Annotated in this window: 52 protein-coding genes (1 of these 52 running past the window's edge); 22 read left to right on the top strand and 30 right to left on the bottom strand. The window is 41.9% G+C overall.

Annotated features, from left to right (window positions below):
• From murD to ACKI4H_RS00565, 4 genes are all read right to left on the bottom strand, one after another.
• Positions 1-301, bottom strand: the 5' portion of a protein-coding gene (gene murD / locus ACKI4H_RS00580; protein WP_407303175.1) for a UDP-N-acetylmuramoyl-L-alanine--D-glutamate ligase. Its footprint begins 1,046 nt before the window's first position; 301 of the gene's 1,347 nt are visible here — the first part of the coding sequence; its start codon is at positions 299-301; its stop codon lies off the left edge, out of view.
• A gap of 163 nt (positions 302-464) precedes the next feature.
• Entirely contained in the window at positions 465-716 is a 252-nt protein-coding gene (locus tag ACKI4H_RS00575; RefSeq protein WP_407303172.1) for a DUF6587 family protein, read from the bottom strand.
• A 48-nt stretch (positions 717-764) separates the two neighbouring features.
• Positions 765-2,621, bottom strand: a complete 1,857-nt coding sequence (locus ACKI4H_RS00570; protein ID WP_407303169.1) for a ferrous iron transporter B — start codon at positions 2,619-2,621, stop codon at positions 765-767.
• Entirely contained in the window at positions 2,618-2,881 is a 264-nt protein-coding gene (locus tag ACKI4H_RS00565) for a ferrous iron transport protein A (protein WP_171535788.1), read from the bottom strand. The genes ACKI4H_RS00570 and ACKI4H_RS00565 overlap by 4 nt, the downstream gene beginning before the upstream one ends.
• Before the next feature lie 173 nt (positions 2,882-3,054).
• Here ACKI4H_RS00565 and xerD point away from each other — a divergent pair, with 173 nt between their 5' ends.
• The 4 genes from xerD (at position 3,055) to thrC (ending at position 7,521) form a co-directional block, all read left to right on the top strand.
• Positions 3,055-3,972, top strand: coding sequence for a site-specific tyrosine recombinase XerD (xerD, locus tag ACKI4H_RS00560; protein WP_407303168.1), 918 nt, complete (start codon positions 3,055-3,057; stop codon positions 3,970-3,972).
• Between the two features lie 108 nt (positions 3,973-4,080).
• Positions 4,081-4,896 carry a DsbC family protein gene (locus ACKI4H_RS00555; protein ID WP_407303166.1) on the top strand — a complete coding sequence of 272 codons (816 nt, stop codon included), beginning with the start codon at positions 4,081-4,083 and terminating at the stop codon, positions 4,894-4,896.
• Between the two features lie 123 nt (positions 4,897-5,019).
• The gene (locus ACKI4H_RS00550) at positions 5,020-6,324 is read left to right on the top strand and encodes a homoserine dehydrogenase (protein WP_407303165.1); all 1,305 of its coding nucleotides are present in this window, start codon (positions 5,020-5,022) and stop codon (positions 6,322-6,324) included.
• A 57-nt stretch (positions 6,325-6,381) separates the two neighbouring features.
• On the top strand, positions 6,382-7,521 hold the full coding sequence (gene thrC, locus ACKI4H_RS00545; protein WP_407303163.1) for a threonine synthase: 1,140 nt from the start codon (positions 6,382-6,384) through the stop codon (positions 7,519-7,521).
• 87 nt (positions 7,522-7,608) lie between these two features.
• On the opposite strand, the gene ACKI4H_RS00540 is transcribed toward thrC, so the two are convergent.
• Positions 7,609-8,661: a serine hydrolase gene (locus ACKI4H_RS00540; RefSeq protein ID WP_407303162.1), complete on the bottom strand. Its 1,053-nt coding sequence runs from the start codon at positions 8,659-8,661 to the stop codon at positions 7,609-7,611.
• A gap of 220 nt (positions 8,662-8,881) precedes the next feature.
• On the opposite strand from ACKI4H_RS00540, the gene ACKI4H_RS00535 reads away from it, so the two are divergent.
• Genes ACKI4H_RS00535 through ACKI4H_RS00525 form a run of 3 tightly spaced genes read left to right on the top strand, consistent with a single transcriptional unit; the run spans position 8,882 to position 12,549 of the window.
• Positions 8,882-9,517 (top strand): response regulator, encoded by a 636-nt coding sequence (locus ACKI4H_RS00535; protein WP_131267965.1) that lies wholly within the window; start codon positions 8,882-8,884, stop codon positions 9,515-9,517.
• A 31-nt stretch (positions 9,518-9,548) separates the two neighbouring features.
• The gene (locus ACKI4H_RS00530; protein WP_407303161.1) at positions 9,549-11,111 is read left to right on the top strand and encodes a sensor histidine kinase; all 1,563 of its coding nucleotides are present in this window, start codon (positions 9,549-9,551) and stop codon (positions 11,109-11,111) included.
• A gap of 22 nt (positions 11,112-11,133) precedes the next feature.
• Positions 11,134-12,549: a sigma-54-dependent transcriptional regulator gene (locus ACKI4H_RS00525; RefSeq protein ID WP_407303221.1), complete on the top strand. Its 1,416-nt coding sequence runs from the start codon at positions 11,134-11,136 to the stop codon at positions 12,547-12,549.
• A 4-nt stretch (positions 12,550-12,553) separates the two neighbouring features.
• Here ACKI4H_RS00525 and ACKI4H_RS00520 read toward each other — a convergent pair whose 3' ends face one another.
• The 4 genes from ACKI4H_RS00520 to lptF form a co-directional block, all read right to left on the bottom strand.
• Entirely contained in the window at positions 12,554-13,729 is a 1,176-nt protein-coding gene (locus ACKI4H_RS00520) for a S41 family peptidase (protein WP_407303160.1), read from the bottom strand.
• Positions 13,730-13,755: 26 nt separating this feature from the next.
• Positions 13,756-15,303: a 2,3-bisphosphoglycerate-independent phosphoglycerate mutase gene (gene gpmI, locus ACKI4H_RS00515; RefSeq protein ID WP_407303159.1), complete on the bottom strand. Its 1,548-nt coding sequence runs from the start codon at positions 15,301-15,303 to the stop codon at positions 13,756-13,758.
• 125 nt (positions 15,304-15,428) lie between these two features.
• Entirely contained in the window at positions 15,429-16,499 is a 1,071-nt protein-coding gene (gene lptG / locus ACKI4H_RS00510) for an LPS export ABC transporter permease LptG (protein WP_407303157.1), read from the bottom strand.
• Positions 16,500-16,501: 2 nt separating this feature from the next.
• Positions 16,502-17,602 carry an LPS export ABC transporter permease LptF gene (gene lptF, locus ACKI4H_RS00505; RefSeq protein WP_407303155.1) on the bottom strand — a complete coding sequence of 367 codons (1,101 nt, stop codon included), beginning with the start codon at positions 17,600-17,602 and terminating at the stop codon, positions 16,502-16,504.
• Positions 17,603-17,761: 159 nt separating this feature from the next.
• On the opposite strand from lptF, the gene ACKI4H_RS00500 reads away from it, so the two are divergent.
• The 3 genes from ACKI4H_RS00500 to ACKI4H_RS00490 are packed head-to-tail and all read left to right on the top strand — an operon-like array spanning position 17,762 to position 20,271.
• Positions 17,762-19,210 carry a leucyl aminopeptidase gene (locus ACKI4H_RS00500; RefSeq protein ID WP_407303153.1) on the top strand — a complete coding sequence of 483 codons (1,449 nt, stop codon included), beginning with the start codon at positions 17,762-17,764 and terminating at the stop codon, positions 19,208-19,210.
• Positions 19,203-19,610, top strand: coding sequence for a DNA polymerase III subunit chi (locus ACKI4H_RS00495; protein ID WP_407303152.1), 408 nt, complete (start codon positions 19,203-19,205; stop codon positions 19,608-19,610). Before ACKI4H_RS00500 ends, ACKI4H_RS00495 begins: the two co-directional genes overlap by 8 nt.
• Before the next feature lie 28 nt (positions 19,611-19,638).
• Positions 19,639-20,271, top strand: coding sequence for a hypothetical protein (locus tag ACKI4H_RS00490; protein ID WP_407303151.1), 633 nt, complete (start codon positions 19,639-19,641; stop codon positions 20,269-20,271).
• A gap of 448 nt (positions 20,272-20,719) precedes the next feature.
• Here ACKI4H_RS00490 and ACKI4H_RS00485 read toward each other — a convergent pair whose 3' ends face one another.
• The 7 genes from ACKI4H_RS00485 to glnK form a co-directional block, all read right to left on the bottom strand.
• Positions 20,720-21,265: a VTT domain-containing protein gene (locus ACKI4H_RS00485; RefSeq protein ID WP_407303150.1), complete on the bottom strand. Its 546-nt coding sequence runs from the start codon at positions 21,263-21,265 to the stop codon at positions 20,720-20,722.
• A 112-nt stretch (positions 21,266-21,377) separates the two neighbouring features.
• Complete coding sequence (locus ACKI4H_RS00480; RefSeq protein WP_407303149.1) at positions 21,378-22,037, bottom strand: riboflavin synthase; 660 nt, start codon at positions 22,035-22,037, stop codon at positions 21,378-21,380.
• 27 nt (positions 22,038-22,064) lie between these two features.
• Positions 22,065-23,360, bottom strand: a complete 1,296-nt coding sequence (locus tag ACKI4H_RS00475) for a DNA adenine methylase (protein ID WP_407303148.1) — start codon at positions 23,358-23,360, stop codon at positions 22,065-22,067.
• Positions 23,357-24,460 carry a bifunctional diaminohydroxyphosphoribosylaminopyrimidine deaminase/5-amino-6-(5-phosphoribosylamino)uracil reductase RibD gene (gene ribD / locus ACKI4H_RS00470; RefSeq protein WP_407303147.1) on the bottom strand — a complete coding sequence of 368 codons (1,104 nt, stop codon included), beginning with the start codon at positions 24,458-24,460 and terminating at the stop codon, positions 23,357-23,359. Before ribD ends, ACKI4H_RS00475 begins: the two co-directional genes overlap by 4 nt.
• A 12-nt stretch (positions 24,461-24,472) precedes the next feature.
• A complete protein-coding gene (gene nrdR / locus ACKI4H_RS00465) occupies positions 24,473-24,931 on the bottom strand; it encodes a transcriptional regulator NrdR (protein ID WP_067722460.1) in 459 nt (152 codons plus the stop codon).
• A gap of 138 nt (positions 24,932-25,069) precedes the next feature.
• Positions 25,070-26,473 carry an ammonium transporter gene (locus tag ACKI4H_RS00460; RefSeq protein WP_407303146.1) on the bottom strand — a complete coding sequence of 468 codons (1,404 nt, stop codon included), beginning with the start codon at positions 26,471-26,473 and terminating at the stop codon, positions 25,070-25,072.
• A 60-nt stretch (positions 26,474-26,533) separates the two neighbouring features.
• Positions 26,534-26,872: a P-II family nitrogen regulator gene (gene glnK / locus ACKI4H_RS00455; protein ID WP_005094485.1), complete on the bottom strand. Its 339-nt coding sequence runs from the start codon at positions 26,870-26,872 to the stop codon at positions 26,534-26,536.
• A 279-nt stretch (positions 26,873-27,151) separates the two neighbouring features.
• Here glnK and ACKI4H_RS00450 point away from each other — a divergent pair, with 279 nt between their 5' ends.
• From ACKI4H_RS00450 to ACKI4H_RS00440, 3 genes are all read left to right on the top strand, one after another.
• Positions 27,152-27,379: an accessory factor UbiK family protein gene (locus ACKI4H_RS00450; protein ID WP_407303144.1), complete on the top strand. Its 228-nt coding sequence runs from the start codon at positions 27,152-27,154 to the stop codon at positions 27,377-27,379.
• Between the two features lie 66 nt (positions 27,380-27,445).
• Positions 27,446-28,933 (top strand): YifB family Mg chelatase-like AAA ATPase, encoded by a 1,488-nt coding sequence (locus ACKI4H_RS00445; RefSeq protein ID WP_407303143.1) that lies wholly within the window; start codon positions 27,446-27,448, stop codon positions 28,931-28,933.
• A 7-nt stretch (positions 28,934-28,940) separates the two neighbouring features.
• Entirely contained in the window at positions 28,941-29,072 is a 132-nt protein-coding gene (locus tag ACKI4H_RS00440; RefSeq protein WP_407303140.1) for a hypothetical protein, read from the top strand.
• 427 nt (positions 29,073-29,499) lie between these two features.
• On the opposite strand, the gene ACKI4H_RS00435 is transcribed toward ACKI4H_RS00440, so the two are convergent.
• Together ACKI4H_RS00435 and ACKI4H_RS00430 are read right to left on the bottom strand one after the other, a co-directional pair.
• The gene (locus tag ACKI4H_RS00435) at positions 29,500-30,249 is read right to left on the bottom strand and encodes a TorF family putative porin (RefSeq protein WP_407303138.1); all 750 of its coding nucleotides are present in this window, start codon (positions 30,247-30,249) and stop codon (positions 29,500-29,502) included.
• Positions 30,250-30,630: 381 nt separating this feature from the next.
• Positions 30,631-31,401, bottom strand: coding sequence for a TorF family putative porin (locus tag ACKI4H_RS00430; protein ID WP_407303136.1), 771 nt, complete (start codon positions 31,399-31,401; stop codon positions 30,631-30,633).
• Positions 31,402-31,997: 596 nt separating this feature from the next.
• Between ACKI4H_RS00430 and ACKI4H_RS00425 the strand changes: the two genes are divergently transcribed.
• A complete protein-coding gene (locus ACKI4H_RS00425; protein WP_407303135.1) occupies positions 31,998-33,305 on the top strand; it encodes an OprD family outer membrane porin in 1,308 nt (435 codons plus the stop codon).
• A gap of 94 nt (positions 33,306-33,399) precedes the next feature.
• On the opposite strand, the gene ppa is transcribed toward ACKI4H_RS00425, so the two are convergent.
• Both ppa and ACKI4H_RS00415 read right to left on the bottom strand, forming a co-directional pair.
• Positions 33,400-33,930 (bottom strand): inorganic diphosphatase, encoded by a 531-nt coding sequence (gene ppa / locus ACKI4H_RS00420; RefSeq protein WP_131267988.1) that lies wholly within the window; start codon positions 33,928-33,930, stop codon positions 33,400-33,402.
• A gap of 129 nt (positions 33,931-34,059) precedes the next feature.
• On the bottom strand, positions 34,060-34,458 hold the full coding sequence (locus ACKI4H_RS00415) for an MAPEG family protein (protein WP_407303133.1): 399 nt from the start codon (positions 34,456-34,458) through the stop codon (positions 34,060-34,062).
• A gap of 106 nt (positions 34,459-34,564) precedes the next feature.
• On the opposite strand from ACKI4H_RS00415, the gene ACKI4H_RS00410 reads away from it, so the two are divergent.
• A complete protein-coding gene (locus tag ACKI4H_RS00410; protein WP_407303132.1) occupies positions 34,565-34,945 on the top strand; it encodes a hypothetical protein in 381 nt (126 codons plus the stop codon).
• Positions 34,946-34,999: 54 nt separating this feature from the next.
• On the opposite strand, the gene ACKI4H_RS00405 is transcribed toward ACKI4H_RS00410, so the two are convergent.
• Both ACKI4H_RS00405 and parC read right to left on the bottom strand, forming a co-directional pair.
• Complete coding sequence (locus ACKI4H_RS00405; protein WP_407303131.1) at positions 35,000-36,676, bottom strand: AMP-binding protein; 1,677 nt, start codon at positions 36,674-36,676, stop codon at positions 35,000-35,002.
• A 146-nt stretch (positions 36,677-36,822) separates the two neighbouring features.
• Entirely contained in the window at positions 36,823-39,042 is a 2,220-nt protein-coding gene (gene parC, locus ACKI4H_RS00400) for a DNA topoisomerase IV subunit A (RefSeq protein WP_407303130.1), read from the bottom strand.
• A 290-nt stretch (positions 39,043-39,332) separates the two neighbouring features.
• Between parC and ACKI4H_RS00395 the strand changes: the two genes are divergently transcribed.
• The gene (locus tag ACKI4H_RS00395) at positions 39,333-41,072 is read left to right on the top strand and encodes a hypothetical protein (RefSeq protein ID WP_407303129.1); all 1,740 of its coding nucleotides are present in this window, start codon (positions 39,333-39,335) and stop codon (positions 41,070-41,072) included.
• A gap of 56 nt (positions 41,073-41,128) precedes the next feature.
• Here the strand turns inward: ACKI4H_RS00395 and ACKI4H_RS00390 are convergent, their stop codons facing one another.
• The 4 genes from ACKI4H_RS00390 to ACKI4H_RS00375 all read right to left on the bottom strand — a co-directional run bounded on the left by ACKI4H_RS00390 (position 41,129) and on the right by ACKI4H_RS00375 (position 45,420).
• A complete protein-coding gene (locus ACKI4H_RS00390) occupies positions 41,129-42,448 on the bottom strand; it encodes an MFS transporter (RefSeq protein ID WP_407303128.1) in 1,320 nt (439 codons plus the stop codon).
• Between the two features lie 136 nt (positions 42,449-42,584).
• On the bottom strand, positions 42,585-43,229 hold the full coding sequence (locus ACKI4H_RS00385; RefSeq protein ID WP_407303126.1) for a trimeric intracellular cation channel family protein: 645 nt from the start codon (positions 43,227-43,229) through the stop codon (positions 42,585-42,587).
• A 60-nt stretch (positions 43,230-43,289) separates the two neighbouring features.
• Positions 43,290-43,757, bottom strand: coding sequence for a YchJ family protein (locus tag ACKI4H_RS00380; protein ID WP_407303125.1), 468 nt, complete (start codon positions 43,755-43,757; stop codon positions 43,290-43,292).
• An 85-nt stretch (positions 43,758-43,842) separates the two neighbouring features.
• Positions 43,843-45,420, bottom strand: coding sequence for a TerC family protein (locus ACKI4H_RS00375; protein ID WP_407303123.1), 1,578 nt, complete (start codon positions 45,418-45,420; stop codon positions 43,843-43,845).
• A gap of 337 nt (positions 45,421-45,757) precedes the next feature.
• On the opposite strand from ACKI4H_RS00375, the gene ACKI4H_RS00370 reads away from it, so the two are divergent.
• The gene (locus ACKI4H_RS00370; RefSeq protein WP_407303220.1) at positions 45,758-46,378 is read left to right on the top strand and encodes a TIGR00730 family Rossman fold protein; all 621 of its coding nucleotides are present in this window, start codon (positions 45,758-45,760) and stop codon (positions 46,376-46,378) included.
• Between the two features lie 71 nt (positions 46,379-46,449).
• Here the strand turns inward: ACKI4H_RS00370 and ACKI4H_RS00365 are convergent, their stop codons facing one another.
• Positions 46,450-47,418, bottom strand: a complete 969-nt coding sequence (locus tag ACKI4H_RS00365; RefSeq protein WP_407303122.1) for a hypothetical protein — start codon at positions 47,416-47,418, stop codon at positions 46,450-46,452.
• Positions 47,419-47,836: 418 nt separating this feature from the next.
• On the opposite strand from ACKI4H_RS00365, the gene mdtD reads away from it, so the two are divergent.
• The 5 genes from mdtD to ACKI4H_RS00340 all read left to right on the top strand — a co-directional run bounded on the left by mdtD (position 47,837) and on the right by ACKI4H_RS00340 (position 53,328).
• Positions 47,837-49,228, top strand: a complete 1,392-nt coding sequence (mdtD, locus tag ACKI4H_RS00360; RefSeq protein WP_407303121.1) for a multidrug transporter subunit MdtD — start codon at positions 47,837-47,839, stop codon at positions 49,226-49,228.
• Positions 49,229-49,290: 62 nt separating this feature from the next.
• Positions 49,291-50,091, top strand: coding sequence for a GH25 family lysozyme (locus ACKI4H_RS00355; protein ID WP_407303120.1), 801 nt, complete (start codon positions 49,291-49,293; stop codon positions 50,089-50,091).
• A 61-nt stretch (positions 50,092-50,152) separates the two neighbouring features.
• The gene (locus ACKI4H_RS00350; protein ID WP_407303118.1) at positions 50,153-51,172 is read left to right on the top strand and encodes an MBL fold metallo-hydrolase; all 1,020 of its coding nucleotides are present in this window, start codon (positions 50,153-50,155) and stop codon (positions 51,170-51,172) included.
• Between the two features lie 49 nt (positions 51,173-51,221).
• Positions 51,222-52,277, top strand: coding sequence for a DNA polymerase IV (gene dinB, locus ACKI4H_RS00345; RefSeq protein ID WP_407303117.1), 1,056 nt, complete (start codon positions 51,222-51,224; stop codon positions 52,275-52,277).
• A gap of 691 nt (positions 52,278-52,968) precedes the next feature.
• Positions 52,969-53,328 (top strand): RidA family protein, encoded by a 360-nt coding sequence (locus ACKI4H_RS00340; RefSeq protein ID WP_407303116.1) that lies wholly within the window; start codon positions 52,969-52,971, stop codon positions 53,326-53,328.
• Between the two features lie 47 nt (positions 53,329-53,375).
• Here the strand turns inward: ACKI4H_RS00340 and ACKI4H_RS00335 are convergent, their stop codons facing one another.
• The 3 genes from ACKI4H_RS00335 to ACKI4H_RS00325 form a co-directional block, all read right to left on the bottom strand.
• The gene (locus ACKI4H_RS00335; protein WP_407303115.1) at positions 53,376-53,921 is read right to left on the bottom strand and encodes a DUF2726 domain-containing protein; all 546 of its coding nucleotides are present in this window, start codon (positions 53,919-53,921) and stop codon (positions 53,376-53,378) included.
• Positions 53,922-54,268: 347 nt separating this feature from the next.
• Positions 54,269-56,689, bottom strand: coding sequence for a YgiQ family radical SAM protein (locus ACKI4H_RS00330; protein WP_407303114.1), 2,421 nt, complete (start codon positions 56,687-56,689; stop codon positions 54,269-54,271).
• Positions 56,690-57,084: 395 nt separating this feature from the next.
• Positions 57,085-57,252 carry a hypothetical protein gene (locus ACKI4H_RS00325; RefSeq protein ID WP_407303112.1) on the bottom strand — a complete coding sequence of 56 codons (168 nt, stop codon included), beginning with the start codon at positions 57,250-57,252 and terminating at the stop codon, positions 57,085-57,087.
• Positions 57,253-57,671: the final 419 nt, after the last annotated feature.

The following is a 57,671-nucleotide window of genomic DNA, read 5'->3' as shown; positions in this document are numbered from 1 at the left end:
GGCGTAAAATCTGGATTTCACTAACTACAGCAATGCCTTTGGCAACTGCTGCCTGAATTTCAGGAATTTTAGGATCAAGTCCCGGGCTAATCACAATTTCTTCAGCCTGTAATAACAGCTCTTGATCGAGCTGACCAAAACTGGTTTGAACTTCGCTTGGAATTTGATCGTGTCCCGGTGGTGTCTTTCGAGAATCTGTTACTGCAACGCGGTAGCCATTTTCATGTAAGAAATTTACTGCTGCAACACCTGAAATTCCGAGCCCTGCAACGACTTTTAATCCACCACGTTGAATTAACATTTTTACCCCATATCTTGGTATGTTTTAAAACTGACAAAATGTTAGCACTTTGCTCTTTTGAATGCTTTTTCTGTTTTGACTTTATGCGTCTTTTTTTGTGTCCGCGCGTAAAAAAACCGTCATAAAAAAGACGGTTTTTTTAAATTGGGCGAAAATTAGAAAATTACTTCCATTTTACCGCTTGGACTTCCGGTTTTTTCTGTGTGTTGTCTTCCGTCGCAGAACATCCACAGTTTCCACCGCAGCCAGAGACCATTGCAGGTTTTAACCATTTGGCTAAACTAAGCCAGCCCTGCTTGGCACAAGCAGTGGATAATTGCATGAAGACTGAGTTTGCCGTCTGAGGAAATACTTTCTTGAAGACTACAACTGTACTCCAAATTACCAATGCCGCAACAATTATAAGTTCAATCATCTCAATCTCCCATGCAGATTATTTTTCAGTCAACTTAATCCAATTCAATTAACCCAAATAGTGGGTCGCAATTTGATAGGTCAGGAAAGACATCAAATAAGCCAAACCAAATAAATAAGCGGTCATAAAGCTCACAGTTTTCCATGAACCTGTTTCACGTTTCACCGTTGCCAATGTAGCCAGACAATGCGGTGCATAAATAAACCAGACCAAAAGTGATAAACCGGTCGCCAGCGACCAGCCAAGGCTGCCATCACTGCTAATGATGGAGGCCAAACCTTGCGATATTGCATCATCATCGGCTGCAGACAAGGCATAAACCGTACCCAATGCAGCCACAACCACTTCACGTGCCGCCATGGCAGGAATCAAGGCAATACAGATCTGCCAGTTAAAGCCCAACGGGGCAAAAATCGGTTGCATCACGTGTCCGAGCATACCTGCAAGAGAATAATCAATTGCAGGTAAAGTCGCGCCTTCTGGGGGCTGCGGGAAGGTACACAAGAACCAAAGCAAAATAGACAACGCGAAGATAATACCACCGACACGTTTCAAGAAGATTTTGGCGCGGTCCAGCAAACCAATCCAAATACTTTTCACGTCTGGAAAGCGGTAACTTGGCAATTCCATCAGCAACATATGTTGTGACTTATCTTTTTGAAAAAATTTCAGAATGAAAGACACAATCAGTGCACTGAAAATTCCGGCCATATATAAAGCAAACAGCACCAGACCTTGCAGGTTAAACACACCCCAAACCATATATTCTGGAATAAAGGCGGCAATGAGTAGCGCATATACGGGTAAACGGGCCGAACAGGTCATCAGCGGTGCAACAAAGATCGTAGTTAAACGATCTCGTGGGTCACTAATACTGCGGGTTGCCATAATTCCGGGTACCGCACAGGCAAAACTCGACAGCAATGGAATAAATGCACGGCCACTTAAGCCGGCTTTAAACATCAGTTTATCCAGCAAGAAGGCAGCACGCGGTAAATAACCCGATTCTTCCAGCACTAAAATAAAGAAAAACAGAATCAGAATTTGTGGCAAGAACACCACCACCCCGCCGGCTCCGGCGATAATGCCATCGACCACCAAACTGTTCAGTAGTGGATGCGATATGTGCTGTCCAACAAATTCACCGAGCCAGCCAAAGAAGGCTTCAATCCCGTCCATAAACGGTGCAGCCCAAGCAAATACCGCTTGAAACACTACAAACATCATCAGCGCAAGACTGACCAAACCTAAGACTGGATGTAAAAATACTTTATCGAGAAAATCAGAGCGTTTATCTTCCTGATCGACTGAGTGCACCACATCATGCAAAATTGTGCTAATTTTATGATGATTATCGCCGGTTAAGCCGCTGAGTTCGGTATGTGGCGTCGAGTATTTACCTTGATCCAGCGCATTCATCAGGTTTTCAATGCCTGAATTACGCACTGCAACCGTTTCCACCACCGGAATGCCTAAACGTTCTGCCAGCTTCTGCGTATTGATTTGCATGCCACGGCGACGTGCTTCATCCATCATGTTCAGCACAAGCAGAATCGGACGACCCAGCTCGATCATTTCCAGAACCAGACCTAAATGCAGTTTTAGATTGGTGGCATCCACCACACACAAAAACGCATCTTGCTGCTCTTCATCGGCAATTTTGCCTTGCACCACATCGCGGGTAATCGCTTCATCCGGACTGGTCGCATCCAGGCTATAAGTTCCAGGTAAATCCAGAACACGAACCGGTTTGCCAAATGGCAAGGTAAACTGCCCTACCTTACGTTCAACTGTGACACCGGCATAGTTGGCAACCTTTTGCCGGGTACCGGTCAAATGGTTAAATAATGATGTTTTACCGCAGTTTGGGTTACCTACCAGGGCAATACGCAGCGCATCACTCATGCAGGTGCTCCCTCAAGATTAATTTCAATTTTTTCAGCTTCAACTTTACGCAGTGCGAATCGGGTAAATCCAACTTGAATCAGAATCGGATCGCCACCAAAAATACCTTTGGTAATCACCTGTACTTTTGTGCCCGGAACAAAACCTAGAGTTTCTAAACGGCTTGCGACCAAATCGTTTTGAGAAATATTACCATCTAAAGTTCTGTTGACTTTGCTGATGATGGCCGTTTGTTTCACTTTTAAATCAGATAAACGCACCGCATCTAATCCTAAAATATTTTGAACAGTATACAAACAAATGAGAATAATTACCAAGTAAGGTTTGATTCCAATTCTCATCCGCTTTCTCTCACATCGACATTCCTAAGGAATTGTTCTAAATTGACCGAAGCCAAGAAAAACTTGGATTTTTCATTCAATGTAGAAGTGACATGCTTAATAAAAAACCTCGTATTCCTGCTCCGGTGAGCATTCCTGAACATTTAAGTTTTTTACAGGGTTTCCGAGATTATTTAATTGCACAAACCGTAAGTCCGCATACACGTAATGCCTATCTCTCTGATTTGGTTCAATGTAGTGAATGCAATTCCAATTCAATGCCGGATTGGTCCAGCGATGATGTGGCTGATGTTTTACTCGCATTAACCAAACAGGGCAAAAGCCCGCGCTCGATTGCCCGGTCACTTTCTGCACTGCGTTCTTTTTATAAATTTTTACGTGAACAAAAACTTCGCTCTGACAATCCGGTTGCGACCCATAAAACGCCTAAAATTGGTCGTTCACTGCCTAAAGATATTTCCGAACAAGAAGTTGAAGCCTTAATTCATGCCCCCGATATTGAAACGACTTTGGGTTTGCGTGATCGCGCCATGCTCGAAGTGCTTTATGCTTGTGGATTACGGGTGACTGAATTACTCAATTTGCGCCTTGAACTGATTAATTTGAAACAGGGCTATTTACGTATTGTAGGTAAAGGCAATAAAGAACGCCTGGTGCCTTTGGGACAAGTGGCCTGTGAATGGATTGAAAAATACCTGGATGAGGCACGTTCCAGCTTGTATAAATCTGCCACCGACTATGTGTTTTTGACCCAGCATGGCGGCATTATGAGCCGGCAAAATTTTTGGTATGCGATTAAGCGCTATGCGTTACAAGCAGGCGTACAGGCTGAATTGTCACCGCATACTTTACGCCATGCCTTCGCTACCCATTTACTCAATCATGGCGCGGACTTGCGTGTCGTCCAGATGTTATTGGGTCACAGTGATTTATCCACCACCCAAATTTACACCCACGTCGCCCAAGTTCGTATGCAGCAGCTGCATGCCACACATCACCCTCGCGCTTAGTCCGATTTTCATTCATCATCTAAGACCAAGAAGTGTTAACGAGCCTGGCTTTTTTTTTGTTATGCTAGGCCATCAATTTTTATCTATAGCTAAAAGAAAGGGTTATTTATGTCATTTACCCGCTCAAAAATTTTTATTGCATGCACTTTGGCAAGCAGCTTGGTAATCACTGCCTGTTCCAACTCCAATAATGATGAAAAAAAGCAAGGTACTTTAACTGCAAGTGCACCCGCAACTGGACAGGCATCCAATCTCTCCGAGCGCAATGCACAGCAGCGTCTGATTAATACTCTTCAACAGCACTTTAAAAAAGCCAATATCAACGCCAAAGTGCTGGATATTAAAGCCACTGAAGTGCCGAACCTGTATTGGGTCAATCTAGAAGGCATGTCATCAGTTTACGCAACTGCAGATGGTAAATACATTATTCAAGGCGATGTCCTGCGTTTAGGCGACAGTAAAATTCACAATGTCAGTGAAAGCCTGCAATCTGAAACCAACAAAAAGCTGCTGGCGGGATTAAAAACCGAAGATCTTCTGGTTTATAAAGCGCAAGGCAAAACCAAGCATATTGTGTATGTGTTTACCGATACCAGTTGTCCGTATTGCCATAAACTGCATGAACACATGAGCGAAATTAATGCCAAGGGCATTGAAGTGCGTTATATCGCATGGCCACGTGGCGAACAGTTCATGCCAACCATGGAAAGCGTGTGGTGTAGTGAAGACCGTCAGGCTGCTTTCGACCACGCCATTGCCGGTGCACCTCTTGCTCCAGCTACATGCAAAAATCCCGTTAGAGACCAGTATCAACTCGGCCTAAATATGGGCGTAAATGGTACTCCGGCAATTTACAATGAAGATGGAATTTATTTAGGCGGATATCTTTCTCCTAGCGAATTGTCAGAGCGTTTAAATAACTAATTTTTATTCGTTAAATTACTGTTTTTTATAGTTGAAGATAAAATTATTTCTTTCCTAGAGTCTCATGCTTTTTTTAGCTATGATCTAGGTTCGCTTAAAATTGATTAGATATTGGAGTGTGACGTGAAACCAGTTCGTCTGGCAATCCTCGGTCTTGGTACTGTAGGTGGTGGTGCCCTTAAACTTTTAAAAGAAAACGCTGCTGAGATTAGACGTCGCACCGGTCGAGAAATTGAAATTACCCATGTGGGTACACGTCGCCCACGTCCTGATTTGGATCTTCCAGAATCAATCAAACAAAGTGCTGATCTTTTAGAAATTGTACGTCAACCAGATGTTGACGTTGTGGTTGAAGTGATGGGCGGTATCCATCCTGCCTATGAAGTCATCATGGAAGCCATGAAACATGGCAAGCATATTGTGACTGCTAACAAGGCCCTATTGGCTGAACATGGTAATGAGCTATTTAAAGCGGCCGAAGACAATGCCGTGCAAATTGCTTATGAAGCAGCAGTTGCCGGTGGTATTCCAATTATCAAAGTAATTCGTGAAGGTTTGGCAGCCAATAAAATTGACTGGTTGGCAGGCATTATTAATGGCACTGGCAATTTTATCTTAAGTGAAATGCGTGAAAAAGGCCGTGCCTTTCCTGACGTACTCAAAGAAGCCCAAGAACTGGGTTATGCCGAAGCTGATCCAACTTTTGACGTAGAAGGGATTGATGCTGCACATAAACTGACGATTCTGGCTTCATGTGCCTTTGGTATTCCACTACAGTTTGACAAGGTCTTTACTGAAGGGATTGGCAAAATAACGGCACAAGATGTGAAATATGCAGAAGATTTGGGTTTCCGTATCAAACATTTGGGTATTGCACGCCGTACCGATGCAGGTATTGAGTTACGTGTGCATCCGACCCTGATTCCAGATGACCAGCTGATTGCCAATGTCAACGGCGTAAAAAATGCGGTCTTGGTCCAAGCCAATGCAGTCGGTCCAACGCTGTATTACGGTGCAGGCGCAGGCGCAGGTCCGACCGCTTCTGCTGTGGTGGCCGATGTAGTGGATATTGTCCGTGATATCATTTATACCGAAGATGGGGCCGGAACCATTCCGCAGTTGGCTTTTGAAGCCTTGACGGATTTGCCAATTCTAACGCGTGAACAAATGACCACGGGTTACTACATCCGTATTAATGCCGAAGATCAAATGGGCGTCCTTGCAGATGTAACGACGATTTTAAGTCGTGCCGGAATCAGTATTGATGCCATCATGCAGCAACCACGCTTAAAAGACCTGATTCCGATCGTGATTTTAACTGATCCTATCGTTGAATCAAAAATGGATGAAGCGTTGCAACGAATTCAAGCATTGCCTTTCACGCATGGCGAAATTGTACGAATTCGTTTAGAATCGCTTGATAATTAATCGGGTTAAGGGGAGTATTACCCCTTGCCAAGCTCTACACACAATTGGAACATCATCATGTCGAATGCCAATCGTTATACTGGTTTAGTTGACCGTTATCGCGACCGTTTACCCGTATCTGCAACCACTCGTGCAATATCTTTAGGTGAAGGTAATACACCACTGATCAAGCTTGAGAACATTCCACGTATTATTGGTAAAGATGTTGAAATCTATGTGAAGTACGAAGGCTTAAACCCGACTGGTTCATTTAAAGACCGTGGCATGACCATGGCCGTAACCAAAGCGGTTGAAGACGGCTCTAAAGCCATTATTTGTGCCTCTACCGGTAATACCTCAGCTGCAGCTGCAGCTTATGCTGCACGCGCAGGAATCAAAGCATTCGTGTTGATTCCGGAAGGTAAAATTGCCATGGGCAAAATGGCACAAGCCATGATGTATGGTGCAATCACCATGCAAATTCGCGGAAATTTCGATGACGGCATGCGTCTGGTTAAAGAAGTCGCAGATCAAGCACCTGTCACCATCGTAAACTCAATCAACCCTTACCGTCTGCAAGGTCAAAAAACCATTGCTTACGAAATTGTTGAAGCTCTAGGTCGTGCACCGGATTACCACTGCTTGCCAGTCGGTAACGCGGGTAACATCACTGCACACTGGATGGGTTATACCGAAGCAGTGGCTAATCAGCCGAAAGAACAGTTTGAGCAAGTGATTTACGATGCTGAAACAGATGCTTTCACTGGTCCTAAACCTGCTGGCCTTCCAGTTATGGCGGGTTATCAAGCATCTGGTGCCGCACCGTTCCTACGTGGTGGCCCGGTTACAAACCCTGAAACTGTTGCGACTGCGATTCGTATTGGTAATCCACAAAGCTGGAATCACGCCAAAGCCGTTGTTCGTGACTCGAATGGCTGGTTTGATGAACTGACTGATGCCGAAATTCTTGAAGCACAGCGTCTACTTTCTATGTACGAAGGCGTGTTCGTGGAACCTGCTTCTGCAGCGTCTGTGGGCGGTGCAATTCGTGACATTAAAGCTGGCAAAATTAAAGAGGGTGCAGTGATCGTTTGTACCGTAACAGGTAACGGTTTGAAAGACCCAGATACTGCCATCAAGCAATGTTCTGATGCAGTGATGTTGTCGATTGATGCGACAATGAATCAAGTAAAAGAATCTATTCTTTCTAATATGTAATTCTTTTAGCATCATCAGAAATAGAAAAAGCCCTGCAATTGCGGGGCTTTTTTACGCTACAAATATAGCGATATTAGATCAACGCAATTAGATACGTTTTGGAAGTTGGCTCGCCCAATTCATTAAACGGGTTGCATCATTGGTTCGCGCAGCAGAAGTATCTGCACCTAAGAGTACCACTACTGCTGGACGATTATTTAAGGTGGTATGCATGACTACACAACGTCCTGCTTCATTGATATAACCGGTTTTTGAAATATTGATATTCCAACCCCCGTTACGCACCAAAGCATTGGTGTTGTTTGATTTCAACACTCGATAACCCAGATTAAAGTCATAGCTTGGTGTAGTTGAAAATTGACGAATTAAGCTGTATTGAGATGCTGTATTTACCAAAATCCCCAAGTCACGCGCAGAAGCAACATTTCCTGGATGCAAACCCGTTGATTCTAAATAATGAGTTGAATTCATACCCAAGGATTTTGCTTTTGCATTCATTGCAGAAATAAACGCTGCGCGACCACCAGGAAAAGTCCGGGCCAAAGCAGCAGCAGCTGGATTTTCCGATTTCATCAAAGCAAAAAGTAAGGCTTCCGCACGATTCATACTATCGCCAGCGCGTAAAGTTGAACTTGAGCTTTTGCAGCCTGAACAGGAAAAATCGGCTTGAGTTAAGGTAATTTTTTCCGACATATTTAAACGGGCATCGGCAATCACCACAGCAGTCATCAGCTTGGTAATCGATGCAATCGGAAAAGCAGTATTACTATTTTTACTATACAACACCTCACCAGTCTGACCGTCCATGACTAAAGCAGCACGGGCATTAACTGAAGGTTGATTGCCAAAACTTGAATTATTTAGAATTTGTACAGTTTTAGGCGCAGAATGAGTTACCACACCGTTAGAACTACGCACTGTAGTGGTAATTTTAGTTGAACCTGGTGGCGTTGGTTCTTCGCTCAATGTTGAAACATCGCCATTGAGTAATTGTTTGGCCTCTTCAGAAGACCAGTTTAAAGCCGATTGACCTGTGCCTCCAGAAGCATCCATGATGAGTTCTGCAAAACTGGTAGAACTCATGCTCAGCAAGATAGACATACCTAGCACATGCATTAAAGACTTGTTCGAATTTTTCACGATAGTTTACTCAACTCATGGAGGCAAGATACATTTGTGTATTACCTCAAATATGCCTTACATTTAAACACAAAGGTGAACATTTTTTATGCATAAACCTTTATGCTTAACATATCAATTAAAGATTAATAATAGGATTGCTAATTTTGTCATTTCATTGCAAGCTTATTTTGCTTTATGTAACAAAAAAATTGCTTTTTTTATATGAGGGGAGAAATAGGTGATCACAGTTTTAGTAGTAGATGATCATGAATTAGTACGTACCGGAATTTGCCGAATGCTCGAAGACCATGCGGATGTGCAAGTGATTGGTCAGGCTGAATCTGGGGAAGAAGCGATTACCTTAGTCCGTCACCATCATCCAAATGTGGTGTTACTTGATGTGAATATGCCGGGCATCGGTGGAGTAGAAACCACGCGCCGCCTGTTGCAAAGTGCACCTGAAACTAAAGTTGTCGCGGTGAGTGGCTTAGCTGAAGAACCTTATCCGTCATTATTACTCAAAGCAGGTGCCAAAGGTTATATCACCAAAGGCGCACCGGTGACTGAAATGGTTCGTGCTATCAATAAAGTCATGCAAGGTGGCAAATATTTCAGTGCAGACATTGCCGAGCAACTGGCCAGTTCATATCTTTCCGATACCCAGCAATCGCCATTTGACGCACTGTCTGAACGTGAAATGCAGGTCGCGATGATGGTGGTGAATTGTATTAGTGCGCAAGAAATTGCCGATAAACTTTTTGTCAGTGTCAAAACCGTCAATACTTATCGTTATCGTATTTTTGAAAAGTTAAATTTGGACAGTGATGTAAAACTGACTCATTTAGCCATTCGTTATGGGCTGATTAAACCTTAATGCTTTTGATTGAACTTTCCAGAAGATATGCATGACGCAAAAAATCCAAAATTTTGAGTTTAATCAGTATCATTTAGGCATCTGGTATGGTGCCTACCGACTGATTATCGCGACCTGTCTTCTGCTGATTTTTTTACTCACCTACCCACAGTTAAATACAGATTATCGCTATCCTCAGCTCTACCTATACGTCCTAAGCAGCTTTGTATTTATAGGCAGCATTCAGCTGCTTTACCTAAAAAAAATAAGATCTAGAATTCCACAACAACTGACATTATTATTTGCTGTAGATATCATTACTTTAAGCTTGTTGACTTTTGCACTGGATGGTCCGAACCTGCATGTAAGTCTGCTATTTGTGATTACCATCTTTGCCGCCTCTTTATTGTTAGATGCAAAAAAAGCCTTAGTCATTACCCTTATTGCTGTCATCAGTATTATTTATCAAATCTTTTTAGGCAGCATTTTTGATTTTTCTTCGCTGAACAATATCGGTAATAGTGCCTTATTGGCATTTCTGTTTTTTGTGGTTTATGGCAGTGCTCAAGTTGCTGTACGGCGTTTCCAATTGCTGGAAAATTTAAATTTTTCTCAATCTCTGGAACTGAACCGACTGCAAAATCTGAACCGTTATATTCTGGAACAGATTGAATTCGGTTATCTGGTTTTAGATGAAAACTGCCATATTGTGCTGAGCAATCCTGCAGCGTGTATGCTGCTCGGGATTTCCCCCCTCTATGCCTATGACAAATATCCTTTATATAAAATCCAGCCTGATTTGTTTGAACTCATCAAATTTGAGCAGCTGCAGGATGGTGAAAGGTTTCAATTCGAGTCACAACTCAGCCGTTATCATATGCATATCGAAGTGCAGAAATTAATGGTGCCGCATCAAGCACTGACCCTGTTGGTGCTGCAAGATGCAGGTAAGCTCAATCAAAGAGTACAACAGCTAAAACTGGCTGCTTTAGGACAATTGTCTGCCAGTATCGCACATGAAATTCGCAATCCCTTGGCTGCGATTGTTCAAGCCAACGAACTGTTGCTCGATAGTGATTCAAATCAACAAAACCTATTAAGTCAGATGATTGCAAAGCAAGCACAGCGGATTGACCGTATTGTGCAAGATACCTTGAATATGGTACGCAATAAAGAAACATATCCTGCTAAAATCCAGCTGGATCAATTTATCCCGCAAATGATCCAAGAAGATTTAGCTGATATCAGCAACCAAATCCGATACACCCTACACAATAAAATTTCGATTACCTTTGATGAAGCACAATTTCGCCAAGTTGTGATTAACCTGATTCGCAATGCAGTTCGTCACAATTCACCTGAGCATTCACATATTGAGTTAAACATTTACTCTCATGAGTCGAATGTCCGAATTGAAGTCCGTGATTTTGGCACAGGCGTGGCATCCAAAGATTTAACCTCTTTATTTCAACCTTTTTTTAGTACCGAAATCACAGGAACTGGTTTAGGATTGTATTTATCACATAGTTTTTGTGAAGCCAACCAAGCCAAGCTGGATTATGTAGAACAAGAACAAGGGGCATGCTTTCGAATAGAATGCCAACGTGTTGCTTAAAAATTAATATTGCCGGGGTGTAATCATGGAACGACAACCACTTGTTTTATTGGTGGATGATGAGGAAGATTTGTGTACGTTGATGCAAATGTCTTTATCACGCATGGGCATCAAGACACATATCGCATATCGGCTTGAACAGGCGAAAAAATGCCTTTCCGACCATCAATATGATGCCTGTCTAACGGATTTAAATTTACCAGATGGTAATGGATTGCAATTGGTAGAATGGATTGGTCAACATCTTCCAGCCTTACCTGTGGCTGTGCTGACTGCATATGGAAATATGGAAATTGCGATTGCGGCATTAAAAGCTGGAGCTTTTGATTTTGTCAGTAAACCCATCAATCAGAAACATTTGGAACAACTCTTACAAAAAGCGTTAAACAAACCGATCGAAAATTTCCAAAACAAAGAAGACAGTCTGGAACAAAAATTATTGATTGGCCAGTCGCTGCCGATTCAGCAATTACGCATTACCTTAAATAAAATTGCCCGCTCTCAGGCGCCTGTATTTATCACCGGTGAATCAGGCACAGGAAAAGAAGTCATTGCCAATCTGGTACATCGACTCAGCAATCGTAATGAAGGCCCTTTTATTGCAATTAACTGTGGCGCTATTCCAACTGACCTGATGGAAAGTGAACTGTTTGGGCATAAAAAAGGCAGCTTTACCGGTGCAATGCAAGACAAACAAGGTTTAATTCAATCTGCGCACGGTGGCAGCCTTTTTCTGGATGAAATAGCTGAACTGCCCTTAAGCATGCAGGTTAAACTGCTGCGTGCCGTACAGGAAAAACGGATTCGTCCCGTTGGTTCAGACAGTGAAGTTGATGTCGATTTCCGGGTGATTAGCGCCAGTCATCAAGACTTGGAAGCATTGGTACAACAAGGCAGATTTCGACAAGATTTATTCTTTCGTATTCACGTGATGGACTTGGTGCTTCCGCCACTGCGTGAACGGGGAGATGATATTATTTTATTGGCACATCATTTTATTCAAAAAATTAGTCAGGAATGGGGCATTCCTCAAAAACAACTGACTGAACGTGCAAAAAACTTTTTACTGGGTCAGTATTACCCGGGCAATGTCCGTGAGCTGCGCAATATTATCGAACGCGCCATCACCCTCAGTGATGAAGATAAAATTGATTTACCCCATTTACAAAGCGCACCGCTACGTTATCCAACCTCCGTACCTTTAGATCATCAGCAAGAAGCACCTCATGCTTTTCATAGTGAAATTTTGGTCTCTGCCAAGAAGCTACCTGATGAAGGTTTAGAGCTTTATCTGGAAAATATTGAAAAAGATATTTTACTCAATGCGCTAAACTTAACCCATTGGAACAGAACGCTGGCAGCAAAAAAACTGGGCATGTCTTTCCGCTCTTTACGTTACCGCTTAAAGAAATTTGGCTTGGATACAGAGGATGAATAAACAGTTATTTACGGTTTAAAATGATTTCTGCAACATGCTCAAGATAGTTTTCTTCTTTCATCTCATGTTGCAGCCGGTATTGCTGATTCGGCTGAATGCCGATTCCTTCAATCATCTGCCCTTTCGGCGTGTAATAATGCGATACCGTCATCTGTAAAGCGGCACCATTGGAAAGCGGAAATAGTTTTTGCACTACCCCTTTACCATAACTCTTCTCACCGACGACCCAGGCGCGGCCATGATCTTTCATTGCTGCAGTAAAGACTTCAGCAGCTGAAGCAGAACGGTTATTGATTAAAATACCCAGCTTTAAATTTTGAAATTCAAAACTTGGTAACGCTTGAAATTGTTGATTGCCTTCAGAACGGCTTTTGGTAGAGACAATCATGCCCTGATTTAAAAATAAATCGGCTGTTTCAACCGCAGCAGACAATAATCCACCTGGATTATTTCTTAAATCAAGCAACACAGCTTTTAGACGTGAAGATGAATGCTCTTCAATTAAACGCTTAATTTCATTGGCAGTATCTTGCTGGAAAACTTTGACTTTGATGACTAAAACCTGATTATGCAAAACACTGGCTTGGATATCGGTTTCTATTTTTTTATTGCGAACCAAAATCATCGGGCTGCTATTTTGTGCCAGTTGCAAAATCAAGGTTGAACCAATCGCGCCATTAAGCAGACTGTTGACCTGATCATGATTGAGTTTTTTCAGTTCTTGATCGTCAATCTTAAATACCATCACGCCATTGCGCAAACCTTGCTTGGTTGAATCGGCATTGTCTTTTAAACCATGAATGACCCACTGATTTAACTGCTGGTCGTAAACCAGCTCAAAATCGACAGAGGCGATATCGCCTTCGGTATATTGTAATAATTGCTTATAATCTTCAGGACTTAAATAGCGAGAATAACGGTCTAGGCCACTGACCAGACCTTTAATTGCTTGTTGAAATAATGCATCGTCATTTTTAGCATCAACATAATTTTCTTTGACGATGCTATAGATTTGAACAAATTGCTGAATCGATTCCACCGGAACTTCAGCATAATTTTGCTCGACTTCCTCATCAAAATCTAAAACAGGTTGGGCGTTCACGGCAGCAAGTGCAGAATGGCTCACACAGATGAATAACGTTGTTAAAGCGACAACCATCTTCCAGCGTTGTAAAGCCATTCTTCCACCTGTTTATCGGGTTAATTTTATGATTTTAAGGTAATCAAATTACGACCTTTCATTTCTTCAGGTACAGGAATTTGCATGAGGCTCAGCAATGTGGGTGCAACATCTGCAAGTACACCGCCTTCAGCAATCGTTGCAGAGGTTGGTCCTACATAAATGAAGGGAACCAGTTCTGTCGTGTGCTGAGTATGTACCTGACCACTGTGATAGTCCTGCATTTGCTCGACATTACCATGGTCAGCGGTAATCAGCATATGGCCTTTTTGCGCCATCACTGCTTCATATACACGGCCCAGGCAGGTATCGACTGCTTCAACGGCTTTCACTGCCGCATCAAAGACACCAGTATGCCCAACCATATCACCATTGGCGAAGTTCACCACTAACAAGTCATATTCACCCGAGTTAATTGCAGCAACCAATTCATCGGTAACTTCATAAGCACTCATTTCAGGCTTTAAATCGTAAGTTGCCACGCTTGGAGATGGAATCAGAATACGTTTTTCACCTGGATATTCATCTTCACGGCCACCACTGAAGAAGAAGGTCACGTGCGCGTATTTTTCAGTTTCAGCAATCCGCAGTTGGGTTTTACCCAAATCAGATAAATATTCGCCAATCGAGTTTTTCAACGCTTCTGGCATATAGGCCACAGGTGCATCAATCGTCGCTTGATAACGAGTAAGCATCACAAATTTAGACAGGTTTGGAATCACTTTACGTTCAAAACCAGCAAAGTCTTTTTCAACAAAAGCTTTGGTAATTTCACGCGCACGGTCAGCACGGAAGTTCATAAACACCACACTGTCGCCATCCTGAATTTTAGCCAGCTCGCCAATACGGGTGGCTTTCACAAACTCATCCGACTCATTTGCCGCATAAGCCTGTTCTAGACCTTCAACGGCTGTTGCTGCGATACGTGCTGCTTCACCTTCAGTTAACAGACGATATGCCTGCTCAACCCGATCCCAACGGTTGTCACGATCCATGGCAAAATAACGGCCGATCATGGTCGCAATACGACCCTGACCTGGATATTGTGCAAAGACTGCATCCAGTTTTTCAAGTGATGGCTGTGCACTTTTTGGTGGCGTATCACGACCATCCAGGAAAGCATGCAGATAAACTTTTGCACCACGTTTCAATGCCAACTCCACCATGGCAACAATTTGGTCTTCATGTGCATGCACCCCACCTTGTGACAGCAAGCCCATAATATGTACGGCGCCCCCGGCTGCTTTAGCCTTTTCGACCGCATCAATCAAGACTTCATGCTCAAAAAAAGCACCTGTACGAATGTCCTTGGTAATGCGGGTGAAATCCTGATATAGCACGCGACCTGCACCGAGGTTCATGTGACCCACTTCAGAGTTGCCCATTTGACCATCCGGCAGACCGACATCTTCGCCCGAACCTGAAATCAAACCATGGGGATGCTTTTGTTGCATAGCAGTTAAATTAGGTCGTTTTGCTGCTAAAAATGCATTGTCTTCGACCGCTTCGCGATGACCCACACCATCCATAATTACCAATACGTGAGGGATTTTGCCTGCAGTTGCATCCGTCATAATGAACACTCTTTTGTTTACAATTTCATCGGGGGTATCTTACCGAATTTTCGGTCAAGACTCTATGTGCAGATCATGACTAAAGCTGATCATGCACATTGTTTTTATCACTCTCTATTCAACAGTTAACGTGCGCGTCGCAGTAGATAACCGCCCACCATAGTCATAAGAATAATCGGTACAAATACGAACCATGCCGGTGAAGGGGTATATACCAAGCTTGCATAGCCCAAGAAATCTTGCAGATAGAAAAACCCCAAGCCAATAAATAAGGCAATCACCAAACGAAAACCCATCGACTGTTGACGCAAAGGACCAAAAATAAACGAACATGCAATCAGTACCAGGGCAATGAGCGCAAATGGCGAACCAACTTTTTGCCAAAATGCCAGCTTATAGGTTTTCGGTATTTGGCTATATTCATGCATGTAACTCATAAAGCTGACCAGTTGACTGGGTGATAAATCTTCAGGATCAATGGTAACCATATGCACATATTTGGGTTGCAAGGCTAAAGCCAAAGGCAGCTGATCATTTTTCACCAAGGTCGAATTCCCTTGCGGCAAAATATCCATTTGTGCAGCACTTTGCAGATTCCAGTTCCCATCTTTAACGAACTGGCCCTGCTCGGCATTTAAAACACCTTTCAAGTGATAATTATCATCAAAATCGATCACTTGTACATGTTTGAGTTGACCTTTTGCATTGGCATAATCAATATAAATAAAACGCTGCCCTTCGCGAGTCCAGTAGCCGCTGACTTCACCCAGTGAATTGGCACTGCGATGATCTTTGACACTTTTAGCTTGCTCATTGGTATATGGAATCACCCATTCACTTAAGACAAAAGATAAAACCACCAAAATGAGTGCAGAGCGAACCACCCAACCGACAATGCGCCATAAGCTAATGCCGACTGAACGCATCACCACCAGTTCACTGTTAGATGCTAAAGTGCCCAAACCAAGCACCGCTCCAATTAATGCAGCAATTGGTAAAATTTCATATAAATAATTGGGTGCACTCCATAACACATATTGCAGTGCCTGCCATGCAGTATAAGTTTCACTCAAGGAACCCAATTCACCCAAATAGGTAAATAAAACCTGCAGAACCGATAAAATAACCGTTGCACCCAGCATGGCCAATGCCGTGGTTTTGGTCACATGTTTGGCAATGATTCGACGTGCTAACATTTTTAAGACCTCACCTGCTGAATTCGTTTCTTGATTTTAGGCGCGAGCTTTTGCTTTCGGGAGAACAAGGCTCCAGCAATGCCATACACGAGCAAGACCAAAGGATATGCCCAAATTCCTAACTCATCTTTACTGACCCGGGTTTTTACGGCCATCATTGCCACAATCAAACTGGCGAAAATTAGCAATGCCGGAAAGAGTTTCAAATAACGCCCTTGACGAGGACTTACTTCTGAAAGTGCAATTGCCAAAATTAAAGCCACAATTACTGAAAATGGCACAAAAATTCGCCAGCCCAACTCACTTGCAACCACGGAATCATCACGATTGCTCCATAGCTTTCCAATAGGTAACGCTTCGACTTCGGCACTTTCAAATTTGGCTTCTGCATCACTTTCTAAACGTAACCGATAGGATTGAAATTCGGCTTGGGTATATTTCGGTTTTCCTGGAAAAATTTCATAACGACGTCCTTCAGATAAATCGACAATACTGGCGGTTTCATTGGCAACTTCAACACGAGTGGCCTCTTTAGCCAGAATCATGATATCCGGTTTACCCGGCTTTTCCGCGCGTTGATAGAAAAACACATCTTTGAGATTACGACGGTCTTCTGAAAGGTCTCCGGCATAAATGGTATAGGGACCGGAAGAAATAAACTCTTTGGGACGGACCAAATCGAAACCGGTTCTGACCGCCTGATTGGTGGTCAGCTCTTCGAACTGACGAATCCCCCAAGGAGACATCCACACCATTAACACGGTTTGCACTACCAGAAAAACCACGGTCAGCGGAATCAGTAACCGGCCCAATTGATGCCTACTGACACCACTGCCGTTAAGTACTGCCATTTCATGGTCGACATACAAACGGCCAAACACCAGCATCAAACCGATAAAAAAGCCGAGGGGAAGAATCAGGGTTAAAAATTCTGGTAGTCGATAACCAATAATACTGAACAAAATACTGACATCTAAACGGCCTTGGGCCGCAACGCCAAAGTACTTGATCAGTCGACCACCCATCATGATCAAGGTAAGCAAGGCAATCACAACCAAGGATGTAGACACCACTTGCTTGACCAGATAACGCCGAATAATCAAATTAATTCTTCCAAAAAAGAGGCTAATAAAAACTAGCGCTAGTTTACCCGAATGGTGAAAATATAAAACCTATACTGTTGTTGCGCATTGAAACTCTATTCATAGAAATGTTTCAATGGTTTAATGGTTTGCAAACTTTCACAGGCATGAATACAGAACATGAAACTGACAATTAATACGTCATTCCAAGAGAATGCATCTAGCCCATATTTGTTGATATTAGTCGATTCTGAGCAGCTTCAAAAGGCAGAGACTGCTTATGAAATCAATGATTTAAATACATTAGTAGAGGCAGCACAATTTAAAGCCAGCCTAGGCGAATTTTTGCCTCTTATCGGAAAAGTGACAGCATGTCGCAATAGTGCGCTCATCGGAATTGATAAGACAGCTGAAATTCAGCCCGCTAAATTAGCAAAAATCGCACAAAGTATTATCAAAGCGTCACAAAAAAAATTCACACAGATCAGCATTGATATTTCTGCCCTAGCACCTGAACATCATTATTTATTTGCTCTGGCTTTAACTCAAGCCAGTTATGCTTTTGATGAATATAAATCGAAGAAAAATGAATTCATCCTTGAAGAAATTCATCTTGTTGCCAGCAATAGCCATTTAAATGCACAACAACTCAATTTGATCCATGCGGTGCAATCGGGTCAAAACCTGGCACGTGATTTAGGTAATCGTCCGGGCAATATCTGTTTCCCTGAATATCTGGCTGAACAGGCGCAAGCATTGGCGGCTGAATATCCTGATCTGTTAAAAGTGACTATTCTTGATGAGCAGCAAATGGCTGACCTTGGCATGGGTGCCTTTCTTGCAGTCAGCAAAGGATCTAACCGTCCAGGACGCATCATTACCATAGAATATCAGGCCAATACAGAACAGGCGCCTGTCGTCCTTGTAGGTAAAGGCGTGACTTTTGATACGGGCGGTATTTCGCTCAAACCTGGCGCAGGTATGGATGAAATGAAGTTTGACATGTGTGGTGCAGCTTCTGTACTCGGTACGATGCGCGCGCTATGTGAATCAAAACTGTCTATTCATGTGGTCGGTGCCATTGCTGCGGCTGAAAATATGCCTTCAGGTCATGCCACCCGTCCGGGTGATATCGTCACGACTATGAGTGGTCAAACGGTAGAGATTTTAAATACCGATGCGGAAGGTCGTTTGGTATTATGCGATACCCTGACCTATATCAAACGTTTCAACCCTGCACTGGTGATTGATATTGCAACCTTAACCGGTGCATGCGTGGTGGCCTTGGGTTCAGTCTTGTCTGGTCTATTTACGCCAGATGATGAACTGGCTGCGGAAATCAGTGCTGCAGGTCAAACCTCATTTGACCGTGTATGGCGCATGCCAGTGCTTGAGGATTATCAGGAACAACTGGATTCTCCATTTGCCGACATTGCCAATATTGGTGGACCGAAAGCCGGCTCTGTAACTGCCGCATGCTTCTTGCAACGCTTCACCCGTGAATACCGCTGGGCACATTTAGATATTGCCGGGACAGCATGGAACTCAGGTACAGCGAAAGGTGCAACCGGTCGCCCTGTTCCATTACTGGTTCAATTCTTGGCGAACCGCGTGCAGTCGAATGGCTAAAGTTAGCTTTTATCTGTTTGAAAAAAGCAATGAACGGCAAGTAGAAAGCACTTGCCGTTTGTGCCGCAAAATTCTCAAGCAACCAGAACATATCTGGTTGTATTGTTCCGACCCAGACTTGCAGCAACAGCTTGATGAACAATTGTGGAGTTTTGATCCCGGCAGTTTTATTCCGCATGGGATTGATCAGGAACTCGCTACAATTTGCATTTCATCTCGACTGCCAGAGCAATCTGACTGGATTGTGTTTAATTTTAACAATCAAGCCATTGAACAGATTGATAAATTTAGTCACATTATAGAAATCATAGAAAATAATGAATCGGCAAAACGACAGGGTCGTGAAAAATTCAAACAATATCGTCGTTTAGGTATTGAACCACGAACTTTCAAGCTTTAGCCGGTCAATTGCAATAAGGAGATACGGGGTGGCATTAAATGTCGGTCAAGATTTTAAACAGCGCTGGTTAAATGTGCCTGAGGCTGTTCGTCAGGTATTTATTGATGACTTGCACCGTGTCTGCAATGTGCTGAAACCTGAAACCAATATTCAAAAATGGCTGGAAAAGGATAAAGAGGCGCAACAACACTCTTTTGAGAGAATTGAACGTGCATACGTAGAGCGTAAGGCACAATTGATTGAAGAAGCACGTATTCGCAAACAGCTTGCGCTAGAAAAATCTCTGGAAAATAAACGTGCTGAACAGGCTGCCTATGCTCAAGCCTTACAGTTAGATGAAGCCAGACAGTTTGCCGAACAAACCCAAACCCTGGCCTTTATTCGTCAAACTTTAGATCATGAAACCCAGGTTTACACAGCGCGTTATCATAAAAATCCTGAAAGCTCGCCACTGAATTATTCTAAAGGCCTGCGGTCGATTCCTGACAATGCCATGCTCTCTGAACTGGAGAGCCTGCGCTTACGTTTAGAGTTAGAAACTGAAACCTTGATTGAACAGGCCATTACGGTATTTCGTGCCAAGTTACATCAAGCCAGTCAGGAAGAAATTGAGTATATTTTAAAGCACTCTAGTCTTTCAGATGAGTCGCCAAAACACTAATTTTCATCGCTGTGGATTAGACTATTTTTTATTTTCATCTGAATGATATGTTTATGTCACACGATCAATATATTTCAAAAATATAATGATTTTAATGCCTAAACATCATCTTATTCAGGAATAAAAAACGGATATCTTAAAGCTAATTTCTATTCAAATTGCCGCACTGAAGGTGGGAGAACAATGACATTTATCTACTCAAAATTGATATTTAAACCAGCCCCATTTTCACTCAGTTTCGGTTTATATGGCCCGAGAAGCGAAACAAGGTCAATTTTCTGTCTATGCCGGTGGCTTTAAGTTCTTGGGTTAAAAATAGCTCTGTTAAGATGACCAAACACTGAAAATAAAATCAAATAGCCCACTTCACTGTACAAGTATTATTTTAATACATCGATAGAATTTTTTGATTCAGCTGAATCAAATCTAAAGCTTTATATTTAAATAACTAAAACCAATCGGTGGCAAGTTCCAGTATATTGCCGGCGCCATAGCCGATCCCCAATAGCAGGCCAATCCAGATGAGCCCACCGATCACATTATAAAACATAAAACTCAACAGATTCATGTGCCCCGCTCCAGCTGCAAAGGGTGCAAATGAACGGACAAAAGGAACAAAGCGTGCAACCAGAATGGTTTTTCCGCCATGTTTACTAAAGTAGTGATTGGTTTTGACAATATATTCAGGTTTCAAAAATCTTGAATGCTGATGGAAAAATTTAAATCCCAAAACTTTGCCGGTATAGTAATTGACGAGATAACCCAATACCGAAGCACTAAAAAGTAACAGTCCCATGTAATTTAAATGGATGACAGCTGTAGTTGAACACAAGGCGCCAATAGCAATCAGCAGGCTGTCACCAGGCAAGAAAAACATAAATACAGAACCAGTTTCTGCAAAAATAATCAGAAACAAAATGGCATAAATCCACGGACCATAGTTGTCCAGTAAAGTCGGCAACCATTGTTCAATATGCATTAAAAAATCAAGCATTTGCACCTACCCACTTGTACTTTATTATTTGCATAAACGTCTAAAAACCATAGCGATAAATAAAAAAAACAGTCTGATTTTTCAACCAGACTGTTTTCTATTCTATGGATTTTTACTTCAAGAAGCCATTTTCTGCCAGAAATGCCATACTTAATGTTGATTGCTCTTTGACTTCAGCGGCTTTATCACCCAGCATTAAACGCTCGATATAGCGTGCTAAAACATCGACTTCCAGATTTACTTTAGCCCCAGTTTTCCATGTGCAAATATTGGTTCTTTCAGCCGTATGGGGAATCAAATTCAGACTGATGATATTGCCGCGTAAGTGGTTAATGGTCAGGCTAATACCATCAACTGTTACCGAACCTTTTTCAGCTAAATATTTTGCAATTTCAACAGGAGCCGTCACTTCATAATAAATTGAACGCGCATCTTCACGGACAGCGGTAATTTCACCGACCGCATCGACGTGACCGCTGACAATATGGCCGCCAAAACGTGTAGTGGGTAACATGGCTTTTTCCACATTCACGCGCTGACCGATTTTCCAGGTGCCTAATGTCGTGCGGTTTAAACTTTCACGTGATACATCGGCTGCGTACCATTTTTCGCCCCACTCAATCACGGTGAGGCAAATCCCGTTGGTGGCAATTGAGTCACCCAAATGAACATCTGACATGTCGAGACTGGTGCCAATACGCAAACGGACATCACCGCCTACGCTTTGTAAACTTTCCACTTTGCCGAGACTTTCAATAATGCCTGTAAACATAATTTGTTCTCTATTTATATCTTTGTTTTACCACAAGGCTAGTTGTGTACTTACACCCGTGGTATCGACACCGCCCAGTTCAGCAAAATGGTACAGCTGGCCTAACAATTGGCGCAGTGGCGGACCAGATTTGGCATGGGTATCGGTAATCACAATAAACTCCAGTACTCGTGCGCGTTCTGACTGGCGTTGCTTGCTGACCCGATAACGCGGCACATCTTGCGTGAGTAAAGTCACACGGCCACGTTTTAGATTCGCTTGTAGTAAATCGCCGGCTTCAATATTACCATCGGTAGAATAGCTGGTCAGAATATAACGTGCATTAATCGTTGCAACCAGTTTCTCATACGCGTCTTTCGCATGCCTGGAGGAATTGTACTGACTTGGACGCTCTTTACGCCATGCCCGATCAATCCCGCTCTTGTAGCCTTTGGTATCTGGAGTGGGTAAATCCGCCTGATCCCACAAGGTTAAAGCATTCAGCACGTGATAGTTGCTACCATAAGCATGCTGGTTATACGGTGGATCAAGATAAGCCACATCCACTTCAAAACTGCTCATTTGATTGGCTAAATGCTGTGCATCGACACACCACATTTCTGCTGCCGGATTTTTCGGTTCGCCAATTTCGCAGAAACGGCTCGGTGTTAGCCAGAGTAAAGATTCTATCCGTTCCAAAGCAGTTTGGGTTTTACCACCCCAGCCATGATGGAAACTTTTAAATACACCTGAAGTATTACTGACGAAACTTGCTGAATACAGCAAGGGTGCGAGCAATGCCGACATCTCGACATCATCAATCGCCCCTTGTGCCTGCCAAGCAGCAATTTGCTGACGAATCGCATCAATACGCATGCCGTTACGGCGTTTGAAGAAAAGACGATCACGAGCCGGATCATAAATTTCATCATTACGCGGACACAGGTTATGCGTGACCCAACCTTTGACTTCCGGTAAACGGTTAAGGTAATCAATGGCTTTTTGATAACCACCCAGCTCTTTGAATGCCGGCGCTTCTGTGCAGGATAAAATCGCACTATTTAAAGCATGGCTATAAGGTTCCCAGTCATTGGCAATCACCCGATAACCATTTTGACGCGCCAGACGTGAAACCACGCCAGAGCCTGCAAAAAAGTCAGCAAAAATCGGGGCACGACCATTTTTTTTGCTATTTAAGGTTCCCGTACTCTCAAGTGCTTCCAAAATCAGATGAAGTAAACGACGCTTGTTGCCTAAATACGGAACAAGCTGATTGAAAAGATATTCGTCTGTGGTACGTGCTGAATGACGACGTTTATGATAAACCGAAGACTCTGAATTCATACTGTCTCTTGAGAAGGGATTAACCTTAAGCGCAGATCATCCCCCAATTGGGTGACTTCCATGAGCTTAAATCGAAGTTGCTCTGCCATACGGCTAAATTCCGCACTAAACATTGCACGTGCTGTTTGACCTAAAAATGTCGGTGCAACATAGCTGATCATTTCATCGACTAGCTGCTGTTGTAAAAAGGCAGTTGATAATGTTGATCCTGCTTCCACCAGCACATCGTAAATTTGATGCTGTGTAGATAGGGTGTATAGCAAGTCTTTTAAAGGCTGTACGCTAAATTGTAGCACGCCCAAATCAGCCAGCTCATGACGAAAAGGTCCCATGACCATGACTGTATCGGGTTGCTGCAGTATTTTTGCGTTGAGGGGTAAACGGCCCTGACGATCTAAAACCAGACGTTTGGGCTGAACAATGGTGGTGATATCTTCAATGCCAGTGAGCTGCCGCACATCCAGCTTGCAATCATCTGCCAGTACCGTTTCAATCCCGGTAATGACCACACCGGAAATCGCACGCCAATGCTGTACATCTTGACGGGCTTCAGGTCCGGTAATCCATTTGGATTCCCCTGATGCCATTGCCGTACGGCCATCAAGGCTTGAGGCAATTTTTAAACGTACATAGGGCATGCCAGTTGCCATGGCTTTAAGAAAGCCAAGATTAAGTTTTTCTGCGTCTGGTTGGCAAATGCCGACTTCAACGTCAATGCCAGCATCTTTTAGGATTTGTACGCCCTTGCCTGCCACCAATGGATTCGGATCGGGACAAGCAATAATGACCTTATCCACCCCTGCTTCTACCAGACCTTTGGCACAAGGTGGCGTACGACCATAATGCGCACAAGGTTCTAAAGTCACATAAGCATTTGCACCACGTGCCTGTTCAGCTGCCTGACGCAGGGCAAAAACTTCCGCATGCGGTTGTCCTGCTTTGGGATGAAAGCCTTCACCGACCAGTTGACCATCCTTAACAATGACACAGCCGACATTGGGATTGGGTTTGGTGGAGTATTGTCCAAGTCGCGCTAATTCAATTGCACGTTGCATCCACACCTGATCTTGGTGAATGGGGTCTTGGCTTAACTGAGACATCTTGAAACTCTTTTAGTGTTCACGGTGTTGCATTTGTTCAATTTGACGACGAAATGCCTCTACATCCTGAAAATCTTGATATACCGAAGCAAAACGTACATAAGCCACATGATCGAGCGCAAACAAGGATTGCATGACAATTTCACCAATCATGCGGGATTTCACATCACGTTCACCCAAGCGACGAATTTGTAATTGGATATCGCTCAGGACGGTTTCGATCTGTTCTTGGGTGACCGGTCTTTTTTGCAAAGCATGCATCAATGAACGACGCATTTTCGCTTCATCAAAAGGTTCACTCTTGCCATCAGATTTAATTACCCGAGGCATCACCACTTCATAGGTTTCAAAGGTGGTAAATCGTTCTCCGCAACTGATACATTCACGACGTCGACGAATTTGACAGCCTTCAGCAGCCAAACGCGAATCGATAACTTTACTATCTGCGGCGTTGCAAAACGGACAATGCATAGCGGTTTAATTGAACAAATCAAATCGGATTTAGAGTGTAGCAAAAATTCAGTCCTTTGTAGAGACTTACGCAAGATATGGAAAAAAAACAGCCCTTACGGGCTGTTTTACACAATATATTGATTATCGATTTTTTTATTATTCGACACGTTCGCCATGTTGACTTAAGTCTAGACCCATACGTTCGTCATCTGCTTCAACACGAATGCCAATCGCCAGATCAATCAGTTTAAGGATGATGAAAGTCAGTACGGCAGAGTAAGCTATCGTTGCAAGTACACCTTCAATTTGTACCCATAATTGATGCATCATATCTGTAGGGACTTTATCACCCATGATAAATTCACTTGCAAACACGGCAGTCAGGATTGCACCGACAATACCGCCCACACCATGCAGACCAAACGCATCTAAAGAGTCATCGGCTTTCAGCGCACGTTTAAGCGCAGTAATACCCCAGAAGCACACGACACCGCCAATTAGACCCATTGCCATTGCACCGCCTACAGTCACGAAACCAGCTGCAGGGGTAATCACGACTAGACCAGCAACCGCACCAGATGCACCACCCAGTACAGAGGCTTTACCACGAACCACTTTTTCAGTAATTAACCATGCAATTGCTGCGGCTGCCGCTGCAACTTGAGTCACAACTAATGCATAACCTGCAGAACCGTTGGCACCGAGTGCAGAACCACCGTTGAAACCGAACCAGCCTACCCAGATCAAGCTGGCACCAATCACGGTTAAAGCCAGGTTATGTGGCGCCATTGATTCACGGCCCAAGCCCATACGTTTGCCAAGCATGTATGCAGCAACCAGACCTGCTACACCGGAGTTAATGTGAACGACCGTACCGCCGGCAAAATCCAGTGCCCCGTCGTTACCTAACCAGCCACCACCCCACACCCAGTGGGTAATGGGTGCGTAAACCACAATACTCCAAATGGTAATGAAGGCAACGAAAGCGCTGAATTTCATACGTTCTGCAATCGAACCGGTAATGATGGCTACGGTAATGATGGCAAAAGTCATTTGGAAAATAACAAACAGAATTTCAGGAATTGTTCCGGTTAAAGCATCGGTGGTAATACCGGATAACATGATTTTATCTAGGTTACCAATAAACGCATTACCTTCTCCAAATGCCAATGTATAACCGATCACCACCCAGGTAATACTGACGATTGCCGCCGCAACAAAGCTATGTGCCATTGTGCCGAGGACATTTTTCTTACGAACCATACCACCGTAGAACAGTGCCAGACCTGGAATGGTCATCAGCAAAACCAATGCTGTAGAGGCTAAAATCCATGCAGTATCACCTGTATCTAATTTTACTTCTTCTTCGACAGGTGCTGCTATTACTTCAGCTGGAGCAGGCGCCACAGCCAATTCAGAATTTGTTAATGAGGTATCAACAGTCTCAACCACTGTGACATCTTCAGAAGCAGCGGATGCTGTTACGGGTTCTTCAGCCCATGCAACAGAACCACCTAAGAGTGCGCCAGACAAACTCAGCGCGATGAGCATTTTTTTCATTCGTATCCCCCAACCTAGTATTTTTTGAGTTATTAGGTACTCAGCAAACTTCGTGCCAAATTAGACAGCGTCTGCACCTGTTTCACCGGTACGAATACGGATGACTTGTTCTAAATTAGTCACGAAAATTTTCCCGTCACCAATTTTCCCTGTACTTGCAACACGCGTAATTGACTCAATAACTGAATCAACCATGTCATCGCTAATTGCGATTTCAATTTTTACTTTAGGCAAGAAATCAACGACATATTCAGCGCCACGATAAAGTTCAGTATGACCTTTTTGACGACCAAAGCCTTTGACTTCAGTTACGGTGATCCCTTGAACACCAATTTCAGAGAGTGCTTCACGCACATCATCTAATTTAAAGGGTTTTACAATTGCAGTTACGAGCTTCATGTTTGTTTTCCTTCGGCTTCTTTCACCAGTAAGGTTTTATGTTCAAATTTCGTGCCAAAACTTCTAAGGTTGGGGGAAAATAGATACTTTCGGCACGAGTTTTCTTTATAACCTATTTTATACTTTTAAACGTAGTCCGATCTTTAAAAAAGAGACATTTTTACTATAAAATTTACGATTTTACTCATTGAACAAAACTATATCGGATCGATGGGGGCTATGGGACCGGTATGAGCAATGCTACACTGCTTGTACTTTTGCACCTTTAGGGAATCAGCAATGATCGAAACTTTATTACAAGCAATCATGGAACAAATGGACCAGCCCAAAAAAGATATTGAACACAATTTACGTGCCTTACTTAATGAAGCGGTTTCCAAGATGGATCTGGTTTCAAAAGATGAAATTGAACGTCAGCGTACTGCGCTCAAAAATGCCAACTTACGCTTAAATGAACTGCTTAAACATGTTGAAGCATTAGAAACTAAAATTAAAAATAATAAATAAGCACTTTTTTGGTGCATTAAAAGACACAAACGATTAAAAATAAAGCACTATAACGGAACAATAATAATGTCTTTTGCTAAAATTTACACTCGCGGTCTGCTTGGACTTCATGCACCTTTAATTGAGGTGGAAGTTCATGTCAGTCAGGGTCTACCTTCTTTAACCATTGTCGGGCTACCTGAAGCGGCAGTTCGTGAAAGTAAAGACCGTGTCCGCTCAGCCATTATCAACAGTGGCTTTCAATTTCCAACCAAACGTCTGACCATCAATCTGGCGCCGGCAGACTTGCCCAAAGATGGCTCACGGCTCGATTTACCGATTGCTTTAGGGATCCTCATCGCATCTGGGCAAATACCTGAAAATATTACAGATAATTTAGAGTTTATCGGTGAACTGGCGTTGGATGGGCAACTTCGCCCCATCACCGGGATTTTGAGTATTGCCATTGCCTGCCAGCAGTTAGGACATCAACTGATCTTGCCAGAACAAAATGCCGAGCAAGCCTCTCAACTGCCTCATTTTGAAGTTTTTGCAGCCAAGCATTTAAAAGATGTCTGTGATCATCTTTCTAATCAGCAGCCTATCCAGCAATATCAAGCCAGTCACTCTGCAGCACCAGATCAGTACAAATTTGATTTAGCCGATGTCAAAGGTCAGCTGCGTCCACGACGCGCTTTGGAAATTGCCGCAGCAGGCGGACATTCTTTATTGTTTAAAGGTCCACCCGGTACAGGAAAAACCCTGCTAGCATCACGGCTTGCCAGTATTTTACCGCCTTTAGATAGTCAGGAAAATCTGGAAGTTGCCAGTATTTATTCGGTTTCCAATACCTCACACCCCTTTGGACAGCGTCCTTTTCGGGCACCGCATCATACTGCTTCAGCGATCGCTTTAGTCGGGGGTGGTTCACACCCCAAACCCGGTGAAATTACTTTGGCGCATTTAGGGGTTTTATTTTTAGATGAGCTGCCTGAATTTGACCGCAAAGTATTGGAAGTTTTAAGACAACCTCTCGAATCTAAAGAAATTGTGATTTCTCGCGCTTCACGACAAATCACTTTCCCCGCCAACTTTCAGCTGATTGCCGCAATGAACCCCTGCCCTTGTGGCTATGCTTTTAATCAGGATATTCGTTGCCAATGTTCCGCAGATGCAATCAAGCGTTATCAGAACCGGATTTCAGGTCCACTACTCGATCGTATTGATTTGCACCTGGATGTGCCGCCATTACAAGCGCATGAATTGCAAGATACAGCACCGGTCGAAAGTTCACAGACTGTGCGTGAGCGCGTGATTCAAGCCTATAACTTGCAAATCCAACGACAGCAATGTCTGAATCACGCTTTAAGCCCCAAACAGCTGGAGCAATTTGCCCCTTTAGATATGCAAGCACAGAAAATCATGGAAATGGCACAGCAGCGCTTAAACTTGTCTGCACGTGCCTATCATCGGGTGTTACGTGTGGCACGCAGTATTGCGGATTTATCCCAACATTCGGAAATTCAAAGCCAGCATTTAACTGAAGCTTTGTCTTATCGAGCACAACAGGGCTGATTCAGCGATGCAATACTTGCTGATCCATGGTGACAATATTGCTGATCCTGCTGCGATTTCATATGTCATTGAACATGCAGTTAAAGACCAGCAATATTCCAGTCATACCGAACCATTAATTGTGAATGTTTTGAGATAGGCGGATGCACGGATTCTTTCTTTGGTCAGTGTTTTAAATCCTCAAATTTTAGGAAATATTGGCATTTCGCCTATCCGAATTTCTTCAGCTATAGATGATTGGTATGCTTGGGGACCTTACCTGAATGATCACAGCATGGTATAGGCTCAGCACTTATCCAATGAGCTTTAGATCAATTAAAAACGATTGGTGCAAAAGGCTGGGTAGTTCTAGGTGATCCAAATTTTTATGCTGTATTTGGTTTTAAAGCAGTGTCTGAACTCATTTTAGAAAATGTACCTGCTGAATATTTTCGGGCTTTATCCTTTGATGGAAAATTTTCAAAAAGTACAGTAACCGATCATGATGCTTTTAATGTGACTTCATAACATTGTCTCAAAATAAAAAGGTGGCTTGTAAGGCCGCCTTTTTATTAAAAAAATTTGAATTAGAATTCGTATTTCAAGCCCAATACAGCTTTATTTTTCAAATCTGTCTCGTCACGTAATTTTCCACCAATAATATAGTCCATGCTTACGCTTGCACCAGTCTCACCCAATGGATGGCTCAGGCCAACGGTCAAATGACGGAAATTAAAATCTTCTTTAGTATCTAAAGTTATGCCCTCATAATCACCGCTATCAGAATAATAATAGACACCTAAAGAAGTATTTAAAGTGAATTCCTTTGGCAAACCGTAGCTATAACTCGCTAGAAAATAAGTATCTCCTGCATTTCCCCAAGTAACATCACCAGTTAGAGTTTGAGCAGTAAGACCAAAATCCTTATAGCTTAGACCGACCAAGGTTTCAAATACATTTGCATCATCAGATGGATAATAAACATAATAGGTTCCACCCAGGGTGAAACCTAAATCTTCAGTGATCGTGCCATTAAAACCTGCATAAAAATCATGTTCAAAACTTTTATCAGTTTCGGTAGGGATTTCAGCGTTATAACCTAAGGTTGACCCCCAATATCCTGCATAAAAACCTGAAGAATGGCTATAATCCAAGCCCCCTTGAACTGCAGCATTGTCATTTTCTAAACTTGCTGTATTACCACGTAATATGTATTGAGATACCACTCCAATATTACCTGTAATGGTATGTTCTGATGCAGGTACCTCTGCTGCAAAAGTGAAGGTAGATGCTGCGCCTAATACAGCCAGAGATAATGCTTTTAAAGTTAATTTCATTGCTTGGTTCCCCCACATCGTACTACGACGGTTTTTTTGGTTATTTCGATAAACTCAATGAGGTAATAGCAATTGCTATGCCAATACAAAAATCAAACATCTAAAAGCCATTAATATTCACAATAAAAATTTAATTATTTCATTGCTTTTATTACATTTTATATAATTAAAATAAATTTATCTAAAATACAGTTTATTCGATGTTATGGCGAGTTTGTGCCGCATTAAAACTCAGTTCAGCTTTAGAGCAAGATTTATATTTACTTACATCATGCCTCATTTTAAGGCTATTTTTTAATCATTTTATTTTATTGTGCGTAAAAAAAGTGCACAAATTTAAAGTAATTTATGCACTTTTAAACATTCTTATAGTTTTGAGGCTTAAAAACTAAAATTTAAACCGAATACCACCTGATCATCAAAATCTGTATCGAAGCGATCCTTACCGCCCACCACATAATCTAAAGATGCTGTCGTATTCGTATTTGCAATCTCTTTACTCACACCCATACGTGCTTCATTAAAAGCAACATCATTTTTAGTTTCAATCATGCTGTCATCACGGCTGCTGTTATAGATCGATGCACCCACTGATGTATTCAACATAAAATTTTGCGGCAAAGCATAACTATACGCGGCACTTAAATACATATCTCCGGCATTAGCGAAAGAAGCATCCGTGAGCATTATAGATGCACCTAGGGTTAAGTCCTTATAAGCCAATTCACCTAATACATCGAAGGCTGTGGTTTTACGTGTATCGCCATTATCCGCATAAACAGTTCCGCCATTTTGGTAGTAATAAGCAGTTCCTTGAACTCTATAGCGCCAGTCTTGATTAATTTCATTACCATACGCCAGATAAAAATCATGTTCAAAACCCTGATCTTTATTCTCATCAGTCAGGTCATAATCGAGTGTTGAACCCCAGTATCCGAGGCTAACACCATTTTTAAATGCATAATCAAGACCTGCCTGTAGCGTAACATCATTATTTTCCACACCACCACGGTAAATATATTTGCTCACCACAGCCAGATTCCCTGTTAATTCTCCCGCTGCCGATGAAGTTGTATTTTCTTCTGCAAATGCAGGCACTGCGCTCATAGAAAACAATAAAAATAACGCAATTTTTGATGAAGTTAGCTGCATTTCTACCTCTTAGAGAATCCGATTAAGAATTCTTTTCGATGACAAATTTAACAGCGGATTCTAAAGCCTTTTTTATAATCTTTGTTCAAATTTATAAGATAAAATTATTCTGCTTTTAAGCGAGTTTTAGGTAAGTAGCACCACTTCACAGGGAAGCGAAGTATATTTTCACCTTATGAAATTACATAATATTTGTATTAAATATCAGAATGGGCTAAAAATTTAGAAAAATGGTTCATATTGGATAAGAATACGTAATCAAACCTGTTAAACTCTATTTATAATTCTTATTAGACCAAAGTATTAATAGATAAAATCCGATAAAACAAAAACAAAAATCAGGACCGTTGATTCATTCTTAATCAAAAATTATACACAGCATTATCTTTTATTTAAATATATTATTGTTTTAAATACTATTTTAAATAGGATGGATTTTTTTGAACATTTGTTAAATTTTCCTTCTGTATTCTCATACACAAAATGTATAACTTTAATGAAATAAAATGAATAAAAAAAAGATTTTTTTACTCTACATTACATATACAATTCCTTCAATTTCTCCCTCTTCTTATTTTGTATAAGGCTGACTCCCCATGCAAAAAACACAAAAACTAACTTTAGCAGTTTTAATTCAAGCTGCCTTAATCTCCACCGCCTATGCCAGCGAACAAAGCGAAGCGAAAGGCTTTATAGAAGATGCTGAAGGTTCGGTTTTATTTCGTACGGGCTTTATTGACCGTGACAAAAAAAATGTTCCAGCAGGCTCAGATACTCGCTCTTCAGCACAATCCGCAATTTTTGATTTAGAGTCTGGATATACCAAAGGTATTGTTGGTTTTGGTGTGGGCGTTGTAGGCGATGGATCCTTCAAGCTGGGTGAAAATTCTCATGCAGGTAATGGGATGATTCCGCTTCATAATAATGGTAATAAAGATGCTCAAGGCCGTGTAGATGCCTATGATCATTGGGCACGTGGTGGCGCCAATGTAAAAGCGCGTATTTCCAATACTGAAGTGCGTTATGGTACCCAAGTTTTAGATTTACCAGTACTTGCCAGCAATACTGGCCGTATGGTGCCTGAATATTTCACTGGCGTACTTGCTACAAGCCATGAAATTGAAAATTTGGAAGTTATTGCGGGTAAATTTACTAAGAACCAATATTCTGATCAAATTAACACTGATGGTGAAAACTTAGACCGTGCAGGGGTTTGGGGCGCAAAATACAAATTTAATGATGCTTTAAATGCATCTTACTATGGTCTAGACAGCAAAAATAAATTAGAGCGTCATTATGTAAATGCCAACTATAAACAAGCTTTGGCTAATGACAGCTCACTCACTTATGACTTCAGCGGTTATCACACTGAGTTTGATGAACAAGCAACTACTTATTCTTCAACAATTGGCAACAAAGATGTTTCCGGTCGAAGCAACAATATTTGGGCAATTTCAGGCACTTATAATACTGGTGCGCATAACGTAATGTTGGCTTACCAACAAAATACTGGCAACACCGGTTATGACTACGGCCAAAATGCTGACGGCTACCAAAGTATTTACTTGCCAAACTCTTACTTGTCTGACTTCGTCGGCAACCATGAGAAATCAGCACAAGTTCAATACAGCTATGACTTCGGTGCAATGAATGTACCTGGTTTAACTTGGACTACAGCGTATGTGTATGGCTGGGACATTAATGTTGCAGGCACCGCTCAAGAAGGTAAAGAAAATGAATTCTTTAACCAGGTGAAATACACAGTTCAAAGTGGTTTTGCTAAAGATGCCAGCTTACGTGTACGTAATTCCATTTACCGTGCAAACAATGCTTATGAAAATGCTTACATTGGTGACACCAATGAATGGCGTATCTTCCTTGATATTCCTGTGAAATTGTTTTAATTCACAGTAAGCTCAGGTCATAAAAAAACCTGCACTATGTGCAGGTTTTTTTGTTTTTGATATTTAACAACAAATGCGGAATACCAAAAATCAATTATGCATTTTTGTAAGCTTCAATTGAGCTAAGCACTTCTTGTTTCGCAACGTCCGCACCTTCCCAACCACTTAACTTAACCCATTTTCCTGGTTCTAAGTCTTTGTAGTGCTGGAAAAAATGTTCAATTTGACTGATCAATAACGGTGGAAGATCAGTATATTCTTTCACGTCTTTGTAAATTGGAGTCAATTTGTCATGTGGAACTGCGACCAATTTAGCATCGATACCACCGTCATCTTCCATGTTCAATTTACCGACAGGACGGCAACGAATCACTGAACCTGGTTCAACTGGGTGTGGTGTTACAACCAATACGTCTAATGGGTCGCCATCTAAAGACAAGGTATTTGGTACATAACCGTAGTTTGCTGGGTAGAACATTGCTGTACCCATGAAACGGTCGACAAATAACGCATCAGAATCTTTGTCGATTTCGTATTTGATTGGTGCTGCATTTGCAGGAATTTCAATAATGACATAGATGTCGTTTGGTGCATCTTTACCCGCTGGGATATTGCTGTAGCTCATAGCATCACTCTTTAACAAGTTAAATCTTATTTAAACCGGCACGATTATAACGGTTTTTGAGAATTAAATAACTTTGTGATTATACATCCGCCACGCCAAAATATGTATTTCCACGGACTGATGCCGCTCTTAAGTTAATTTAATCACCAGAAGTAATAAGCAAATAGGACACAGTAAAGCCAAGGTCCAAACAATGCTACGCAAAGTTGCCCAATTGGCTAAATAGCAAATACCGTAAATAATCCGTAAAACGATATAGGCAATACCAAAGGTCATGATTACAGTTTGAGGAACCACCATATATTCCGCCATTAAAATAGCAGCAATAAACAAGGGTAAACTTTCAAAACTATTTTGCTGTGCTGCATTGGCACGTGCGGCCAAGCCAGTAGTTTTGGCTAAAAAATCGCGCGGGTTTTGGTTATCTCGTCCTTTAAAGCCAGAGGTTTTTTTTGCAATCATTGTAAAAACATAAGGCAATAAACATGCAATTAAGATGAGATAGATTATTCCGCTGATATTTTGCATCTCATTTTTCTCATTAAGATTTTCTGCCAAGTATCATAGCATGACGGTTCAGTAATAATTTTTGTTAAATTATAATGTTTTTATTAATGAGGAATAAGGATTCCCTATGGTCAACCCAGATCAGCAAAAAATGTTGGATGTCCTTGAAAAACAGTGTTTGCATCAACTTAGAGTAGATCGTGTACTCAAAATGGTGTTGCCGATTGTGGGATTTTTACTTGCAGTCATGTGTGCCAATTTCAATCGACTTTCTTTGATTTTTACCATTGTGATTTCAATTATTGCACTTTGCATGGTCGGAATTAAACGTCAAGCCCTGTGGATATGGACGACAGTCGTTGCTGTCTACTGTGTACTTGATAATTTATATAGCTTTGATTCATTTGATTCCAAGCGCTACCTTTATCAGTTCGGTAGTATCACGACTTTTATATGGATTATGGGTATTGGCCGCCCTTATATTGATCGCTGGCTCATGAAAGATTAGAAAGTTCAGGGATAAAAAAAGCGCCGAGAATAGCGCTTTTTTTTATTGCAAGGTTTAGGCTGTTTTACGTAAATCTTTACGCAAGATTTTACCTACGTTTGATTTTGGCAGCTCATCCATAAATTCAACATAACGCGGACGTTTATAACCGGTTAAGTTTTCTTTAGCGAAAGCAAATAATTCTTCAGTGGTTAAAGACGGATCTTTTTTCACCACGAATAACTTAGGTACTTCGCCTGATTTTTCATCAGACACACCAACCACTGCAACTTCCAATACTTTCGGATGTTTAGAAATTACATCTTCAATTTCAGAAGGATAAACGTTGAAACCAGAAACCAGGATCATGTCTTTCTTACGGTCAACAATCTTGATATAACCCCGCGAATCCATCACACCAATATCGCCAGTACGGAAGAAGCCATTGCTCATAACTTTTTCAGTCTCATCCGGACGGTTCCAATAGCCTTTCATGACTTGTGGACCACGAATCGAGATTTCACCCTGCTCACCTAATGAAACTTCATTACCATCATCATCCAGGATCGCAACTTCAGTCAGTGGCAATGGAATACCAATTGTGCCGCTGAATTCCATAGATGAAGGTGGGTTCGCAGTCGCAACAGGTGAAGTTTCTGATAAGCCATAACCTTCAATAATGTTCGTACCGGTAACTTTCTTCCATGCTTCAGCTGTAGAAGCCAGAACTGCCATACCCCCACCCATCGCCATTTTAAGGTTGCTATGGTCGAGTTGTTTAAACTCTTCATTATTCACCAATGCATTAAACAAAGTGTTTACTGCTGGGAAGAATGAAGGACGATATTTGCGCAATTCTTTCATAACCGCTGGTAAGTCACGCGGGTTGGGAATCAGAATATTGGCTTGACCTTTATACATACCGTACATGGCACAAACCATGAACGCAAAAATGTGATAAAGCGGCAATGCACAGAAAATACGGTCATCTTTGGAACCATCTTGTGCACCAAATTTACTTTGGAAAATCCCATCACACTGCAACATGTTCGCGACAAGATTGCGATGTGTCAGTTCCGCACCTTTAGAAACGCCCGTCGTACCCCCTGTGTATTGCAGTACAGCAGTATCACTTAAAGTCAGATTAGGACGTTTGTAATTACTGGCACTGACTCTAGACATTGCAGCATTAAACTTGATATGACCTGGAATATCCCAAGCTGGAATTTGCTTACGTACTGAACGCAAGACAAAATTCACTAATGTGCCTTTTAATGCACCTAACATATCGCCCACTGAAGCCACAATCACATGCTTCACCGGTGTTTTACCAATAATTGCCTGGTAAACACTGGCAAAGTTTTCAACAATGACCAGCACTTCAGAACCCGAGTCATTTAACTGATGCTCAAGTTCACGCGAGGTATACAGCGGATTCACATTGACCAGAACCAAACCTGCACGGAATACACCCAATGCAACCACTGGATATTGCAGTACGTTTGGCATCATGACTGCGACGCGAGAACCTTTTGCCAAACCTAGGCTTTGTAAATAGGTTGCAAATTTACGACTTGCTTCTTCTAGTTCATTAAATGTTAAGACTTTATCCATAAAGATAAAGGCATCACGTGAACCAAATTTTTGAAAATTACGTTCAAAAATATCATTAAGTGAAGTATTTTCTGGGGGTAATTCTACAGTTTCAGGAATCCCTGTTTTTTGGTATTCATCGAACCAAATCTTTTCCATAATGCCCTTATCTCCAATCTGTAATCCTTAGTTTTCAACTGTTTTTCAATGTTATGCTCATTATTGAACTTGTTTATGCACAACATGACATCCATTTTCACGAATACCAATCATATATAACGTATTTTGATCAATGGATGCTAGTTTTATCTTTGAACGAACAGTTTATTTGCTTTTTGATATCCTCGTGGTAACAGTTGACCTTTAGTCGCTCTCTTACCAATATATTTTTGAAGATCATCACCTTTTAGTTTTAATTGTTGCTGTCCTGCAATCACTTGAATTATTTCATTTAAACAAAGTAATGTCATGGACAAAATTTGTTCTTTCGCTTCAAGTTGTATCAACTTATTTCCTTTACCCTTGTTCAGAATTGGCAATTCAGACAAATCAATCACCAATAAACGACCAGCGGTACTCAGGATGGCCAGATGGGTATTGGCATCCACCATCTGCAAGGGTAGTGCTTTGGCATCATCCGATACGGTCAAAAAGGCTTTACCGGCTTTGGCATTGGTATCGAGCTGTTTTGCATTGGATTTAAAGCCATAACCTTTGGAGCTCACCGCAATAATTTGCTGCTCATCGTCGGCAATCATAACTTGAATAAAGCCAATTCCATTTGCAGGAGCAAGCTTGGAGCTTAAAGGCTCTCCCAAACCACGTGCCGATGGCAAACTGTTAATCGCAAGTGCATAACTGCGTCCGGTTTCATCCAGTACATAAGCACGTTGATTCGACTTGCCGGTTGCATGACTTAAATATTGGTCTCCTGCCCGGAAATTTAGATTTTCAGCATCTACATCATGACCTTTTGCACTACGAATCCAGCCCGCTTCTGACAACACCACGGTGACAGGGTCAGCCGGCATTAAATCCTGTTCGCTAATTGCTGCGGCTTCCGCACGCTGTACGATTGGCGAACGGCGGTCATCACCAAATTTCTTGGCATCATCTTTCAGCTCAGTGATAATCAGATTCTTCAATGATTCCGGATTTGCCAATTGTTCACGAATAATCGCGGCTCTGGCCTCTAGCTCTTCCTGTTCACGGCGAATTTCCATTTCTTCAAGTTTTGCCAAATGACGTAACTTGAGTTCCAGAATGGCTTCGGCCTGAATTTCATCAATGCCGAAATGTGCAATCAGCTCGGCTTTCGGATGGTCTTCTTCGCGAATAATGCGAATGACGGTATCCAGATCCAGATACGCAATGAGAAGCCCGGCCAAGATATGCAGGCGTTTCTCAATTTTATTTAAATGATACTGCAGACGGCGGGTCACGGTATTCTTACGGATTTCAATCCATTCCAGCAAAATACGGCGAATCGATTTCACTTGCGGACGACCATCGGCACCAATCATGTTCATATTGACACGATAGCTCGATTCTAAGTCGGTCGTTGCGAACAAGTGACTCATCACCGCTTCGGCATCAATACGATTTGAACGCAGCACAATCACCAAACGGGTTGGATTTTTATGATCTGATTCATCACGAACATCGCTCACCAAAGGCAGCTTTTTCGCCTGCATCTGGTCGGCAATTTGACTGATCAGTTTTGAGCCTGAAACCTGATACGGCAGCTCTGTAATCACGATTTCATTTTTTTCTATCGTGTACACCGCACGCATGCGATAACTGCCACGACCTGTAGTTTGAATTTTTAACAAATCCTCAGCTGAGGTAATAATTTCCGCTCTGGTCGGTAAATCGGGTGCCGGAATATATTCGGCAACTTTTTCATCGCTTAAGTTCGGGTTGCGAATCAGGGCGATGGTGCCTTTGATGACTTCACGCAAGTTGTGTGGCGGGATATCGGTTGCCATACCCACGGCAATACCGGTGGTACCATTCAACAAGATATTCGGTACGCGTGCAGGCAGATTAACCGGTTCTTTCATGGAACCATCAAAGTTGTCCTGCCAGTCACAGGTACCTTGACCCAGTTCTGATAACAGCACTTCACTATAAAGTGAAAGTTTGGCTTCGGTATAACGCATTGCCGCGAAGGATTTCGGATCATCGGGTGAACCCCAGTTGCCCTGCCCTTCAATGAATGGATAACGATAGCTAAACGGCTGTGCCATCAGCACCATTGCTTCATAACAGGCCGAGTCACCATGTGGATGGTACTTACCGAGCACATCACCCACCGTACGGGCAGATTTTTTCGGCTTACCGCTATGCTTTAAACCCAGTTCACTCATCGCATAAACGATGCGGCGCTGCACGGGTTTTAAACCATCACTGATATGTGGCAATGCCCGGTCCATAATCACGTACATGGCATAGTTAAGGTAAGCTTGTTCAGTAAATTCTGCTACGGAACGATTTTCTGTCGCATGATGCACAAGGCTGGTCATAAAAGCGTGAAATCCTAAATAATTCGTTTTGTATCTATGCGGCTATGCTAAGTCGCGAGTGCCGACTACACAAGAGCAGTCAATGATACTGCACGACAAATTGTGTCTTATGAGATAAAAATATTCATTTTATGTTTACAAAGCAACTTAAAACCATTAACCGCATAAAAGTAAAATTCTATTGAACTTAAGTATAAATATAATTTTAATTGGCTATACTAGATAATAGTGCGCTACATATCACATTAATATGCATTTTCATTTAACTCTGTAACATTCTTTGGAAGCGTGTGACTCATCCTATGCAAATGTATATTCCTTATCAGCTTCGAGTAAAATTAAAACAGATTGATCCTATTTTAGATCCCCAGTGGCAACAAGATCTTAGTCTCCTGCTGGCCTCCACACCTGAACATCTGCATCCAAAGATAGAAGATGAATATTTAAAGCCCAAGAATATTCACTGGAACTATTTATCTCAAATTTTTGAGTTTAAAGGTCATATTGGTCTGCATGAACTTCATAGTTATATTCAGCATTCAGGTCTGTTACAGCTCGCCCAAAAAATTCGTACCACCTTTCAGTATTTAAAAAAATATCAAACTGATGTTCAAATTGCTGATTATTTAGAAACCATTACTTATGAAATTAACAGTCTGGAGCTACAAGATCAAAAAGATATTCAGGCTCAGCAGCTATTAAAAACCGCATTTTTATATGATGCTGCGCTGAGTATTAAGCAGATAAATTTTTCAGTCACCTCCAACTTCCGTGGTTTAACATCTGATCAAGTGCGCTGTTTTATCTTTGAAGTTTTCATAAAAAGTGAAATTTTGGGAAGCTGGTTTGCCCATATTTTACCCAGTGAATATGCGCAGCAAGAACTACCTGTTTTTAAAAATTATTTTAGTCATGAGCAGCATGTACGTGACTTTGAAATTATTCAAACTTCGGATTATTACTTTATCATTGGCAGTTCTTGGGACAGCCGGGTATCTTCTTATTCTATTCGACGTTTTTTAACCGAAGAAAATTTCGGCGTGGCAAATAAGTTTTATATAAGTGGCCTGGTTCTTGATCCTAAACAGATCGAGGTTGCCGACTACTTTGAAAATTTTAAACAACAGATGGGAAAAATGATTGGCTTACAACGCCAAATGAACCCTCACATTGTCGATCTGATGGAGTCATTACACCATTACAATCAACATCATCTTCGGCAAAAAATCATGCAAATGCTCGAAATCAAGGGTTTTTCAGTCGATCATTTGATTAATGAGCATTTAAAGGAAATTGAAAAAGACTTATGTGTATACATTCTTGAACCCTTTCAAAACGGTCTCAAAAACAGTATTCAACAACCTGACGAGTTAGAGTTTTGCTTTTTAAATATTCGACGCTTAATGAGTGAATTGTTGCACAGCTTTGAAATATTCTCTCAGGAACCTGCTATTCAATTTAATCCTCATGCACGTCAATTCAAGTACCGGCTGATTGCTTATCTCAATTTATTAAAGCAGCGTCATGCTTATATTTTTGTTCAGTTTGAAGATCAAGATCACTATCAGCACCATCTTAATTTAGTGACGACTCCCTTGGAACAGCTGCGAGATCAGGTGAATGGTGCCATTGAACAATGTCGTCTCCTGCAACAGCAGTTGCGCCAATTGGAACGCGATGCCAAACAATCGGCAAAAACGACCTTTATCAAACGTCTAATCAGTAAGCCAGAAAATAATATTAAGAAAATAAATGTATTAAAAACATCAATGGTTGAGGTTCATCATCGCTGTTATTTAGAGATCATCCACATTCAAAAACAGTTCTCTCAGCACAGTCTTTATTTAGAATCGAAAAATTTAATTTCCACAAGCGATTCAAAGGTACGCCATTATGCCTTTGCAGATGGCGAAAATGGCATGACACGATTGCCTCTTTTACTGCAATTACCCGAGAACCGGGACAGCTTTAACCTGCAAAGCATAGCCTTGGTTTTAGTTCAAGATATGGTGCATTCTGCCAAACATTAGGGAATCGACTGATTCCCTAGGTTTGATATTTAGCACTTTGATTAAGTTATAGCGGCTTAGAGCCCCATCGATTCTAAAGTCTTGCCTTTGGTTTCTTCACCTAAGACTAAAATTACAAAAGCAACACCCAGCAATACTGCAGTAAACATCGTAAAGACGTGGCTGAAACCATTGTTCATCACCATCATATGGGTGACTACAATCGGCGCTACAATCCCGCCCATACGCCCCACAGCAGAGGCCCAGCCCGAACCAAAGGCACGAATATTAGTTGGATACTGTTCTGGCGTATAGGTATAAAGCACGCCCCATGCACCCAAGTTAAAGAACGACATCAGGCAACCCCACAACATAATCATGTTCACAGTATTGGCTTGGCCAAAGAAATAAGCCGAAACCGCACACATGCCAATAAAGCCCGCCAATGTGGCTTTACGTCCCAGTTTTTCTACCAGCCATGCTGCCGCGACATAACCTGGAAGCTGCGCCAGAATCATGATCAGTACATATTCAAACGACTGTACGATGGTATAACCCTGTTTGACCAGCAAACTTGGCAACCAGGTAAAAATCCCATAATACGAATAGACAATGCCGAACCAAATCAGCCATAGCATTAAGGTACGACGGGCAAATGGGCCGGTCCAAAGCTGTTTAAAAGAAATATTCTGTTTTTCTGCAACAGGTTTAACTTCAATGTGCTCAATTACTTCCACGCCACATTGACGTTCCAGTTTTTGAATCAAAGCATGGGCTTCTTCAATCCGTCCCCGGTTAATCAAATATGGAACGGATTCCGGTACTTTTTTCAGAATCATAAATACATAAATGGCAGGCAAACCACCAATTAAAAATGCGACATGCCAGCCATAACTTGGAATCACAAAATAAGACACCAAGGCTGCAACCAGCCAGCCCAAGCCCCAAAAACTTTCCAGTAAAACGATAAAACGTCCACGTACTTGCGCAGGAATGTATTCACTGACCAAAGTCACAGCAACCGGAAGCTGCCCACCTAGGCCCAGCCCCACAATAAAACGAAAGATCAATAACCAGGTCAAATTGGGTGCAAAGGCACATAAAGCGGTAGCGATACTATAAGTCACCAAGGTAATCGCAAATACGGTACGACGCCCAATGCGATCGGCCAATCCACCAGAGAACACCGCGCCAATGGCCATCCCGACAAAGCCAATTGACACCACCCAACCTTTTTCAGTTGGGGTCATGTTCCATTCTTCGGCCATGGTGGTCAAAATAAAAGCAATCAGACCGGTATCCATTGCATCGAACATCCAGCCAAGTCCGATCACCCATAGCAAGGTATAGTGAAACTTACCAATGGGTAAGCGTTGTACGCGTGAGACTAAATCCATAACAAGATCTCTGATGTGATGAAAGGATGCATACTGCTTTCCCAACAGGATTTATGATTTTGCTGATTTTTATCGTTTAATTAAAAAATTATGCACGCTTATCTGGTCGCTCATCTCTTATTGTTTATGCAATTTTTTATGAAGCATCTTTGGAAGATGCTGATTGATCATCATCATCTTTATAAATGAATTTCGGCATTTCCAGTCCGAAGTAGATGGCGATACAGCGTAAAGAGAAACCGAAAATCAGGGTCGAAATCACGGTCACTTCCAACGAGAAACCGATCTCCTGGCAAACCCAATAACAGATAACAGAAACAAAGGAAATACTGGCATACAGTTCACGGCGGAACACCAAGGGTACATCATTACACAGGATATCACGCAGAATACCGCCAGATACACCAGTAAGAACACCGGCCACGGCAGAAACCACAAAACCATGCCCCATCTGAAGTGCAATCTGGCAACCAATCACAGTAAAGCCAATCAGCCCCATGGCATCGAGAATCAGGAAAATTGAGCGCAAATGGCGCATCCATTTGGCAATCAGAATTGTGACAAAAGCAGCAGCGCAGGTCAGCACGAGATATTCAGGATGTTTGACCCAGGTCAGTGGATAATGTCCGAGTAATACATCCCGAACTGAACCGCCACCCAGTGCAGTCACACAAGCAATCAGTATTACCCCAAACCAATCCATACTACGCCGACCAGCAGACAAAGCCCCTGTCATGGCTTCTGCCGTAATCGCAATAATATAAATCACCAATAGCAACATTGCCCTTCTTCCACTGAGGGTAATCGATGCACGTTATTCTAAGGCAAATCCAGAGGAAATTTACAGATATTGTGCACAACATTGTTTAAATTTTTTCCCCGATCCACAAATGCAAGCTTGCTTCATGGTAATTTTCATCTCAGCGGTTGGATCCAGAAAATACCAGGCATCAGCATGTTGTACAAAATGTGAAATTTCATGATGAACCTGAGCCTGTTTGCCATCATGATAATGTGCCTTGAATTCTACCTGTGCATGATTTTTATCTATTTTTTCTTTGGCTTGCACAATTTCCAGCTTAAGCCACTGATTGGATTTACTCCAGTCGGCGATGGCAGCCACATCTAAGGCCTGTTGCTGTCCAATAGCTGTGGTTTTAACAATATATTCAATCTCATGCTTGGCAAATGCACTATAACGTGAACGCATCAGCTGTTCTGCGGTCTGTGCTTTCGCATTTCCCAAATGCAGCGGCTGGCAACAGCTGGCATATATCCCAACACCACATGGACAATTAATTTCTGACATTAAATTTTCCCCATAAAAAATAGCCTGACGATGCAGGCTATTTTAATCAATTATCTTGGTTTAAAGATCATCTACCGTAATTTAGTTAATCATCGGCATCATTTTCAATTTGCGGAATGATATGGACTTTATCAATTTTATGACCGTCCATCGTGACTACTTCAAAGATATGGCTATCAGCTTCAAGTTTTGCGCCACTTTCCGGCAAATGGCCCAAGTGGTGTAAAATATAGCCTGACAAGGTTGAATACTGTTCAGACTCATCGACCAGATCGCGACCCAAAAGTAAGGATACGTGACGAATATCCGTCGAGCCATCCAGAATTAAAGTTCCATCTTCCAAACTTTCTGCAGCCGTTTCAAATTCGTCTTCATCAGGAAATTCACCGGCAATCGCTTCAAGAACATCAATAGGGGTGGCAATTCCTTCAATCGACCCATATTCATTCAGCACAATCGCCAACTGTAACGGTGCCTGGCGTAACTGCTCCATCACCATCAATACCTGGGCATTTTCATGCACAATCACCGGTTCACGTAAGTGACGTTCAAAATTGAGCACACCGGTTTCAATGTATTCATTCATTACTTTATGGGTCAGGACTACACCGGCAATATTGTCCAGCTCACCATGCGCAACAATTAAACGCGAATGGGTCATGCTCAATAACTGTTCTTTAATGTCAGCATCGTCTTCGTCTAAATCAATCCATTCCAGTTCAGGACGTGGTGTCATCACTGATTTCACCGGTCGTTCAGACAGTCCCAGTACCCCTTGTACCATCACACTATGATAAGCGCCATTTTGTTCATTAAAGACTTCATCGGCAAATGCACGGGTTGCCAGTACATCCTCGCTATCATTATTTTGCGATTCTGACTTGCCACCCAGCATACGCATCACTGCAGAAGCGGTACGGTAACGCAAGTCCGTGGTGGTAACCATTTTCTCTTGATTACGGCGCATGGTCTGGTTAATAAATTCGACTACCACCGAGAACCCAATTGCAGCGTATAAGTAGCCTTTAGGAATATGGAAACCGAAACCTTCAACAATGAGCGAGAAACCAATCATCATCAAGAAGCCCAGACATAGAATAACCACGGTTGGATGCTTGTTAACGAAATCCATCAGCGGTTTTGATGCCCAAAGCATAATGCCGACTGCAATCACCACCGCAATCATCATGACAGAAAGGTCTTTCACCATTCCGACTGCAGTAATCACACTGTCTAAAGAAAATACCGCATCCAGCACCACAATCTGAACAATTACCATCCAGAAAGCAGCATGCACCGGGTTCTCTTCTTTCTGCGGTTGAGTTCCTTCAATGCGTTCATGCAGTTCCATGGTGCCTTTAAATAAAAGGAACACACCACCAAACAATAGAATCAAGTCTCGACCGGAGAAAGGATGCTCCAAAACATGGAACAGGGGTTGGGTTAAGGTCACAACCCAGGCAATGGAAGCCAGCAAAATTAAGCGCATACCCAAAGCAAGGAGCAAGCCGACAATACGACCGGCATTACGTTGTTCTGGTGGGAGTTTTTCCGCCAAAATGGCAATAAAGACCAGATTGTCGATCCCGAGAACAATTTCTAAAACCACTAACGTGGCCAGTCCAATCCATGCAGCTGGATCTGACATCCATTCAAAGATCATTGGATGTTCTCCTGCAGGGGATTAAGAACTGATTTTAGGAGGTTCATATTAAAATCGGCGAATATTCTATGAACAGCATTCTGTATATTTTTTGCGGAAGAATTGAGATGTTCAGAGTGAGGACAACCACTACCCATGTTGATTCATTTATTGGAAAACAGATTTTTAGTATAGCAAGATGAACCAGAAATTCATCTTTTTTTCAGCTCTCCCTCTTCTCTCTTCCCCAGTTTTAACAAATCTTTGCAAAGCCTGTGCATGACATCACATGCTGTGTCATATTTTTTGTCTAAGCTAGAGCATGAAAAAATAAAGTGCTATGGTAAAAAGTATAATGATGAACAGTGTATTAAAAATGACTCCAAAACATAAAAATCCTACGCCCAAAACCACTCAACCTTTAATTGCCCTGTATTGCGGTTCACGCTCAGGCAACAAGCCCATTTACCAGGAAAAAGCCATTGCTCTGGCTCAAGGTCTTTCAGGTCTGGGTTTTGGGCTGGTCTACGGTGGTGCCAGTATTGGCTTAATGGGACAGGTCGCCGATGCGTTCAGACAACGCGGTGGTCAGACGGTCGGAGTGATTCCTGAATTCATGCTTGATTATGAAATTGCACATAACCAACTCACCGAGTTGCATATCGTAGAAAGTATGCATGAGCGCAAGGCCATGATGGCGGAACGTGCCAGTGCTTTTGTTGCCCTGCCCGGTGGCTTGGGTACCTTTGAAGAAATTCTGGAAATTGCCACCTGGGGCCAGCTGAATCAGCATCAAAAGCCCATGATGCTGTATAACGTGAATGGCTTTTATGATGCCTTAATTGCCCAACTTGATCATGCGGTCAGTGAGGGCTTTTTACCACCACAGCATCGGGCGAAACTGATTATTTGCAATCATGCAGATCAGATTGTGAATGCGATTAAAAATCTTGGCGCTCCAAAACATTTTGCCATTTAAATTTATGTCATCACAGTAAAAAACAATAAAAAAGCGAGCCTAAAGCTCGCTTTTTTATTGTTCTGTATGCGCTATAAATTTGAAATAAAGTTATAGAACCATGGTAGCGTCGTTGCCAAGACAATACTCATGATTAAGCCAACCATCAACTTCATCGCATCTTTACTGACATTGCGTGAAGTCCGGTATTTATTGACCTCCGCCAGATGCATCGACATGGCAAATTCACGACCAGCCAGCAGACCCAAGAATACCCAGGTGGTACTCATGGGAATATTGCTCCACTCTTTGAAAACCAGCAAAATAATGGCGTAAATAAAATCGATAATGGTTGCGGAACGAATATCCGCCACACCGGTTTTGGTATCGATAATTTTTTGGATTGCACCACCACGTTGATAGAAAATCATGCCCAATAGAATGACAAAAACCAAAATCGCGAAAATCAAAAATTCCAGCGGAACCTGACGTGGCACATAAACGAAAATATTGGCCAGATCCTGAATCAGCCATTGGCTCCATAAAAACGCTGTGGACACCCATTGCAAACCAATCCAGACATTAGAAACTTTATGGTCTCGGGTTTTACTGAAATAAACTGAAATGCCTTTAATCACAAAACGATAAACAATAATGGCCACTACAAATGCAACGGCATAACCCATCATCGATTTGGTCAGCATGGAACCCAGACTGCTTGGCGAAAAAATGGTGAGGACTAAAAATGTGGTACTGACCGGAATGCCATATTTAGTTAAAATAATCAGTAATATAGGCGGAACAATATACAGCCAGGTAATTCCGCCTTCGGGAAAAGGAATGGTTTCCAGACGACCATATGAGGCATCACCAACACCTGAAGCCCACCAACCATAAAGCAAGACTACGCTTAAAATACTACTGGTATATAGCCACAGTATCCACCAGGGACGATGGGCATTGGATGAAATAAAGGTACCTAAGGTTTGCGGCACATCATTTCCGACAATTGAATACGCGGCTAGACAGAAGCCAACAATCATCAAAATTTCGATTGTCATAAAAACAAAACCTTTTTCACCAATTAAAAGTACTCGTCCAGCGCGGCTGGAGGCGGGGTCAGATTATGACAGTTTTATGTCATTTTAATGACATCAGCATAACAAGATTTTGTTATCGCCGACAAAAAAGCAGCTTAATGTTGTTTTTATCTGCAATTTTTTCTTTTAAAGAAACTGGATGGCGTAGAGTTGAATAACTGACTTCATTAGGAGAAGAAGAGTAAAAAGCTGAGCTATGCTCTGAATTTTATTTTCTTTGTATGAAATTTCAACTAGTTTGTCGATCAAAAACAGGAATCGGGTGTCCGTCTGATCTGTGCTTTTTGCGCTTTGCAGAAGATTGATAGAGCAACTTTTTTCTTACACTATATTTAGTCGGTTCCTTTAAACTATTTAAAAATTTTACTTTTATAATATTATGAACACCACGCCATCCCATGAAGCCTTACAACCTGAATTTAGACTACTGGTCTTTTTAGTGTCTATTGGCTTTTTTATGCAAGGTTTGGACACCACCATTGTCAATACCGCAATTCCTGCAATGGCGGCAAACCTGGGTGAAGATCCGCTTCGAATGCAGAGTGTGGTGGTGGCCTATGTGCTTTCCGTGGCTGCTTGTATTCCATTAAGTGGCTGGCTGGCAGACCGATTTGGAGTACGCAGCACCTACTTTAGCGCAATTATTATCTTTACTCTGGCATCTTTAGGATGTGGACTTGCCAACAGCTTAAATGAACTGCTGGTCTATCGGGTTATTCAGGGAATTGGCGGGGCATTATTATTACCTGTCGGTCGCTTGGCCATGCTCAAGGTTATTCCGCGTAACCAATTTTTGTCTGCCATGAGTTTGATGAGTCTTGCAGGACTAATGGGTCCGCTTATCGGCCCGACACTGGGTGGATGGATGGTCGAAGTGACGACCTGGCACTGGATCTTTCTGATTAACATTCCAATGGGACTTTTAGGCTGTTTAATTACAGTTAAAGCCATGCCAAATGTGACTGAACCTACTGTTAAATCATTCGATTTTTCCGGTTTTATACTGTTGGTGATTGCGATGGTGGGCGTTTCAATGGGGGTCGAAAACTTTTCTAGCCCCCATCATTCGCTGTGGTGGAGTACTGGATTAATTACTGCCGGTTTGATAGCAGCTGCTATTTATGCCTATCATGCCCATAGTCATCAAAATGCACTGTTCCGCAGCAAGTTATTTAGTAATCAAATTTATGCCATTGGTATTATTGGTAATTTCTTTGCCCGCTTAGGCGGCAATGCTATGCCTTTTTTACTCCCCCTGATGTTGCAGGTAGCCTTTGGTTTTGAGCCGTTTATTACCGGTTTGTTAATGATCCCCACCGTACTGGGTTCACTGGCATCAAAGCCGGTTATTCGTCAAATTGTTCAACGCTTTGGCTATAGAAAAATATTATTGGTCAATACCTTGTTGGTCGGCGCGTGTATTGCCAGTTTTGCCTTGACTACGGCAAACACGCCTATCTGGTTACGCGCTTTGCATTTCTTTATTTTTGGCATTCTGAATTCTCTGCAGTTTGTATCGATGAATACATTCACTTTAAAGGATTTACCGCAACAGGATGCCAGCAGTGGCAATAGTTTCTTATCAATGATTATGATGGTATCCATGAGTATTGGCGTGGCGTTGGCAGGAACCTTGGTGAACGTCTTTACAGCGTATTATGGCGTCGAAAACATTACTACGGCATTTCATAGCACCTTGATTTTACTGGGCTGTATTAACCTTATCACTGCCTATATTTTCTGGCATATTCCCCACAAGACCCCAGTTTAAGTGGATTGAAGAAACAACGTGGTTTGCAGCTTCAGATCGCGTTATCATGTACTCGATCAATCATGTCTAAATTATATATGCCTAAAAAACGATTTGCCCAGACTAGCCCTAAAAAGCTTTACGTCTCTTGCGCAGGCTTGGTGCTAATGTGCATCGCAATCGTATTTTATGTTTTTGTATTGCATCATAATCCTGCCTCAGCACAGGAATATCCGATTAAAGGTTTTGATGTATCGCATCATCAAGGTGATATTCAGTGGAAGCTAATTTCCCCAAAAAATTATCAATTTGTTTATCTCAAAGCTACGGAAGGTGGCGATTTTAAAGATCGAAAATTTCAAGACTATTGGCTGCAAGCGCGTGAACATGGCTTGATGGTCGGTGCTTATCATTTTTATCGTTTATGCCGTGACGGTGAAATTCAGGCACAAAATTTTATTGAAACCGTACCCAATAAAGCCGATGCCTTACCGCCAGTGATTGATCTGGAATATGACAGCAATTGCATCAACACCTATACTAAGGAACAACTGCTTAAAGAAATTCAGGTCATGCATGATCGCTTATATCAGCATTATGGCAAACAACCCATTTTCTATATTTCCAAGTCATTTTATAACATTATTCTGGCTGGGGAATTTTCCAAAACGCCACTGTGGGTTCGTGAATATCAGGGCAAACCAGATTTAAAAGGCACGCCGAAATGGCTGTTCTGGCAGCATACCAATCAGGGAACCATCAAAGGCATTGCTAAAGTTGTCGACTTAAATGTGTTTAATGGAGATCAATCTGACTGGATCAGTTTTTTAGAAAAAAATAAAATTTACACTCAAAAACCAATTGAAAATTTACCGAAAAAATAACAAGATGAGATTAATTTCTCATCAACAATAAAAATAATACCCAACTACAAGCAGGAAAATTATGTCGATTAAAAAAGGTCTTTGGATTTCATTGGGACTGTTTATTCTGTTGGTAGTGGCTGGCATTGTTTTTTTACTGCAACCTTCCGGTCAAGTGTCTGATTTTCAAAAATGGCAATATCAAGCCGCTGAAAACACATCCACATCTTCACGCCTGAAGGTAAAGTTTTTTGGTGTTTCAACATTACTTTTTGATGATGGCAAAACCCAGATTTTAATTGATGGATTCTTTACTCGCCCTTCCCTGTCTCAAGTTCTGTTTCAAAAAATTCAAAGTACGCCTGATGTAATCCGGCGAATGGTTCAGCAACAGCACTTACAGCGTACTCAGGCGATTTTAGTAACACATTCACATTATGATCACGCACTGGATATTGCCGAGCTTGGCAAGCAACTCCCCTATACAAAAATTATCGGTTCAAATAGTACGCTAAATATTGCCCGTGGTGGGGCAGTTGCAGAACAGCAACTAATCCAGGTTCAACCTTTACATCCTATGTCCTTTGGTGAGTTCACCATCATGGCCATTGCTTCGCAACATACCCCGCCCACTACAGTGAATAATGATTTGGGTGAGGAAATTTCCCGACCCCTGCAACAACCGGCCCGTTTTTTTGAATTTAAAGAAGGTCATAGTTTTGATTATCTGATTGAACATCAAGGACATAAGATTTTAGTCAAAGCCAGCACCAGTGTGATTCCTAATCAACTGAGAGATTTAAAGATCGATACCTTATTTTTAGGTATTGCCCAGCTGTCACGTCAGTCGACTGAATTTCAGCAAAATTATCTGAATGAAACCCTTAAAACATTAAAACCCAAAGCGGTTGTACCCATTCATTGGGATGACTTTTTTAAACCTGTGGATCAGCCTTTGGAGTTTTTACCTTATCTGGCGGATAATACAGACAAAAGCTTAAAAATTCTGATTCAAGCTACTGAACGACACAAAATCCAGGTGGTTTTACTCAGTCAGCCTGTGTCGTATCCACTTGAACTTGCTCTACAATCTCCGCCATGAAAGTGAGATACTAAAGAAAGACCGAATTAAAGGCAGAATTTAGCACTGCATGAGAAAAATCATTCACATTGATATGGATGCCTTTTATGCCTCCGTGGAACTCAAAGACCGACCTGAATTAAAGCATTTACCCGTGGTGGTTTCTTCGCATCATCCACGCGCGGTGGTTTGTGCAGCATCTTATCCTGCACGCGAGTTTGGTCTGCGCTCAGCCATGTCGATGTCACAAGCCAGAAAACGCTGCCCTCAAGTGGTGGTAATTGAACCTGATTTTGAGAAATATCGCACTGTCTCTGCCCAGATTCATCAGATTTTTCAGCGTTATACAATGCTCATTGAACCCTTGTCTTTAGATGAAGCCTACTTAGATGTCACAGAAAACTTACAGAACATTTCTAGTGCAACTGAAGTCGCCATGCGAATCCGGGAAGATATTTTTCAAATCACTGGCTTAACTGCATCGGCCGGTGTCGCTCCAAATAAGTTTTTAGCTAAAATTGCCTCGGACTGGCATAAACCCAATGGCATTTGTGTAATTAAACCTTCACAGGTGCAAAATTTTATTCAACATTTACCGCTGAAAAAAATTCCCGGTGTAGGCAAAGTTACCCAAGAAAAACTCAAAATTTTGCAATTGGAGACCTTGGGCGATTTACAGAAAATTGAGGAAGCCCTACTGATTCAGCATTTTGGCAAATATGGTGGGCAGCTGTTCCGCTATGCGCAAGGGATTGATGAGCGCCCCATCCAAACTGAGCGCGAACGTCAGCAAATTTCTAAAGAAACCACTTTTGATGATGATCTGACTTTAATCCAATGCCAGAATTATTGGCCTAAACTGCTGGAGCAAGTCTGGCAAAGTCTGGATAAAAAACACCTTTGTGCACGCGGGGTTTCGGCCAAACTCAAACTGAAAAATTTCCAGGTTTTACAGCATAGTAAAAGTTTTAAACAGCCCTTGGAAAATCAGAAACAATTGGAAGATGTACTTCAGCAATTGCTGATTGAAATGCAGATTTCTAAACACTTTCAATTTCGCTTAATCGGTGTTGGGGTTTACCAACTTTCTGACCAGAAAGATCAGCCTCAGCTTTCTCTTTGGTGAGTATTTGGATATTTTTCAATCAAAAGAATAAAATTAGACCAATTAATAATACACAATTGCTCATTTTGCGCTACTCTATTGGTGCGATACATTTATCCATGTAGCCGCTGAGATGCTAAAAATCACCTTTACTTTTAGCATGCTGTCCTGTGATTGGCGTGACGATCAAATCCGAATGTTACAGGGCAACTCTGTTGTAAACCATGGAACTCCCCCATCTTGCATGTCTTCTGCGTATATCTAAAAATCTATCTGCAAACCTATAAGAACAGCGCGCGTAAAGAAAGCTGTGCTCAGTCGTTTCATTGCTACTGTTGTCAATTTATACACTTTTGTACTTTATTACATTGTTGCTGCACTCATTTTTAAAGACCAATTTCCCCTGTAAAGATGGCAATATAGCTACCTTAGCTGCGCTTGTAACATTTAGGGTGGGCTTTTATTCTGACTTAATTTTTGATCCTATATTTGCTGACTAATTTTGTCCTGAATTATTGAACCCATAATTTATGGCAGGGATGTAGTTCTTTTTAAATATCAAGCTTAGGGTCGGTGCAATCAGCTGTTGCTGTATTCCATTTTTTGTCTGGATTTACAGATCGTCTTGATCATCCGAAAATATGGTTGTGATGGTGGGTTTGATTGGCGCCCTTATCGCTGCGATAATACTCAAAACACAGGATTAAAATTTATGAACGTTCAGCGTCTACATGTAGAAAAGCGTTATTGCGAAGTGGCAATTTCAGGAAATCTGATCCATTTGGCAGGTCAATTGGCCAATGACACCTCACTGGATATTAAAGCGCAGACTCAAGAAACAATGGCTAATATTGATCGTCTATTAGCGGAGGCAGGAACCGATAAAACTCATATTCTATCTGTTATGATTTTCTTAAAAGATATAGAACAGGACTATGCTGCAATGAACGAAGTTTGGGACGCTTGGGTCCCTGAAGGTCAAGCACCTGCACGAACATGTGTTGAATCAAGACTCTATGCACCAGATGTATTAGTTGAAATGACGGTGACTGCTGTTCGGACTTCACATTAAAAGAAATAAATAAGCAAGCATGAAAATATGACTTCATGCTGTTATGATTAACCCACGATTCGAATTTTCTTTCGTTCCAACTCAGGATAAAAACTATACTTCTTTGGGATATCTTCAACCTGCGTATCTAAATGGTTGTGAAGAGATTTATCCAATAGAAAATCTTGTCTTAACTGATAATATTCAGGTACATCTTCATAGCGAATCACACGGTATCCCGCCATAGCCAAAAGCGCATCTTGATATTGCGCATTCTGTGGCCGTTTTAATGCCATCGGATCGTCAAGTGCAATAATGGCTGTAACTTGATGATGATTATCAAGCACAACAAAGTCTGCTACCATATTACGATATTTATAGCGGGTACGAGAGTATTTGGTCGTCAATAATGCATCAAATGAAACATGTGCCAATACGGTGCTCTGGGGCAATATTTCCTTGAGTCGGGTATAGGTTAATTGTTCACTAATATTAAAGATAGCTCTTTGCTTTAAAGCACTATCTTGCTGTTTGGTACTACTTTCGAGACTTTTCCAAGCCATGATCAGCATACACAAGAGGAGGAAACTCCCGACCAAAATATAAATCATCATCCGCTTAATCCTTTAAAATTTTTTTATAGTCTGTCCGGTATCACACCGATTATGAAATTCAGTATACAGCTCGTATTTTTATTAAATATTTCAAATAAACAAACTTCATTGAACAATGACGAAATTATTATAAAAACTGACATAAAATTGCATTTCTTTTATTTTCGCCATTTATGCCAAAATTAATCCCTAATCCGACATTTAAAGTAAGGGTATATCAAGATCAAGCGTAAATGCAATAAGACTACAAGATATTGTCAGACAATTCCGACGAAATTTTTCTTCGTGATTTATTTAATTTATTCATAAAAAAAAGGATGCCTGAGCATCCTTTTTTATTTTCCGGACTAAGCTCTCGATTTCGGCTTAGGTTTGCCTTTTGGTTTAGGCCCACCAAACGGTTTTTTCGCATCCCCTGTTTCACGAGGTGGCAAGCCGGTATGCTGAGTCAAAATCTGACCTTTTTCAGGACGCTTTTTGGTATTTGACGGACGTGACGGGTTGGCTGCCGAATTATTCCGAACAGTATTATCAGCGCTACGTTTTTGCGAATCGCCGGCAACTGTCGAATTTTTCTTACGTGCCGATTGATACTGACCTTCAGTGCCCGCAGGCTGATAGGTCGGAATCAAATGCTGTTTCGAGTTACCAATCAGGTCAGAACGGCCCATTTCTTTCAAGGCTTCACGCAGCAATGGCCAGTTATTCGAATCATGGTAACGCAAGAAGGCTTTATGCAAACGACGACGCTTGTCCCCTTTCACGATGTCCACATTTTCAGTATAACGCGCCACTTTCGCCAACGGGTTTTTACCGGTGTAGTACATGGTGGTTGCTGTTGCCATTGGTGAAGGATAGAAAGTCTGTACCTGATCGGCACGGAAACCATTCTTCTTCAACCAAACCGCCAAGTTCATCATATCGTAATCGGTAGTACCCGGATGCGCCGCGATGAAGTAAGGAATAAGATATTGTTCTTTGCCTGCTTCCTTACTAAAACGGTCAAACATCTGTTTAAAGCGATCATAGGTACCAATACCCGGTTTCATCATCTTCGACAATGGACCTTTTTCGGTATGTTCCGGGGCAATTTTAAGGTAACCACCGACGTGATGCTGAACCAGCTCTTTCACATATTCAGGGTTCAACACAGCCAAGTCATAACGCAGACCTGAACCAATCAGAATCTTTTTAATGCCTTTCAATTCACGTGCTTTACGATACAACTGCGTCAATGGTGCATGATCAGTATGCAAGTTTTGACAAACACCCGGGAATACACACGATGGTTTACGACAGTTTTTCTCAATTTCAGGATCTTTACACTGCAAACGATACATGTTCGCAGTCGGACCACCTAGGTCGGAAATAATACCAGTAAAGCCAGGTGCGGTATCACGAATTTTTTCCACTTCGCGCAGAATCGATTCTTCAGAGCGGTTCTGAATAATACGACCTTCATGTTCGGTAATCGAACAGAAAGTACAGCCGCCAAAACAGCCACGCATGATATTTACAGAGAACTTGATCATGTCGAATGCTGGGAAACGTGCCTCACCATAAGATGGATGTGGCAGACGTGCATACGGCAAGTCAAACACATAATCCATTTCTTCTGTCGTTAACGGAATGGGTGGCGGATTTAACCAGACATCCCGTTCACCATGCTTTTGTACCATGGCACGGGCATTACCTGGGTTAGTTTCCAAATGCAAAATACGGTTGGCATGAGCATACAGAACCGGATCACTAGCCACTTCTTCAAATGCAGGCAAGCGAATCACAGCCAGTTCACGTGGCGGTAATTTATGTTTAATCGCTTTGGATGGCGCAACTTGAAGCTGAACAATTTGCGTATCGGCGTCCAGATTATCCCCTTCGTGGATAATTGGATTGGCAACCGGTTCTTTTTGAAAATTTTGATATTGAGTTAAAGAGTTACCTTTGTCTTTTTCTATTTCACAGCCGTCTAAATCTTCAGTCATCACATAAGGATTGATGATTGGATCTACACGTCCGATGCTATCGACATCGTTGGATGCAATTTCGACAAACTTGGCTTTAGAGGCACGGTTATGTTTATTCACAATAAATGCCGTACCGCGGACATCGGTAATTTCGTGAATTTTTTCGCCTTTAGCCAAACGATGCATGACTTCAGTAATTGAACGTTCACCATTACCGTACATCAACAAATCAGCTTTTGAATCCATCAACACCGAACGACGAACTTTATCTGACCAGTAGTCATAATGCGCAATACGACGCAATGATGCTTCAATCCCGCCTAAGAGTACTGGAACGTCAGGGAATGCTTCACGGCAGCGCTGACAATAAACAGTTGCTGCACGATCTGGACGCTTGTTCGGCTGATTATCTGGTGAATAAGCGTCGTCAGAACGGATTTTACGGTCCGCGGTATAACGGTTGATCATGGAATCCATATTGCCAGCGGTCACGCCCCAAGCAATAGTCGGTTTACCCAACACACGGAATGCTTCAGGATCGGTCCAATCAGGCTGAGCGATAATCCCCACACGGAAGCCTTGTGCTTCAAGGGCACGTCCAATAATGCCTGAACAGAAAGATGGGTGGTCGATATAAGCATCGCCACAAACTAAAATAAAGTCACAGGCATCCCAGCCGAGTAGATCCATTTCCTCGCGTGACATCGGCAAAAATGGTGCGGGTTCAAAACAAGACGCCCAATATTTGTCGTAATCAAACAACGCGGTCGGCGCTGTCTGTGCGGTATAAGCTGTAGACATGGCTAGCAAATTCTCGGCTGGCAGATGAAAGATCTAAAATGAGATCAAAGAAGAAAGCCGATTATTTTACCATGAATTCCCCTTATATTCCTGATTAAAAAATATACCAAAACAGTAATTTAAATTTTTAATTACTCATTTTTGATAAAGATGGTCGACGAGGGAGCCGGATAGAAAAAAAACTATCGAGAGAATCAGCATTGTTATTAACATTGTAGTAAAGTAAGTATGTTGTCTCGCCCCCGACCTATTGCATCCGCTTGCTGCATAAGGTGAACTCTAAATTCCCACAATATATAAGCAATGAAATCAATCCAATCCCGGCTAGTGAAAGTTCAAAGAGTTTCTCTAACAGTGATAACTCATATAGTTAAACACTGTAATAAAACATCCCATCAAACTAAAACCTTTGGCAAAAGTAAGTAAAACTTCGGATCAGCCAATTTTTTAACCAAGGATTCTCTAAAATGAGCAAAGCGAATCAGATCAGGTTTAAAGTGCTTAGACGTGGGGAAAATCTTATAAAAAGTCACCGCAATAACCAAATCAAATAAAGCAATCATCAAGGTTACCATTTAAAAATAAAATTCACCAAAACCCCCAGCAATGACATGACTATCCATTCCGCCAATAGCAGCACTACTACCCCATGGCAAAACAGATATCTTTTTTACTATTAATAATTTCTTTAATAATCAAAGATGTAACTTTGGGGACGACTTCTATTTCTGCAAAAAATGCTCTGCTGAAATTGTGGAAAGCAGATTCAACGTACTCTTAAATTAAATACTTAATCCAAGAAAAAGCTCCCCACGGACTACGGAGCTTTGTAAAAATATAAATTTCCGCGCATAAAAAAAACCCCCTCTGCCTGTGGCGGAGGGGGTTTTGGAATTAATGAGCTGGCGATGACTTACTCTCACATGGGTAACCCCACACTACCATCAGCGCAAAGAGGTTTCACTTCTGAGTTCGGGAAGGG

Origin of the sequence: Acinetobacter sp. (assembly GCF_045628685.1) — a bacterium.
GTDB lineage: Bacteria > Pseudomonadota > Gammaproteobacteria > Pseudomonadales > Moraxellaceae > Acinetobacter.
Note: the sequence above shows the minus strand (reverse complement) of the source record. Positions and strands in the feature narration are given on the sequence as shown.

Coding starts and splice junctions, on each gene's coding strand:
- ACKI4H_RS00575 (WP_407303172.1), bottom strand. CDS start 716: ATGATTGAACTTATAATTGTTGCGGCATTGGTAATTTGGAGTACAGTT.
- ACKI4H_RS00570 (WP_407303169.1), bottom strand. CDS start 2,621: ATGAGTGATGCGCTGCGTATTGCCCTGGTAGGTAACCCAAACTGCGGT.
- xerD (WP_407303168.1), top strand. CDS start 3,055: ATGCTTAATAAAAAACCTCGTATTCCTGCTCCGGTGAGCATTCCTGAA.
- ACKI4H_RS00555 (WP_407303166.1), top strand. CDS start 4,081: ATGTCATTTACCCGCTCAAAAATTTTTATTGCATGCACTTTGGCAAGC.
- thrC (WP_407303163.1), top strand. CDS start 6,382: ATGTCGAATGCCAATCGTTATACTGGTTTAGTTGACCGTTATCGCGAC.
- ACKI4H_RS00530 (WP_407303161.1), top strand. CDS start 9,549: ATGACGCAAAAAATCCAAAATTTTGAGTTTAATCAGTATCATTTAGGC.
- ACKI4H_RS00520 (WP_407303160.1), bottom strand. CDS start 13,729: ATGGCTTTACAACGCTGGAAGATGGTTGTCGCTTTAACAACGTTATTC.
- gpmI (WP_407303159.1), bottom strand. CDS start 15,303: ATGACGGATGCAACTGCAGGCAAAATCCCTCACGTATTGGTAATTATG.
- lptG (WP_407303157.1), bottom strand. CDS start 16,499: ATGTTAGCACGTCGAATCATTGCCAAACATGTGACCAAAACCACGGCA.
- ACKI4H_RS00500 (WP_407303153.1), top strand. CDS start 17,762: ATGAAACTGACAATTAATACGTCATTCCAAGAGAATGCATCTAGCCCA.
- ACKI4H_RS00495 (WP_407303152.1), top strand. CDS start 19,203: ATGGCTAAAGTTAGCTTTTATCTGTTTGAAAAAAGCAATGAACGGCAA.
- ACKI4H_RS00485 (WP_407303150.1), bottom strand. CDS start 21,265: ATGCTTGATTTTTTAATGCATATTGAACAATGGTTGCCGACTTTACTG.
- ACKI4H_RS00480 (WP_407303149.1), bottom strand. CDS start 22,037: ATGTTTACAGGCATTATTGAAAGTCTCGGCAAAGTGGAAAGTTTACAA.
- ACKI4H_RS00475 (WP_407303148.1), bottom strand. CDS start 23,360: ATGAATTCAGAGTCTTCGGTTTATCATAAACGTCGTCATTCAGCACGT.
- ribD (WP_407303147.1), bottom strand. CDS start 24,460: ATGTCTCAGTTAAGCCAAGACCCCATTCACCAAGATCAGGTGTGGATG.
- nrdR (WP_067722460.1), bottom strand. CDS start 24,931: ATGCATTGTCCGTTTTGCAACGCCGCAGATAGTAAAGTTATCGATTCG.
- ACKI4H_RS00460 (WP_407303146.1), bottom strand. CDS start 26,473: ATGAAAAAAATGCTCATCGCGCTGAGTTTGTCTGGCGCACTCTTAGGT.
- glnK (WP_005094485.1), bottom strand. CDS start 26,872: ATGAAGCTCGTAACTGCAATTGTAAAACCCTTTAAATTAGATGATGTG.
- ACKI4H_RS00450 (WP_407303144.1), top strand. CDS start 27,152: ATGATCGAAACTTTATTACAAGCAATCATGGAACAAATGGACCAGCCC.
- ACKI4H_RS00445 (WP_407303143.1), top strand. CDS start 27,446: ATGTCTTTTGCTAAAATTTACACTCGCGGTCTGCTTGGACTTCATGCA.
- ACKI4H_RS00440 (WP_407303140.1), top strand. CDS start 28,941: ATGCAATACTTGCTGATCCATGGTGACAATATTGCTGATCCTGCTGCG.
- ACKI4H_RS00435 (WP_407303138.1), bottom strand. CDS start 30,249: ATGAAATTAACTTTAAAAGCATTATCTCTGGCTGTATTAGGCGCAGCA.
- ACKI4H_RS00430 (WP_407303136.1), bottom strand. CDS start 31,401: ATGCAGCTAACTTCATCAAAAATTGCGTTATTTTTATTGTTTTCTATG.
- ACKI4H_RS00425 (WP_407303135.1), top strand. CDS start 31,998: ATGCAAAAAACACAAAAACTAACTTTAGCAGTTTTAATTCAAGCTGCC.
- ppa (WP_131267988.1), bottom strand. CDS start 33,930: ATGAGCTACAGCAATATCCCAGCGGGTAAAGATGCACCAAACGACATC.
- ACKI4H_RS00415 (WP_407303133.1), bottom strand. CDS start 34,458: ATGCAAAATATCAGCGGAATAATCTATCTCATCTTAATTGCATGTTTA.
- ACKI4H_RS00410 (WP_407303132.1), top strand. CDS start 34,565: ATGGTCAACCCAGATCAGCAAAAAATGTTGGATGTCCTTGAAAAACAG.
- ACKI4H_RS00405 (WP_407303131.1), bottom strand. CDS start 36,676: ATGGAAAAGATTTGGTTCGATGAATACCAAAAAACAGGGATTCCTGAA.
- parC (WP_407303130.1), bottom strand. CDS start 39,042: ATGACCAGCCTTGTGCATCATGCGACAGAAAATCGTTCCGTAGCAGAA.
- ACKI4H_RS00390 (WP_407303128.1), bottom strand. CDS start 42,448: ATGGATTTAGTCTCACGCGTACAACGCTTACCCATTGGTAAGTTTCAC.
- ACKI4H_RS00385 (WP_407303126.1), bottom strand. CDS start 43,229: ATGTTGCTATTGGTGATTTATATTATTGCGATTACGGCAGAAGCCATG.
- ACKI4H_RS00380 (WP_407303125.1), bottom strand. CDS start 43,757: ATGTCAGAAATTAATTGTCCATGTGGTGTTGGGATATATGCCAGCTGT.
- ACKI4H_RS00375 (WP_407303123.1), bottom strand. CDS start 45,420: ATGATCTTTGAATGGATGTCAGATCCAGCTGCATGGATTGGACTGGCC.
- ACKI4H_RS00370 (WP_407303220.1), top strand. CDS start 45,758: ATGAACAGTGTATTAAAAATGACTCCAAAACATAAAAATCCTACGCCC.
- ACKI4H_RS00365 (WP_407303122.1), bottom strand. CDS start 47,418: ATGACAATCGAAATTTTGATGATTGTTGGCTTCTGTCTAGCCGCGTAT.
- mdtD (WP_407303121.1), top strand. CDS start 47,837: ATGAACACCACGCCATCCCATGAAGCCTTACAACCTGAATTTAGACTA.
- ACKI4H_RS00355 (WP_407303120.1), top strand. CDS start 49,291: ATGTCTAAATTATATATGCCTAAAAAACGATTTGCCCAGACTAGCCCT.
- ACKI4H_RS00350 (WP_407303118.1), top strand. CDS start 50,153: ATGTCGATTAAAAAAGGTCTTTGGATTTCATTGGGACTGTTTATTCTG.
- dinB (WP_407303117.1), top strand. CDS start 51,222: ATGAGAAAAATCATTCACATTGATATGGATGCCTTTTATGCCTCCGTG.
- ACKI4H_RS00340 (WP_407303116.1), top strand. CDS start 52,969: ATGAACGTTCAGCGTCTACATGTAGAAAAGCGTTATTGCGAAGTGGCA.
- ACKI4H_RS00335 (WP_407303115.1), bottom strand. CDS start 53,921: ATGATGATTTATATTTTGGTCGGGAGTTTCCTCCTCTTGTGTATGCTG.
- ACKI4H_RS00330 (WP_407303114.1), bottom strand. CDS start 56,689: ATGTCTACAGCTTATACCGCACAGACAGCGCCGACCGCGTTGTTTGAT.
- ACKI4H_RS00325 (WP_407303112.1), bottom strand. CDS start 57,252: ATGATTGCTTTATTTGATTTGGTTATTGCGGTGACTTTTTATAAGATT.